The organism is Thermopirellula anaerolimosa, from assembly GCF_054657335.1.
In genome coordinates, this window is record NZ_BAAHYX010000006.1 from 3,056,590 (window position 1) to 3,114,260 (window position 57,671).

General features: G+C 63.6%; 45 protein-coding genes (1 of these 45 running past the window's edge). 16 read left to right on the forward strand and 29 right to left on the reverse strand.

What is annotated here, in order from left to right:
• The 14 genes from ACYQ6J_RS16935 to ACYQ6J_RS17000 all read right to left on the reverse strand — a co-directional run.
• On the reverse strand, positions 1-442 hold the beginning of the coding sequence (locus ACYQ6J_RS16935; RefSeq protein ID WP_460185377.1) for an Eco57I restriction-modification methylase domain-containing protein. The gene continues 1,067 nt to the left of window position 1, outside the view; the window shows 442 of its 1,509 coding nt (coding positions 1-442); it begins with the start codon at positions 440-442; its stop codon lies off the left edge, out of view.
• Entirely contained in the window at positions 426-1,070 is a 645-nt protein-coding gene (locus ACYQ6J_RS16940; protein WP_460185378.1) for a DNA methyltransferase, read from the reverse strand. Before ACYQ6J_RS16940 ends, ACYQ6J_RS16935 begins: the two co-directional genes overlap by 17 nt.
• 285 nt (positions 1,071-1,355) lie before the next feature.
• Positions 1,356-2,294: a glycosylasparaginase gene (locus ACYQ6J_RS16945; RefSeq protein WP_460185379.1), complete on the reverse strand. Its 939-nt coding sequence runs from the start codon at positions 2,292-2,294 to the stop codon at positions 1,356-1,358.
• A 9-nt stretch (positions 2,295-2,303) separates the two neighbouring features.
• Complete coding sequence (locus tag ACYQ6J_RS16950; RefSeq protein ID WP_460185380.1) at positions 2,304-3,461, reverse strand: tRNA dihydrouridine synthase; 1,158 nt, start codon at positions 3,459-3,461, stop codon at positions 2,304-2,306.
• 135 nt (positions 3,462-3,596) lie between these two features.
• A complete protein-coding gene (locus ACYQ6J_RS16955) occupies positions 3,597-5,894 on the reverse strand; it encodes a hypothetical protein (RefSeq protein ID WP_460185381.1) in 2,298 nt (765 codons plus the stop codon).
• A 286-nt stretch (positions 5,895-6,180) separates the two neighbouring features.
• Positions 6,181-7,911: a S1C family serine protease gene (locus tag ACYQ6J_RS16960; RefSeq protein WP_460185382.1), complete on the reverse strand. Its 1,731-nt coding sequence runs from the start codon at positions 7,909-7,911 to the stop codon at positions 6,181-6,183.
• Between the two features lie 476 nt (positions 7,912-8,387).
• On the reverse strand, positions 8,388-10,598 hold the full coding sequence (locus ACYQ6J_RS16965) for a multiheme c-type cytochrome (RefSeq protein WP_460185383.1): 2,211 nt from the start codon (positions 10,596-10,598) through the stop codon (positions 8,388-8,390).
• An 82-nt stretch (positions 10,599-10,680) separates the two neighbouring features.
• Positions 10,681-11,901 (reverse strand): DUF1573 domain-containing protein, encoded by a 1,221-nt coding sequence (locus ACYQ6J_RS16970; protein ID WP_460185384.1) that lies wholly within the window; start codon positions 11,899-11,901, stop codon positions 10,681-10,683.
• Between the two features lie 378 nt (positions 11,902-12,279).
• On the reverse strand, positions 12,280-13,311 hold the full coding sequence (locus tag ACYQ6J_RS16975; RefSeq protein ID WP_460185385.1) for a Gfo/Idh/MocA family protein: 1,032 nt from the start codon (positions 13,309-13,311) through the stop codon (positions 12,280-12,282).
• Between the two features lie 420 nt (positions 13,312-13,731).
• On the reverse strand, positions 13,732-14,943 hold the full coding sequence (locus tag ACYQ6J_RS16980) for a PLP-dependent aminotransferase family protein (protein ID WP_460185386.1): 1,212 nt from the start codon (positions 14,941-14,943) through the stop codon (positions 13,732-13,734).
• A 70-nt stretch (positions 14,944-15,013) separates the two neighbouring features.
• Entirely contained in the window at positions 15,014-15,808 is a 795-nt protein-coding gene (locus ACYQ6J_RS16985; protein ID WP_460185387.1) for a class I SAM-dependent methyltransferase, read from the reverse strand.
• A complete protein-coding gene (locus ACYQ6J_RS16990; RefSeq protein ID WP_460185388.1) occupies positions 15,805-16,506 on the reverse strand; it encodes an HAD family hydrolase in 702 nt (233 codons plus the stop codon). The genes ACYQ6J_RS16985 and ACYQ6J_RS16990 overlap by 4 nt, the downstream gene beginning before the upstream one ends.
• Positions 16,503-17,639: an ATP-grasp domain-containing protein gene (locus tag ACYQ6J_RS16995; RefSeq protein WP_460185389.1), complete on the reverse strand. Its 1,137-nt coding sequence runs from the start codon at positions 17,637-17,639 to the stop codon at positions 16,503-16,505. The genes ACYQ6J_RS16990 and ACYQ6J_RS16995 overlap by 4 nt, the downstream gene beginning before the upstream one ends.
• On the reverse strand, positions 17,636-18,397 hold the full coding sequence (locus ACYQ6J_RS17000) for a sugar transferase (RefSeq protein WP_460185390.1): 762 nt from the start codon (positions 18,395-18,397) through the stop codon (positions 17,636-17,638). The genes ACYQ6J_RS16995 and ACYQ6J_RS17000 overlap by 4 nt, the downstream gene beginning before the upstream one ends.
• Before the next feature lie 398 nt (positions 18,398-18,795).
• Here ACYQ6J_RS17000 and ACYQ6J_RS17005 point away from each other — a divergent pair, with 398 nt between their 5' ends.
• Together ACYQ6J_RS17005 and ACYQ6J_RS17010 are read left to right on the forward strand one after the other, a co-directional pair.
• On the forward strand, positions 18,796-20,238 hold the full coding sequence (locus ACYQ6J_RS17005; RefSeq protein WP_460185391.1) for a neutral/alkaline non-lysosomal ceramidase N-terminal domain-containing protein: 1,443 nt from the start codon (positions 18,796-18,798) through the stop codon (positions 20,236-20,238).
• 299 nt (positions 20,239-20,537) lie between these two features.
• Positions 20,538-21,509: a sugar phosphate isomerase/epimerase family protein gene (locus ACYQ6J_RS17010; protein WP_460185392.1), complete on the forward strand. Its 972-nt coding sequence runs from the start codon at positions 20,538-20,540 to the stop codon at positions 21,507-21,509.
• Here the strand turns inward: ACYQ6J_RS17010 and ACYQ6J_RS17015 are convergent.
• The 3 genes from ACYQ6J_RS17015 to ACYQ6J_RS17025 form a co-directional block, all read right to left on the reverse strand.
• Positions 21,492-23,249 (reverse strand): sensor histidine kinase, encoded by a 1,758-nt coding sequence (locus tag ACYQ6J_RS17015; RefSeq protein ID WP_460185393.1) that lies wholly within the window; start codon positions 23,247-23,249, stop codon positions 21,492-21,494. The genes ACYQ6J_RS17010 and ACYQ6J_RS17015 overlap by 18 nt on opposite strands.
• A 114-nt stretch (positions 23,250-23,363) precedes the next feature.
• The gene (locus ACYQ6J_RS17020) at positions 23,364-23,951 is read right to left on the reverse strand and encodes a response regulator (RefSeq protein WP_460185557.1); all 588 of its coding nucleotides are present in this window, start codon (positions 23,949-23,951) and stop codon (positions 23,364-23,366) included.
• A gap of 499 nt (positions 23,952-24,450) precedes the next feature.
• Positions 24,451-26,532 carry an esterase/lipase family protein gene (locus ACYQ6J_RS17025; RefSeq protein WP_460185394.1) on the reverse strand — a complete coding sequence of 694 codons (2,082 nt, stop codon included), beginning with the start codon at positions 26,530-26,532 and terminating at the stop codon, positions 24,451-24,453.
• Between the two features lie 378 nt (positions 26,533-26,910).
• Between ACYQ6J_RS17025 and ACYQ6J_RS17030 the strand changes: the two genes are divergently transcribed.
• From ACYQ6J_RS17030 to ACYQ6J_RS17060, 7 genes are all read left to right on the forward strand, one after another.
• On the forward strand, positions 26,911-27,750 hold the full coding sequence (locus ACYQ6J_RS17030) for a tyrosine-protein phosphatase (RefSeq protein ID WP_460185395.1): 840 nt from the start codon (positions 26,911-26,913) through the stop codon (positions 27,748-27,750).
• Positions 27,726-28,601: a hypothetical protein gene (locus ACYQ6J_RS17035; protein ID WP_460185396.1), complete on the forward strand. Its 876-nt coding sequence runs from the start codon at positions 27,726-27,728 to the stop codon at positions 28,599-28,601. The genes ACYQ6J_RS17030 and ACYQ6J_RS17035 overlap by 25 nt, the downstream gene beginning before the upstream one ends.
• A gap of 255 nt (positions 28,602-28,856) precedes the next feature.
• Complete coding sequence (locus ACYQ6J_RS17040; RefSeq protein WP_460185397.1) at positions 28,857-29,384, forward strand: carboxypeptidase-like regulatory domain-containing protein; 528 nt, start codon at positions 28,857-28,859, stop codon at positions 29,382-29,384.
• A gap of 430 nt (positions 29,385-29,814) precedes the next feature.
• Positions 29,815-30,381 (forward strand): hypothetical protein, encoded by a 567-nt coding sequence (locus ACYQ6J_RS17045; RefSeq protein ID WP_460185398.1) that lies wholly within the window; start codon positions 29,815-29,817, stop codon positions 30,379-30,381.
• A 59-nt stretch (positions 30,382-30,440) separates the two neighbouring features.
• Positions 30,441-31,679, forward strand: a complete 1,239-nt coding sequence (locus ACYQ6J_RS17050; protein ID WP_460185399.1) for a glycosyltransferase family 4 protein — start codon at positions 30,441-30,443, stop codon at positions 31,677-31,679.
• Between the two features lie 29 nt (positions 31,680-31,708).
• Positions 31,709-32,824, forward strand: coding sequence for a GNAT family N-acetyltransferase (locus ACYQ6J_RS17055; RefSeq protein WP_460185400.1), 1,116 nt, complete (start codon positions 31,709-31,711; stop codon positions 32,822-32,824).
• A 21-nt stretch (positions 32,825-32,845) separates the two neighbouring features.
• Positions 32,846-34,132: a DegT/DnrJ/EryC1/StrS family aminotransferase gene (locus ACYQ6J_RS17060; protein ID WP_460185401.1), complete on the forward strand. Its 1,287-nt coding sequence runs from the start codon at positions 32,846-32,848 to the stop codon at positions 34,130-34,132.
• 102 nt (positions 34,133-34,234) lie between these two features.
• Here ACYQ6J_RS17060 and ACYQ6J_RS17065 read toward each other — a convergent pair whose 3' ends face one another.
• The 3 genes from ACYQ6J_RS17065 to carA all read right to left on the reverse strand — a co-directional run bounded on the left by ACYQ6J_RS17065 (position 34,235) and on the right by carA (position 36,856).
• Complete coding sequence (locus tag ACYQ6J_RS17065) at positions 34,235-35,059, reverse strand: TylF/MycF/NovP-related O-methyltransferase (RefSeq protein WP_460185402.1); 825 nt, start codon at positions 35,057-35,059, stop codon at positions 34,235-34,237.
• A 192-nt stretch (positions 35,060-35,251) separates the two neighbouring features.
• On the reverse strand, positions 35,252-35,623 hold the full coding sequence (locus ACYQ6J_RS17070) for a hypothetical protein (protein ID WP_460185403.1): 372 nt from the start codon (positions 35,621-35,623) through the stop codon (positions 35,252-35,254).
• An 81-nt stretch (positions 35,624-35,704) separates the two neighbouring features.
• On the reverse strand, positions 35,705-36,856 hold the full coding sequence (gene carA / locus ACYQ6J_RS17075; protein ID WP_460185404.1) for a glutamine-hydrolyzing carbamoyl-phosphate synthase small subunit: 1,152 nt from the start codon (positions 36,854-36,856) through the stop codon (positions 35,705-35,707).
• Between the two features lie 553 nt (positions 36,857-37,409).
• Between carA and ACYQ6J_RS17080 the strand changes: the two genes are divergently transcribed.
• Complete coding sequence (locus tag ACYQ6J_RS17080) at positions 37,410-37,910, forward strand: tRNA (cytidine(34)-2'-O)-methyltransferase (RefSeq protein WP_460185405.1); 501 nt, start codon at positions 37,410-37,412, stop codon at positions 37,908-37,910.
• Here ACYQ6J_RS17080 and ACYQ6J_RS17085 read toward each other — a convergent pair.
• The 4 genes from ACYQ6J_RS17085 to ACYQ6J_RS17100 form a co-directional block, all read right to left on the reverse strand.
• A complete protein-coding gene (locus ACYQ6J_RS17085; RefSeq protein ID WP_460185406.1) occupies positions 37,907-39,256 on the reverse strand; it encodes an exosortase/archaeosortase family protein in 1,350 nt (449 codons plus the stop codon). The genes ACYQ6J_RS17080 and ACYQ6J_RS17085 overlap by 4 nt on opposite strands.
• A 205-nt stretch (positions 39,257-39,461) precedes the next feature.
• Entirely contained in the window at positions 39,462-40,475 is a 1,014-nt protein-coding gene (locus tag ACYQ6J_RS17090) for an RsmB/NOP family class I SAM-dependent RNA methyltransferase (RefSeq protein ID WP_460185407.1), read from the reverse strand.
• Positions 40,472-41,572 (reverse strand): cyclic dehypoxanthinyl futalosine synthase, encoded by a 1,101-nt coding sequence (mqnC, locus tag ACYQ6J_RS17095; protein WP_460185408.1) that lies wholly within the window; start codon positions 41,570-41,572, stop codon positions 40,472-40,474. The genes ACYQ6J_RS17090 and mqnC overlap by 4 nt, the downstream gene beginning before the upstream one ends.
• The gene (locus ACYQ6J_RS17100) at positions 41,517-42,455 is read right to left on the reverse strand and encodes a menaquinone biosynthetic enzyme MqnA/MqnD family protein (RefSeq protein WP_460185409.1); all 939 of its coding nucleotides are present in this window, start codon (positions 42,453-42,455) and stop codon (positions 41,517-41,519) included. Before ACYQ6J_RS17100 ends, mqnC begins: the two co-directional genes overlap by 56 nt.
• Positions 42,456-42,642: 187 nt before the next feature.
• Here ACYQ6J_RS17100 and ACYQ6J_RS17105 point away from each other — a divergent pair, with 187 nt between their 5' ends.
• The 5 genes from ACYQ6J_RS17105 (at position 42,643) to ACYQ6J_RS17125 (ending at position 51,476) form a co-directional block, all read left to right on the forward strand.
• A complete protein-coding gene (locus ACYQ6J_RS17105; protein ID WP_460185410.1) occupies positions 42,643-45,186 on the forward strand; it encodes an HzsA-related protein in 2,544 nt (847 codons plus the stop codon).
• Positions 45,187-45,461: 275 nt separating this feature from the next.
• Entirely contained in the window at positions 45,462-47,096 is a 1,635-nt protein-coding gene (locus ACYQ6J_RS17110) for an AAA family ATPase (protein WP_460185411.1), read from the forward strand.
• A gap of 99 nt (positions 47,097-47,195) precedes the next feature.
• A complete protein-coding gene (locus ACYQ6J_RS17115) occupies positions 47,196-48,137 on the forward strand; it encodes a CBS domain-containing protein (RefSeq protein WP_460185412.1) in 942 nt (313 codons plus the stop codon).
• 264 nt (positions 48,138-48,401) lie between these two features.
• The gene (locus ACYQ6J_RS17120; protein ID WP_460185413.1) at positions 48,402-50,693 is read left to right on the forward strand and encodes a polysaccharide biosynthesis tyrosine autokinase; all 2,292 of its coding nucleotides are present in this window, start codon (positions 48,402-48,404) and stop codon (positions 50,691-50,693) included.
• 54 nt (positions 50,694-50,747) lie between these two features.
• A complete protein-coding gene (locus ACYQ6J_RS17125; RefSeq protein ID WP_460185414.1) occupies positions 50,748-51,476 on the forward strand; it encodes an exosortase-associated EpsI family protein in 729 nt (242 codons plus the stop codon).
• A 73-nt stretch (positions 51,477-51,549) separates the two neighbouring features.
• Here ACYQ6J_RS17125 and rplT read toward each other — a convergent pair whose 3' ends face one another.
• From rplT to ACYQ6J_RS17150, 5 genes are all read right to left on the reverse strand, one after another.
• On the reverse strand, positions 51,550-51,918 hold the full coding sequence (rplT, locus tag ACYQ6J_RS17130; protein WP_460185415.1) for a 50S ribosomal protein L20: 369 nt from the start codon (positions 51,916-51,918) through the stop codon (positions 51,550-51,552).
• 144 nt (positions 51,919-52,062) lie between these two features.
• A complete protein-coding gene (gene rpmI / locus ACYQ6J_RS17135; protein WP_460185416.1) occupies positions 52,063-52,272 on the reverse strand; it encodes a 50S ribosomal protein L35 in 210 nt (69 codons plus the stop codon).
• A 317-nt stretch (positions 52,273-52,589) separates the two neighbouring features.
• Entirely contained in the window at positions 52,590-53,108 is a 519-nt protein-coding gene (gene infC, locus ACYQ6J_RS17140) for a translation initiation factor IF-3 (RefSeq protein ID WP_460185417.1), read from the reverse strand.
• A 332-nt stretch (positions 53,109-53,440) separates the two neighbouring features.
• Positions 53,441-55,402, reverse strand: a complete 1,962-nt coding sequence (gene thrS / locus ACYQ6J_RS17145) for a threonine--tRNA ligase (RefSeq protein WP_460185418.1) — start codon at positions 55,400-55,402, stop codon at positions 53,441-53,443.
• A gap of 120 nt (positions 55,403-55,522) precedes the next feature.
• Positions 55,523-55,813: a hypothetical protein gene (locus ACYQ6J_RS17150; RefSeq protein WP_460185419.1), complete on the reverse strand. Its 291-nt coding sequence runs from the start codon at positions 55,811-55,813 to the stop codon at positions 55,523-55,525.
• Between the two features lie 409 nt (positions 55,814-56,222).
• On the opposite strand from ACYQ6J_RS17150, the gene ACYQ6J_RS17155 reads away from it, so the two are divergent.
• A complete protein-coding gene (locus ACYQ6J_RS17155; protein WP_460185420.1) occupies positions 56,223-57,365 on the forward strand; it encodes a DUF1559 domain-containing protein in 1,143 nt (380 codons plus the stop codon).
• Positions 57,366-57,671 lie beyond the last annotated feature (306 nt).

The following is a 57,671-nucleotide window of genomic DNA, read 5'->3' on the forward strand; positions in this document are numbered from 1 at the left end:
CGCAAAAGACGCACCGGCCGTCTTTCCAGGTGTGCTCGGTGCGGCGGTAGCGGATATTGCCTTCGGGTGTGTCAAAAGTCGTGCAGACCGAATACTCGCCATTGGCGGTCTTGGAGCAGTAGAGGGTGCGCCGTGCGATCAAGGCCGTCAGCTCGGTGATGGCGATGCCAAAAAGTTGGTTCTTCATGATGTGGTTGATGCGTTCCCGGCGATCGGGGATTCGGGCCTCCAATCCCTTATCGAGCCGTTTGGCGATCTCGCGCAGGAATACGCCGGACTTGCACGCCGGATCGAGAAAACGGGCTTCCGGGTTACTCCAGAGATCAGCCGGCAGAAGGTCCAACATCTGGTTTGCCAGTTGGGGCGGGGTAAAGACCTCGTCGCTGGAAAGATTGGCCAGGCACGAGAGCACGTCCGGGTTGTAACTAGTCATCGTAGGCATGGGCCACCTCTAGGAAATGCACCGGCGGATACTCTTTGACAGGTTCAGGGATAAAGGCTTCCTCGCCGAGGTCGGAAAAGAGCGGGAGATCCCGCATAGCCCCCTGGCCGACCAACGCGTGGAAAGCAAAGTCCCGCCGTTTCATCAGGCTGCCGTTGACCAGCGACCATTCGGGAAAGACGATCGGCTGCGGATTTTCTCCCACGGTTTGCAACATGAGCGCGTCGCCGTGGACGATGTTTTTTGTCAGGATGTACCGAACCGCTTCCCGGCACTGTGATTTCGCCTTGTCTTTGAAGAGCCGCGTATAGGCTTCATCAAAAACGGCAAACAGCCGCTGCCGGCACTCTTCAGCGTTATCTTCCAGGATATCAATACCGTAGATCGAAGAAACGGCCAGGATGGCGTAGCGCTCGTATTCCACTTGGCTCTTGGCATAGCGCGATTCCACCACCCGTAGCTTTCGGTTCAAAACCTCGACGAGAAAATTGCCCGTGCCGCAGGCCGGTTCCAGGAAGCGCGAATCAATCCGCTCGGTCTCATTCTTGACGAGGTCGAGCATGGCGTTGACGATATGCTGCGGCGTCAACACTTCGCCGAAATCGGTTACGCGCCGTTTTGACTTCACATGGGGATTCATAGATGGTGGGTGTGCCCTTGGATACGATCAAGTTCTTTATCGAAGCTTTCCACGTATCACGCTTTAGGCTGCAAGGTTGTCAACCTATCGCGCCGGAAGCCGATCGTCTAAGTCGCAATGTAGCCTTAGGCTGTTTCGTTGTGAAGCCGCTCGCTGGGTGTTAGGCTGTTTCCGCCCGGCGCTCCATGGGGCCGCGCGAAGGCGGCGTCAAACGATTGTCGGTCGATTCGCACGTCGGAACGAGACGGCGATCCGATCGATGCGAGGGCGGGCCTAATTTTCACGAAGCAGGACGGTTTGCGGGGGCAGCAGGGCATCGCAGGCATCGGTTCGCAGGGCGGCTTGAAACCCCGGTCGCAAGCTACCCGAGGCCCAACGTCCGTCCGGCGTGACGGCCAAGAAGGCGGTCTGCTGCTGGGGCTGAGGGCGGCAACTCCGGGCGATGCGATCCAGGGTCGCCGCGATCGCCGCTTGCGGAGTCGCCCCGCGACGTATCTCCTCGATGATAAGGAAGGCTCCGCATACCCGACTGATCAGTTCGCCGTGTCCCGTGCCGACTGCGGCGCCGACGTCGGGATCGACGTACAGGCCGTGCCCCACGATCGGGGAATCGCCGACTCGGCCGGGGAGTTTGAAGGCCAGGCCGCTGGTCGAGCATCCGCCCGCCAAACGCCCGTCCGCCAAGCGAACCAGCACGCCCACGGTGTCGTGATCCTCCGCGGCTTGATGGCGCGTGACGCGATCGGTCGGCTTGCCCGGGTTCTCTCGGCGATACTCCTCCCAGCGTGCTCGGGCGGCGGGCGTGAGGAGTTCTTGGGGCGCAAAACCCTCTTGCCTCGCGAAGTCTTCGGCTTTCGGGCCGACCAAGAGGACGTGCGGGGTCTTTTCCATGACGCGGCGCGCCACGGAGATCGGGTGAGGAAAGCCCCGCAGACAAGCGACGCCGCCGCACCGGGTCGGCGATTCCATGATCACGGCGTCCAAGGTCACCTCGCCCGCCGCGTCGGGCAGGCCGCCGTAGCCCACGCTGGTGACCTCGGGGTCGGCCTCCACGGCCCTGCAACCGGCCTCCACCGCGTCCAAGGCGTCGGCGTCGGGACGAGTCAGCACCTCCCAGGCGGCGCGATTGGCCGTCTTGCCGAAATGCCACGTGCTGAGAACCAAATGCCCCGCGATCGTGCCGTTCTCGGTATGGGTGTTTCCCGTTGCCATGCGAGGTCCCTAATCGTCCGAAAAGGCTGCCGCCTCTTGTGGTTCGGGTCGGGCCGAGGTCTGCGACTCCTCGTCCGTCGCCAGGTAGAAAGCGTCCACGGCACGGATCAGCGCTTGCATGTCCGGCGCGGCGGAAACCTGCGTCCGCAAGAGTTTCGCGCCCGGTCGTCCCAGGCAAAACCGGCAGACGTACTTCCGCATCAGAATCACGGCGTGATGGTCGTCGAATTGTTCCAGCAGCGAACGGCAGAGGTCGAGCAGCAGATTCCGCTGTTCCTCGGGGGAAGGCTCGGGCGGAATGGGCCGCCCGGCCAAGGCCGCCGCGGCCTGAGCAAACAGCCACGGTCGCGTGACGGCGGCACGGCCGATCATCACGCCGTCCACCGGAAAGCGCCGCAAGGCCGCCACCGCCTCTTGCCACGTTCGGATGTCGCCGTTGCCGATGAGGGGGATGTGGCGCAGGCGCGACTTGATGGCGGCCATCCGCTCCCAGTCGGCGCTGCCGCGATATTTTTGCTGCGCGGTTCGGGCATGGACGAAGACGGCGGTCGCACCGGCCTGCTCCAATACCGCCGCCGTCTCCGGGGCATTGACGGTGTTGTCCGTCCAGCCCAATCGGATCTTGGCGGTCACCGGCACGGGCGCCGCGCGGCGGACCACCGCCGCCGTCAGTTCGCCCACCTTGTCCGGGAACTGCAAGAGAAAGGCGCCGCACGAGACGCGATGCGTGATCTCCTCGGCGGGGCAACCGAAGTTGATGTCCAGCGTGGTGGGGTGAAACTCGTCCACGATGCGGGCGGCCACCTCGCCCAATTGGACCGGATCGTTGTCCCAAATTTGCACCGCCAAGGGGCGCGGCTCTTCGCGGACTCCCCACAATCGCTCCGGATAGCTTTGTTTGCGGGCATCGATTTCCAGGAATCCGCGGGCGCTGACCATCTCGGTGCACGGCAACCCCACGCCGCCCAATTTGCGGAGCAATTGGCGGAGCGCGTAATTGGTATAGCCCGCCATCGGGGCTTGAAACAGCGGCGGGGAAATCGTCAGGTCGCCCAAGCGGACGGACCGCTCCGCCGATGCATCGTCACCGTGCCATTCGCGATCGTTCGTGGCGGCGTCGCGGAGGACCGAGAAGCCATCATGCCTGCAAACCGAGGTTTCGCTCATGATACTGCGATGAGGGATTTACCTTGCGAAAGACTCCAGCGGGTTCGGCGAATGCGTCGGGCAAGCCAAGTCGGCCGCTTAGTTCCCAGCGGCACCGATCGGCAGCGACGAGCGGAAAAGGCGCGATCTCGCCCGTCACGCCTCCGCCGCCCCCAGCGCGCCGAGCAGCACGTCGGGGGCCAAGTCGGGGTAGGCCGTCAAAACGTAATCCGCGATGCAACTATTGTACGCCTGAACCGCCGCCGCGTACCGCAGGATTTCTCGAAACTCGGCGTCGGCGACCTCCAGAACGTCGCCTAAAGGGCCCGTCCCTTGCGCGAACCGGCGTTCCGCCGCGCGGCGGGCCTCGTCCCATGCCACCGCCGCCCGGATCGGATAAGTCAAGGTTTGATAGTTTCCGTCGAGTTGCGCCAAATAGGTTTGAATGTCGGGTCGGGTGCGGACGACGGCGGGCAACGCTTCGGCACGTGCCTCGTACCGACCGACGAACGGGACGCCGGCGGGGATGGGCAGGACGTCGGAGTCGCGACCTGCCACGGCGGCCAATCGAAAGGCCGCCTCGATCAGGCGGCGGTGGGCATTTTCCAAGCCGGCATCGGCCGCCGTCCGCGCGGCTTGCAATTCCAGCATGGCCGGGGCGCCGCCGGGCTGAGACCATTGCTGGAGCGCGGGCGGGAAAAGCTCCGCCAGAAGGATCGTCTGCTGCATCCAGGCCACGTACTCGGCCTTGCGAGCGGCGGTTTCCCAGTACGCCGATAGCAAATCCCGCCGCCGCACCGTCGGACACGCCCGCAACAGATTCGCCAACTTCGCCGCCTCCGCCTGGGGTGGAAGAATCTTGCGGCCGAACAGTGCTGCGGACAAACGCCGACTTTGCTCCGCCGGCGGCAGCGACGCCAACGCGGGCAGACTATCCGTCGGCAAGGCCGGGTCGCTCGCGGCGTCTTGAGCGCTCGCCGGTTCGCCGTCCGGCGCAGCGTAGCGCTGAACACGGCGAACGACTCCGCTACCGGAATACGCAGTTACCGGAACCAGCGGCGGCGCCCCTCCGCCATCCGAATCCGAAAGGTACGTCGCCGCAGCGGCGGTCGAATTCGCGGAGAGATCGGCAAGCGCGGTCGGGGACGTTTCAGACTCGGGAGCCGACATCGGCTGCCAACCCGAAGCGGACCTTCCGGCGTCTTCCGGGGGCGCTTGCAGGCTGGTGGCGCCGGGCACCGAGAAAGGGGCGGGCGGAAGGCCGGGGGATTCCGTGGAGGGGGCCGGGACGTCCGGGATGGGGCTGGGCGGATTGCTGGGAGCAGGGATCGAGGCCGGACCCGGCGGTTCGGGCGGGGCGGGCGTCGGGTTTGTACCAGTGCCGGACGGTTGTGACGCGGAGGGCGGACCGGGCGGCGTTCCCGCGCCGCTCGCGGAAGGTTCCGCCGGGGTCCAACCGCCCGTGTTGGCAGGCGAAACCCCGCTGCCCGGCGAACTCCCGGTCGAGGTTCCCGGCGAGGCCGCCGGCGCGGAGGCGTCGTTCGTGCTTTTCGATTGAGAATCCTCCCCGCCGGATGACGTTGCGGCGGTCTCGATCAGCATGCCCACGTATTGCGCGGCGGTCAAATCGGCCGGCGCAACCCGCGATGCGAAGTCCAGGACGGCCGAGTTGTAATCCTCCGCCGCGGCGAAGAAGGCGATTTCCTCCTCCCAGAGGAGCTTCCAAACTCGGAACAGGGCGGGACCCACGGGGCTGCCGGCCAGGTACGCTTCCCGATAGGCCGACCAGGCATCTTCCGCCGCCTGCGCCGCCGCATGGTGCAGGACCATGGTCTGCCGCCGCAGGGGCAACGTGCGATCGAGCATCCTCAACTCCCAGGCGGTCGCCTGAAAGGGCATGAGCCGATCCAAATAGGTCCGATAACCGCCGGTGTGCGGGATGTCGTTGGGAAACGGCAACCCTTGTTCGACGGGCATTCCCATGCTCGCGGCAAGGCGATATTGGGCCGTCTTCAACGCGACATTGGCCTGCTGCAAAACGGCTTCGGCCTGCGCGGCGAGCCCCTGCAAGACCGGCCCATCGGCGGGGGCGGCCTGAATCGACTGAAGGCGATCGATGGCCTCTTGGGCTGCCGCCACCTCGCCCGCCGCTCGAACCGTCCGCCAGTACGCCGTGACGATTTCCGCCCTTTTGCCGCTACTCGTCGCACCGCTTACGGCGGCGGTCAGCGAACGCGGGAGCGAACCGGCGGGCAACGTCGTCCGCAAGACCTCGCGGAGGCGGCGATCCATGGATTCGCGGAGTTGGCTTTGCTCCTCGGCGCGGTTTTCGGCGGCGGGCGGCGATTGCGAATCCGCGGGCGACGCGGCCTGCCATCCCGGCAGCACGCCCGCCCAGAGAATCGCGGGCAAAACAACGACCGACGTCAGCGGTCGCAGGTCGGGCGTCTTCATGGCGGAACTCCCTTCTTCGGTCCTCAGGGCGGCGGCACTCCGCCGAAGGCCTATTCAGCGATGCTTCTTGTCCGGTTCATCTCCAGAATCCCGGTTTCCATCGCTACCAATATCGCCCTTTTGGTCGCGATTGAAAACCGCCTGCGGCGGGTCGCGAAGACGGCGCCGCGCTAACACGGAACGTGCGAGGTGGGGAAGGCGATTCCGTTCGTCGCGCGCAAGCGGGGTACCGGCGCGCGGGAAACAACCGCAATACGGCCTTCCGCATCATGCCGCCAGCCATACGCTAGGGCGAGGAGGCCGGTATCTCCACGGCGAACATCGCCATGATGACCGGCATCAAGGTGACCTCGCCTTGCTCGCCTAATCGGACTTCCGCCGCCTGAGACGTGGTCAAACCGGCCACCAATAGCCGGGCCTGTACGCTGGTGGCGAAGTCGGGTCGCGTGCGGAGGAGCAGTTGCCGATTCTCTCCCCAAGCTACCACCACGGCGCCGGGGGGCAAGGCGGTGACCGTCCCCACCAAAACGACGCCCTGCTGGGGCGAGGTCAAGCGTTCCTCCGCGAAGGCGTTGAAACGCCGCGCCAGATCGTCGTCGATCTCTTGAGGATCCAAGCCCGCGAAGAGGTTGTCGGCCTCCGTCGCCGCCTGATCGATCACTTGGGGAGGGACGCCCGGCGGAATCTCGCCGCGTATTTGCAGATACTTGACGATGTTGGCCAGCCTGGCCCACTCGGCCAAGATGTCGTATTCCTGGGTGTTTTGCGGAGCCCAACTCATAGCGGCGGCCTTCTCCCACAAGGGGCGTAAGAGGCGGGTGTCCACGACCTGTTCGGGCGGGACGGCCTGCGGTCGGATCGAAGGGGCGGGCGGAAGCGGACGCACTTCGTCCCCCGCCGCCTGGACGGTTTCGCGAAGGTATCGCACGTGCGAGGCGAAGCCGTACTCGGCCAGGCGGTGCACGAAGGTGTTGACTCCCAGCACGCGTCCCGACCCGTCCAATAGCGGACCTCCGCTGTTGCCGGGCGAAATCTTGGCGTCGTGCTGAATCCAGATCATGTTTTGCGGGGCATGAATTTGGGCCACGATGTGCTGGGGAAAGTTTTGCAGCAACTCGGCCGTGGTCAGAATGCGACTGACGATGCCGCGCGACAGAGAAAAATCGACGTTGTACGGGTGGCCCAGCGAGTAGATCTCCGTGCCAATTTCCGGCATGCGATCGTAGCCGATGTCGAGGACCGTCAAACGCACCGGCAGTTCGGCCAGTTGCAGGATGGCCAAATCGTACCGCGGCGTTTCGGCCACGACTCCTTGAAGGCGATAAGTTCTGCCGTCGGAGAAACGGACTTGAGCGCGATCGTTGATCTGCTCGATGAGGTGATAATTGGTGGCGATCCAACCGCGGGCATCGACGACGAAGCCCGTCCCGGATTGAATGACCGTGCCGCCGTCCACGGGGACTTCGATCTTGACGACGCCTTCCCGAGCCTGGATCAGCGTTTTGGCGACGACCGGTTGGTGGGGCGACCAATGGAGCGGGGGCGGGGCTTGGGAATTGCCGCGACCAGACGCGGTCGGAACGGTACCGGAGGCGCCCGCCGCGCCGCGGTCGGACCACCAATTCCATCCCACCCAAAGACTCAGCAGGGCCGCCGCCAATCCGCCCGCAAAACCGCCGATCAACAACCACAGCGGTCGCTTGTCGGAGCGATTCTCCGCGCTTGCCCGACCGCGTCGGCGATAGCGATTCAGGACGGGATCGTCGTTCAGACCGATAGCAGGGGCCGAAACATCGGTCGAAGGAGGAGCGGTTGGTGAGTCGACAACGTTCGTCGCAGCGGAAGCTTCCGCCGGTTTGCCCGGAGCGTCGCCTTCGACGGGCGTGGAAGAAGCGACCTTACGGGCCGCGAGCGTGAAGGATCGCCCGCAGCGGGTACAGCGGATGCGCGCTCCCGGGACGCGATCGCCCTCGGGAAGCGGTTCCCCGCAATGGTTGCATCGCCATGCCTCGACCATCGTGCCGTACCATCCTCCGCGAACCCGACTTTTAGCCTAACGCGCGGGAGAGACGGACGCGAGGCTTAGGCGAACGAAGCCTCCGCGAAGGCGAATTTTTTCTCCGTGTCATGAGTCGCCGGCCCCCCAGGACAGCGTGGCGGGAGGCGACGGATTGCGTGCCTCCGGGTTCATCCACCTCGGGCTGGCGCCCGAGGCTCGCGCTTGAGCATCGGTTTCGCCGATGGCGCACCACGAACACCGCCGGCTTACGCCGGCGGCTCACGCTGCCGCATTGCGCAATGCGCACCGTGGAGCCACCAGCTCGCATTGGGAGTCACCAGGTGGCACCTTAGAGCCACCGGCTCGCACCCTGGAGCCATCAGATCACCTTGGAGCCACCAGCGCGCACCCTGGAGCCACCAGCGTAAGCTGGTGGTGAATCCGCCGCCGAACCGCCCTCGCCAGCCGTTGACGGTAGCACCGCCGAGGAAATGCTACTCCTTTTCGTAGTGCTCCACCAACGGCCAGTATTTGGCGAAGTCGAAGTCCGGGCTGTTGTCCAGATCGTGGCAGTTGCGGCAGGAATGGGCCTCCGAGGTCTCGGCCTCCTCCTTGGTGACGATCATGGCCTGCGCCGCCCGCTGCTGCCGGGCGACGTCGCTTCCCATTTCGGCGGCCACGTGTTCACTGCCCGGTCCGTGACACGATTCGCAGCCTACGTCGATCAGCTTGGGGGTGCGGTCCTGGGACAGGAATCCCGATTCGTAGGGAAAGTAGCGCGTGGGGTGCCACCCCGTCACGTGACAACTGATGCATTCCGGATCGTGGGTGCGGGGAGGATCCAGTCGAGCCAAAGTCTCCCAGGCCTTGGCGTGTCCGGACTTGCGCCAGATGTCGTAAGACTTTTCGTGACAGTTGGCACACTTCTCGGAGCCTACGAATTCGCCTTGCACTTCGCGGCGCGGATGCGGAACGGAGCGGATCTCAAGCCCGTCCAACCCCAAGGCCTCCAGTTGGCTCTGATAGTTGACCATCACTTGTTTCATCTCGGGGGAGTCGGGATAGCGCGAATCGAGGATTACCCGTTGATAGACGATCGGGTTTTGCGGATCGTTGAAAATGCCCAGCACGACCGCCGCCATGCCTTTTTCTCCCACGTGGACCAGCATGGTTCGGGTGCCGGGTACGAACTGCGGCGACCCCGGCGGTTCCGCCGGACCGTCGGAACTGACCACGACCTGGAATTGCGGGAAGCGCCGGGCCAGGTTCAGCACCTCGTCCTCTTTCGCATAGGCCAACAGGATTCGCAAATCGGCTTCCTGCTCGAGTTCCGGTACGATCTCGGCGAGCGATTCCTCGGGCTCCTTGAAGGCGATGTCGTTGTTGTGGATTTCCTCGTAATATTCCTTCCCCAGTACGGAGGTGATGCCCACGCGAATGCCGTTGCGTTCCAAGATGATCCGCCGGGCGGTCCACTGATCGGCATCGAAGGCGAAGAGGGCGGTGTTGGCCGAGACGAACCGACTCGCCTTGTCGTCGCCCGTCGCAATCAGCGAAAGAAGCAACGTGGCGGGGAGACGCAGGTCGTTCTTTCCCAGATTGACGGCGTCGTAGTCGATTTGCTTCAACGCGTCCAAGATCATCTGGAACTTGATTTCGGTCTGCTTCCCGAAGCCCTTGATGAATCCGCCGACATCCACGGCGACGACGGGCCAACCCTGCTCGCGAAGTTGCCGGATCATCGTGTGGCGGCGACTGAGTCCGCCTTTCATCCGTTCCTTGCCCGCGCAACCGCAAGGCTCGAAATAGCCGTCTTGGCGACCCGTGATGACCAGGGCCAACTCGGGTTTACTCCACCCGACGAAAAACTCCCCGTTCTCGGCGATGGGATCGAAGGGCGGCCGCTCCAGGCGACGCTCCTCCTTCTTGCCGGAGGTCGCCGTGCTTGCCGGTGTGGCAGCGGGACGCGAGAGCGACCCCGGCGTTTCGGTGACTGCCGAAGGGGGGGCCGCGGTAGCAGCGGTTTGGGCGGGGGGAATCGGCGTTGCAGCGGCGGATGGCAGCGCAGCGGGCGGCGTCCCTCGTCGTAGCGGGTTGGGCAGACCTTCCGTTGTCGCCGTCGGCGGGACCGCATCGGCAAGCGGCGGAGGATTCTCGGTCGCAGCACCTTCCGAAGGCATCGCGGCGCCTGCGGACTCAGGGGCGGCGCTCATAGTCGCGTCGGGACTTGCCGGGGGCGCCGGTTCGGCGAAGGGGGCGGGAGCGGGCGGAATCGGCGACGCCGCCTCGGAAGTTGCCGGTGCGGCGACCGGGGCGTCCGGCGCAATCCAGGGTGTTCCCGGGATCGGGGTCCCCGATGCAACGGGCGCGGTTTGAGCGGGCGCGGCGGGCACGCCGTCCGCTTGCAGGGGCGGGTTGATCCAAGGCGAAGCCGTTTCCGCCGGTTCCGCGGTCGGGTTGGTCGTATCCTCCGTCGGGGCGTTGGAAGCATTGGGAGAGGCCGCCTCCACCGCCGGAGCTTGCCCGCGGTCGGCCTTGGCGACATCCTCGCTCGCCCCATTCGGTTTAGCGCAACCGGCCCAAGCCAAGCCGAGGATTACGCAGGCTGAAATTAGCAGGCCGAATCGATACGGGCGCGATTGAGTGGCGCCTCTACGGCGATTCCGCGTTTCGGATGCGATCATGATGAGGACGTGCGCTGGCATCGTGCAGAGACTCCGTTCCCGCGTCTCGCGCCGCCGCGATTGAGGTCCGGCAAACCGCTGCGTCTTAGGGTGTCGATCGGGATCAATCGACCGCGAGACGCAGGAGGACTTTGATCTCCGGTGCGGCGGGGTGATTGGTTTTCAGGATGATCTTTCCCAGTTCCTCTTCGGAATCGCCGAAATAATTGGCCGGACCGGACCCCGCCGGGATCGTAATCACGATCGGAATCAGGACCGATTCCCCCGTTCGAACCGCTTCCTCTTGACGCACCTGGACCTGAACGAAATTCGGAACGGTCCGCACCGGTTCGACTTCCGGAGTTTGCCCCGGCAAGACGGGCAACCGTAGCATGATTCGGGTTTGGGAACCGCTGTCGCGTTGGATTCGTCCCAGGTGCAGGATTCCACGTTGGGCGTTCCATCCGCTGCCGATGATGCCGTACTCGCTTTCGACCCGACCTTGTACCGGGACTTCCAGGGGCGCGATATCGCTTTGATCGGTGGTTATGCGGATTTTCTGCTGAAACGGTCCAATGGGCAAGCCCGGTTTTACGCGAACCACGATCCGATAGCCCCCGGTCGCCCCAGGTTCTCCGCTCAGTTCGGACGGAGTCAGGGGCGTATGGGATAGTTCAAGGAACGGCAGCGTGTCGTTACCCACCTCCTCGAATCGGATGTCCGTGATTGTGACGGGTTGCCGCCGAAAGATCACTACCCGAACTTCGCCCACCGCTTCCTGATTCCGGAGGATGCGACTGAAGACCAACTCCGCCGGGACTACCCGAATGGAACGCTCCACGTTCGCCTTGATCTTGAGGATCACGCGGGGATTTCGCGGATCGTTGGTCACCAGCGAGGCATGTTGCGACACCGGTCCGAAGTATTCATGTGCGTCGAACTGGATCGCGATCTTGATGCCCTCTTGCGGTTGAAGCGTGGCCTGCGAGAAATCCAGGACCGTGCACCGGCACGAACTGTCGCCGACGCGGAGCGTTAGCGGTGCATCACCCACGTTCCGGATCATAAACTCGTGGCGGTACTTGCCCTCCGACTCGATCGAGCCGAAGTCATATTCCATCTCAGAGACCTCGACGCGCGGCTGGGCGCCGCCCGGTTGAGCGGTTGCGGGCGCCGGGCCACCGTCGCTGAATGCCACGGAGATCGCCTCGGACGGTGTGATGCCGACCAAGGGGCGGCCCGACCAAGGAAGATGACGGACCTGGTAATAAGCGACCGCCATGCCGGAGACCACTCCCAAAGCCGCGACCACCAAAGCGAAGATTACGCCGGAGTACCGATGCATCGACAAAGACTCCCGACTAACGAACCCAATCAAGAATCTCAAAGATCAGCAATCTTGTGGCACATCTTGGCCTCTAACGCCGCGCTGGACGCTGCCGGGTTTATTGGGATCGTCGCCGCGAACGACCCTCCCGGCCGCGAGATTGCGAATCTACGCCGTTGCGTCCACGAGTCGAGAGAGGCGATTCCGCATTCTTTGCCGGGGGAAAGCGTTTCTTTCCCATTCTACCCGATAGCTGTACGCTGGATTTACGGAATTGTTTGACCTCTCCGCGCGGAGTCGGCGCGAAGCCCGTCGTACGGCGCGGTTTGTCGCAAGGAGCACAATATGCCCTATACGGTGGTATGATCACCCCGATCGAGACGGATCGCCGCGACTCTATGGTTCGGAAGTCGGAGCTTGCGTCTCCCGAAGTCGGCAATCCCGGTGCGAGTCCACCGCCTGCTGGACGGTCTTCAACACTTGATACATAGTCTCCAGATCGTCGATCCGCTGGACGAGGCTGGTGACGGCGCGGTGGAATTGGAGGAGCATCCGTTCGTCGACCGGTCGCTCGTGCTCCAGCCTCTCCTGGTGTCGCCCGGCCTGGTCGAACCAGACCAATCCCGTCGGCAGGTCGATGAACGCGATACCATCACTGCAAGCGATTTGCATGTCGGGCGGGGGACGGTAGGCGATGGCCTCGGCCCAGGCTTCCGGGATGTATCGCCCGCAACTGACTTGAGCAATGGGGCCTTTCCCTTTCTGATGCGGGGGGCTGAAGTCCAGGCTCATCATCATGTAGTCGGCCCCCATGGCGTCATCGCCGGACATGTGCATGACGCTACCGACCGATGAGGGGGAACCGCCCACCACGAATCGGCACCAATCCACTTGTTCCACGAGATCGAATTTCACGATCGGTTGCGGGGGCGGGACCGGCGTTCCGTTGCGTTTCAGGAATCGCGACAATCGCCGGTGACAGAATATCAGCCGCAATTCCCCCAACTTCGTAGCCAATAGTTCTTTGAGGCGGAGCGTCGCCGGGGCGTAGCGGTGGGGCAGTTCCGCCATAAAGGCCACCCCCGCCGCCGAGACCGCTTGACGGACCTCTTCGAATTGCTTCAGGGTAAGGTGGACGCGACTGCCCAGGTAAACCGCCTTGCCGTACTCGCAGGCCGCGAGGATGGGGGTGTGACCGAGCCAAGAATTGGACAGGATGAGCACGGCGTCGATATCGGGTCGTCGGCACATGGAGCGGAAGCCCACATGGGCTTCGGCGCCGATCTCCTCGGCCGACAGCTTCGCCCGCTCCGCCACCGGTTCATACATGGCCCGCACTTGAAACCGGTCCGCCAGCACTCGGAGCACCGGGAGATAACGGGATTCCCAGGCGTCGCCCGCTCCGACGATCCCTAGCCGCAGCTTCATGCTTGGTCAATCTCCTGTTAGGCCCATTTCCGGGCGTTGGGCCGAGTTGCGCGCCGATCGGGGCGGGCGCCGACGACACCTTTCCCTCTTCCTGCGGAAGCTTCATCCCCTTCCTGCGCCCCCTGCGGGCGTGCGCGCCATTGATTCGATCCCCGCTTTCAACGGTAGTGGTGCCGTCTGCCGCCGAGAAAAAATCTTTTTTCCGGAAAGGCGCTTCGATGCCCTCAATCGATGACCGCGCCGCGTCAAAATGACGACGGGCGACCACGCGGAATTATAGCACGCGGCGATGATGCTCGCACGACATTCGGCATTGCGGAGAAATATGCAGGGGAGCCTGCGAATGGATGGCTTCGTCGGGATCGACGCGTGCACGCGATTGGACGTCAACACTGCTCCCGCTGCGGAACGGCTGAGTCTTTATGCGTCACCGTGCCGGAAGAATTCTCGCACGATTTGTACCGCCTCTTCGATGTCCTCCGGGGTATAACGAAAATCGCAGGGCAAGGCCAGCATCCGGGCGGAGAAGGCGGCGGACTTCGGGCAACGGCGGGCGGCCTCTTTCGGCAGAGGCCAAAATATCGGCGGATAAACTTGGCGCTGAATCAGGGCCTCACGCAAACGGTCCCGTTCCCGGCGGTCGGAACACACCAGGACCACCGCGAAGGGGCATTGCCTGGGGAATCGCAATTGCGACGGACGCGGCAGGATCTCGCACCGATTCGGCTCGATTGCCGGGTCGGTCAAAAGTTCCCGCAACCGACGCGCCCCATACTCCGCGTTGCGTGCCCGCTCGGCGCGCCACCTTTGCCAAGGCAGGTGCGGCAGCATCGAAGCGGTAATCGGCAGGGGACGCGAGATGGGCCGGATGCTCATCGCCGCCTCGGATTGGATTTGCCACGCGCGGAACTCCTCCTTCTGGACCGGCATTCCCAACAGATAGTGGCGTTTGAGAAGCATGGCCGTCAGCTTTTGTTGGCTGCTCGCGGCGTGTCGGGGGATCAGCCCATCGGGCGAAGGACACGGCAGACCCAGCGGCGACCAGAGCGCGCCGCCGTCGGGAACGGGCAGCGTCTTCCGCAGCGACGCCACGCAGTAACCCGCGCTCGACTCCGCCGCCAGGCGACTCCAAGGATCGTGCGTGTGATCTTCGATCCGGTTTTCGTTGGGCCAGTCCGGCGGCGGGGCCGATTCCGGTCCGTGGAACCCCAAGACGTTGATGCTCAGTAAGACCTCCTCTCGCCGCGTAAAGGGCGGCCAATCGGGCGGTTCATCGGCGGCGGGCACGAAGTTGTAGAATCGGCAGAGCAAGTCCGCGGCGCGGGCGGTTTGGACCACGCTTGCGCAGATGTAGGCGGGCAGGTGGCAGACGCGCCAACCGAATCGCCGCCGACCCTCCATGAAAGCGGCGTAAAGGGCCTGCCGTCCGTTGCCGAACAGTACGGCGTCTTGCGGCAGGATGCCTTGCCCGCTTCCAAAAGGCTCCGGCGCCACCCAGTGGAACTCTCCGCCCAATTCCCAGACGGTTGCGGAGGTCGGTGTTTCGGTCGCTGTTGGGATCGCGGCGGGAACGGGCGGCGAAGCCCCGTCCGAGCCCGGATCATCAGACGAGTGCCCTATCTGTATCTTCATCGGGAGCGTGTCCGTCGTCGCATCCTTCGGCGAGGGGGTGTTCGCGCAGCGAGGTTCTCCGGAGTCCTCTTCAGGCCGCCTTGCCGGTCGTCTGCCCCGCGCGGTCTTCGAACCCGGGACAGGCTCGCAAATCCTGTCCGCGGTCGGAGGTCGCCGCGGGACTCGGCGGTCGTTCCGCCACAATCACGTCGGCGAAGCCCAGCACGTCCCAGACCACGCTGGCGGGAATGTAACCGCGAAGTACCAGGCCTGCCGCCGCGTACAACGGCAAGAGGACCGCACGGCGCAGCAGGAAACGCTTGCCGCGGCGCACTACCCGTAAGCCCGCTCGGGTTAAGAATTCGCCCGTCCGCTCGATGCTCACCAGACTTCGGTGCGTGGGATCGTCGTTGAAGTTCAGGCAACCGCGAATGCCGAAAAAGCCGTTGCGCGCGCGGGGCAGCCGCAGACTCCGCTTGGCCGGCACCTCAATGTAAATGTGCCCGCCCGGCTTGACCGTCCGCGCCAATTCCGGAATCACCGACCAGGGATCGCGAAGGTGCTCCAAGACGTGGGAACACAGCACCAGGTCGTAGGCCGCCGAGGGCAGAGCGGCGAGCAATTCCGGTCGGTCGAGGTCGATCTCATGGAAGGCGTCCATCGCGGCGTCGTCGTGTTCGTCGCGATTCCAGCGTTCGCGGTCCACGCCCTCGTAACGGCAATGCGGGAAATACTGCTTGGTAACGGTCGGACTGTGGTTGCCGCAACCGACGTCCAGAATCCTCGCGCCGGGAGCCTGCAAAGCCCTTCGAAACGGGACGAAGCGATGGGGATAGGCGCACCAGCGATACACGGCGGTCAGCCATGCTCGGAGCGGATTTTTCACCGAACCGCCTCCAAGGCTACGGGGATGATCTCGGAACGCAAGATTTCCGGCAGTTGGTCCAGGCGTTCGATTTCGGCCCAAGGTTGGACCTCCGGGAGGTTCGGGCGGTCGCGAAACCACCCCACCGAGGTCCGGATTCGAATCGCGCCCAAGCCCGCCTGAATTGCGCCGAAGATATCGCGATGCGGGTGATCGCCCACGAAAATCGCTTCGTGGGGACGCACCTTGAGGTTTCGGCAAGCGGTGTGGAAGGGCAGGGAATCGGGTTTCCAGTGGCGGCGTCCCAGGCGGTCGCACACGACGATCGTATCGACTCGGCCGATCAGGCCCAAAGCGGCCAATTTCCGCTCCTGGACCGCGGCATGACCGTCGGTCACGATGCCCAGTCGATAGAACGGGCACAGTGCGTGCAGGATCGCATCGGTTTCCGGGGGCAAGCGAAGGCGGATTTCGCGGTTGCGGAAGCGATCGAGCAAGTCGGGGACCCAAGCGTGCGGAAAGCCGAGCTTTTCGCTCGCGCGGTCGAAGACCGCCTCCCGATCCGCGAAGTGAAGTCGCTCCAGCACTGCGAGCAGGTTCTCGGCGGAACCGATTCCCCGGCAGGCCAATTCCTCCGCCACGGCGGAGAATCCTTGGCGGTAATAGTCGATCTCGGGGTACAGCGTGTCGTCCAAATCGAACAGTACGGCGCGGATCATTGCGGGGCGCCTCGCGTTGCGGGGTACGCGGCGGAGTCTTCCGCCGTCATGCGAAAATGGGGTCGTGTCCAACAATCGGGCAAAGCGGCGGAGCGGACTTGGGACGGCGGATCGACGCGGACCGCTCGGCCTTCGAGGTGGTACACCTCGCCCAAGTATCGCGTCAGGCTCAGGCCGACGACATAGTCGTCGTCAACCTCGCCGCACAGTCCGCCGGAGGCCTCGTAAAGAATACTCCACACAAGACGCCCGCCGGTCGCGGCGTTGGATAGTAACGACGCCGAACCGAGACGCGGATTGACGTCGATAATGGCAGGCCCGCCCGGGCCGACGATGATCTGCACGTTGAGCGGTCCCCAATAACCCACGGAGGCCAGCGCGGCGGCGCACTCCCGGGCCAAGGACCGCACGTCGGGACGCCGCACGGTGTGGCTTTGATAAGCCTCGCCCCCCACCACCTTGTCCCGCTGCCGCACCACGGACACAACCGGTGCGGTGCTGCGCGAAACGTACAGGTCCACGCTGAACTCGACGCCTTCCAGGTATTCCTCGAAGACCAGGTCGGGGCGTTCTTGTAGGGACTTTTCGGACGACGCTCGATCCGGACACACTTTGGCCCCGATGGAGCCGAAACCGCGAGCGGGCTTGGCGAAGAGCGGGAACGCGGCCGACGCCAACTCCTCCGCCGCGAACACACGCGGCACCGCCAGATGATGCGACCGAGCGAAGTCGTGGAAGCGACGCTTATCGAAGCAGATCTCGGCCAACTCGGGCGACGGGCAGACGACGTGCACGCCGTCTTCCGCCAAGGCCGACCGGTGCGGCGCCAGCGCCATCACGTCGATATCGATCAGCGGCAGGATTAGGCCGATAGCGTGCTTGATTGCCAGTTCCCGCAGCGCGGGCACGTAGGCGGCATCTCGCACCGGCGGAACTTGGAACGCCGCGTCGGCGAAGCAACCGGCGGGAGTGAGCGGTTGGAGGTCGGCGACGAAGACCCGGCCGTCGCGAAAAGCGGCTATCTTCGCCATGGCCTCACGGACATGTACGACGTGCCCCACCCATTTCCCGCCGCAAGGGATCAGCACGTTGGGGCCGCGAAAGGAAACCGGAAATGAGACTGGGCGATTCATGCGGCACGAGCCTTTGTTTCAACGGCGGAGGGCGGCGGAGCGGCGGCCGCGGCGCGCGATTCTCCTGGGGTCGGACCGTCGCCCGCGCCGGATGCCGCCCGCGAAAGCCCCCAGGTCAGCGACTCATCGCCCGGGTGGAGCCCTAAATCGTCCACGACGCGGACGTCTTGGCCCGCCCCGTCGAAGAGCGTGCCGCCGGGGACCTTCAGCAGCGTCCACCACAAAATCTTAGCATCCAACCACAGGCTGAAGCGGTCCACGTATTGAACGTCCAGGGCCAGCCTTTGACTGAAGGGGAGGGCGTTTCGGCCCAGCACTTGCGCCAGTCCCGTAATACCCGGCCGAACGTCGTGCCGGCGGGCCTGTTCCGGTGTGTAGCGGGGCAAATACTCCATCAACAGCGGTCGCGGACCCACCAGGCTCATGTCGCCGCGGAGGACGTTCCACAGTTCGGGCAGTTCATCCAAACTGAACCGCCGCAAGAGACGGCCCAGCGGCGTGAGGCGTTCGGCATCGGGAAGAGGGCGTCCCTCTGCGTCGCAAACGTCCCGCATCGTGCGGAACTTGTACATGGTGAAGGGGCGACCGCCTCGACCGGGACGCACTTGCCGGAACAAGACGGGGCGGCCCAAATCACGACGCACCAATACGGCGATGATCAGTAGCAACGGGGCCAGCAGGCACAAACCCGTCGCCGCGCCCACGATGTCGAGGAGACGCTTGACCGCGAATTGCACTCTCTTGCTTCGGCCATCCATGGCGAATCACGCAATCCTTGAGGAGGATGTTTGGAAGGGCGCGTCACTGCAAACCGGCGCGAACCAATCGCCGCGAAGGGTGTTGGCTCGCGCGGAGCGACCGCGATCCTTGAGCGTAAATTAGCCGTCCGGGGCGTTTTGATCAAGAGAAATCGCAGTTAGCCCGATCTGCGCCCTCGACGCCCGAAGTTGGCCGGGGCGAATCTCCCTATTGGTTCGCTGGAGATGGACCAATTTGCGGTCCGTCGGAATATGAATATAATGTTCCGCGGGGTCCGGGTGACCGCCACGCGAAGGTAGGCGTCGGGCGCGACATGGGCGACGCGATTCTTCGGCGGCGGCTCATGGACGGGCTAAAGCACCGATTCGCAAGCACGCTTTTGGCGAGGAGACTTTCCATGAATCGATCCCATGATCGCGGCGCGAAGAGCGACGTTGCCCGCAGGAGCTTTTTGACGGCACTCGGCGGCGGGGTCGCCTGGGCGTGTCTTCCCAAGGCGGGGTGGTCGGGGTCCGGGGCGGATGCCGCCTTGCGCGTGGGGGAAGGCGTGGCCGACATCACCCCGCCCGAGGGCATCGACTTGGCCGGCTTTCACCGTCCGCCGGGGCAGGAACGTCGCTCCAAGGGCGTTCGCGAACCGTCTTCAGTTCGGGCCTTGGTCTTGGAGGTCCAAGGCATCCGCGCGGCGGCGGTTTCGCTAGAGTTGCCGGCGATTGGGCATCCGGCCTCCGAACGCATGCGGCGGACCATCGGGCAAACGACGGGGATCAGGCCGGAGCATGTGAAGCTCTGCGCCACGCACACGCACTCCATGCCCTCGTTGCAACCGTTTCGTCAGTGGGGATCGGTCTCGCCGGAGTATTCGGCCCTGGTGGAGGAGCGGACTGTCGCCGCCGTGGCGCAAGCGGTGGGCGATGTGGCGCCTGCTCGGCTGCAACTGGGTCGGGCCACGGTTGTGGGCGGAAACTTCAACCGCACCTCCCCGACGTGGAAGACCGAAGACGCCTTCGACGATCAGGCGACCGAAGAAGATCGCTGGCTCGATCGTCACCTGCACGCCCTGCTCTTCGAAAGGGAGGGGCGGAAAAACATTTTGTGGTATCACTTCTCCGCGCACCCGGTGTGTTTCGCCGACGAACTGACCGGCCCGGATTGGCCCGCCCTGGTGGCGCACCAGGCCCAAGCCCGGTGGGGTCTTTCCCCGGGTTATCTCCAAGGGCACATCGGGGACGTGAATCCCGGCGACGGCAACCCGTGGAGGGGCGACGCCGACAAGACCTCTGCCGCCGTCTGGGCGGGCTTGGAGGCCGCGGTCGACTCCGCGCAGCCCCTCGGCGTCGATCGCCTGGAGATCGTCGGCGGATCGTGTGCCCTGCCCTTGGACGTCGATCGCTGGGCGGCCTGGGTGGACGAATACCGCCGGGACCCCGAGGCTTGCAAGTCGGGCGTGTGGGTAGATGCCCCGTTCGCTGCCGAATGGTTCGAGGCCAACAAAGACCGCGATCCCAAGACCGTGCCGCGAGAATTGCGCACCGAAATCGCTTGCTGGCGATTGGGGCCGCTCAGTCTGCTGTTTCACGGCGGCGAACTTTATAGCTACTACGGACTGTGGATGCGCAAGCATGCTCCCGCCGAGCACACCTTGGTGGTGGGATACGCGGACGACTTCGTGGGGTATCTCACCGATCCCCGGGCGCACGCCGCGGCAGAATATTCCGCCGTAGTCGTCCCGAAGATCCTTGACCTACCGCCCTTCCAACCGAATGCCGCACAGGTGCTGGCCCAAGGGCTTGTCGACTTGGCGGGGACGCGGACGAACCCACCCGCGGCGCCAGGATGAGAAACGGAAGATCGACGACGCAAGTCTCGCAGAGTCTCGACCGCGGGATTAGGCGGTAGTGACTTCGGAAAGCGAGTCGTTCGCTGAAGTTCCTCCGGCGGGAGGGCGAGCGGAGAATCCTTTCAGCGCGCACACCGTCCGTTCAGCGCGATATAATGGCCCTCGCACGGAGTCGCCCCGCTGCCGCCGCAATCCGGCTCTGCGAAAAGAGCATTCACGTCGATGGGGTGCCCCGTTCGCGAAAATCGGCGGTGAGCCTCGAACTCGGTAACGTGTTTTTCAGCAGGAGTATACCGGCCATGACCACGCCTCTATCGAGACGCGGTTTTCTTCGGGGATCGGCACTTGCCGCGGCGGGGTTGGCCGTGAACGGTCTATCCTTGGCGGAAGGGGAAGAGGCGGCGATTTCCTCCTACTCAGGGTTTTGGCCCGCCTTGGTGTGCGGCGCCATCGGCGTCCGCGCGGATCAGCGGCAAGCCCTGGACTACGCCGTGAAATACGGTTTCCGGGCGGTCGAACCGCAGATCGGCTTCTTGCAAGGATTGTCGGACGAGGAATTGGCGGCCCTGCGAAAGGAAATGGACGAGAAGGGTATCGCCTGGTCCGCCGCCGGACTGCCCGTCGATTTCCGCGGCGACACGGACGCCTTTACGCGTTCGCTGAAAGACCTGCCGTCGTTCGCGGCGCGATTGCGTCGGGCGGGCGTCGATCGGGTCGGCACCTGGATCTCGCCCACCCACAAGACCCGGACGTATCGCGCCAATTTCCGTCTCCACGCCGTTCGTCTCCGCGCCGTCGCCGACATCTTGGACGACCACGGATTGCGGTTGTCGTTGGAGTACGTCGGGCCGAAGACGTCGTGGTCGGCCGCGCGTTTCCCCTTCATCCATACGCTGGAGGAAATGAAGGAGTTGATCGCGGAGATCGGGCACCCGTGTGTGGGCTACACGCTGGACAGTTGGCACTGGTACACCGCCGGGGAGTCCGCCGAGGATATCAAAACGATTCGCGGCGGCGACGTGCTGATCGTGCATCTGAACGACGCCCCCGCGGATGTGCCCGTGGACCGGCAGATCGACAGCGTCCGCGATCTCCCCACGGCGACCGGGGTCATCGACTTGAAGACCTTCCTGGGGACCTTGGCGGAAATCGGCTTTCAAGGGCCGGTCTACGTGGAGCCTTTCAAGCGATCTCTGGCGGAACTGCCGCCGGACGAGGCGGTTCGCGTGACCGCCGAGTCGTTGCGTCGTGCCTTATCCCTGGTCCCGTGATTCGGGGCGACGGGGCAGGCGGAGCGTGAACACGGTGTCTTGCCCCGGCCGGCTATCCACGTCGATAGCGCCGCCGTGCATTTGGGCGATGCGCCACGCCTTCGACAACCCAAGCCCCAGGCCGCGTCCCGCCTGCCGGGCCGAATAATACGGATCGAAGATGTGCCGTCGCTGCTCGGGGGATATGCCCGGCCCGTTGTCGCGGACTTCGAAGGCGGCTTCTTCCTCCCGAGCGTGCAGCGTGACGACGACGCGACCGCCCTCCGCGGCGGATTCCACGGCGTTCTTTACCAAGGCGGTCAGCGCCGTCGCCACTTGAACGGGGTCGGCGTGGACCTCCACAGGCTCGGTGGGCAGTCGCCAATCCACGGTCGTGCCGTAGCGATCGGCCAAATCCCGGAGCGAAGGCTCGACCTGTGCCGCCACGGTGCAAAGATTGATGCGGGAGAGCGAGGGTTGAGGCGGGCGCGCGAACAGTCGGGCGTCGGCAATCATTTCGTGGGCTCGGCGGACCTGGGCCGTGATGGCTGCCAAAATGCGCCGTTCCTCCGGATCGCGGGTGCGTCGCAAGAGGACCTGGGCATGGCCGCTGATGATGGCCAGCGGATTGTTGATTTCGTGGCCCGCCCCTGCCGCGAATTCGGCCATGGCGTCCAGTTTGGCTCGTTCCAACGTCGCCGCGAAGTTCGATTCCAGGGCGTAAAGCCGGATCGCGGCATAGGCGGCGCGGGCCGTCATTGCGCTTGCGTTGGGAATCCGGCGTGTCAGGCGACGATAAAGCCTCTCAGCACGGACAAAGGCCTGCCGGACGGGGTGCTGCGTGGCGGATCGCAAAGCCTCGACCCATTCCGCGGATGCCACGCGCACCCGATCCGCGGCGGCGGACGCCGGAGTTGAGCCGAGGAGGGCGGCGATGCCGACCGTCTCAAGCTGATCCGACTTGCGAGAGCGGCGCGAGGTCCTTCGACCGGCGACCGCAACGCCGGGTGCCAATTCCCATAGTTTCGCTGCGATTTCCCAACCGATGGCCGCGGCCTCTAGCGCCGCGCGGCTAGGTTCGTCGCTTTTCCATCGTTCCAGGTATGCCGGCCAAGAGAATGCGGGACGGCGGTTCGGGGCCGCCGTGCGCGGGCTTCGGCCCCGCTGGGGCGGTTTCGTGAACGACCCCGCGCCGTCGGGTAACGGATCCGGCAGTATCCCGCCTGCCAGGGCGGACACGATGCACGCGGCGCGGACGAACGGAAGGACGGTCGGGCAATGCTCCCTCGCCCAAGCCGCGGCGAATTCCTCCGCCCAAAGGATGATACGGAGCGTGACTTGGCGGGGATGCGGACGCGGCGAGGCGGCGCCGATCCTCTTTGCCCGACCGCTTTGCGGGGCTTGGTCGGAAAAGGCTTGATCGGCGGGGGTCGCCGGGTCTAACGGCGGAACGTCCGACCACGCGGACGGAGGCACGAGATCGGGCAGCGAGGTCCACAAGCACGCAGCGACGCCCGCGAAATGGCGGGGCGAGTCCGGCATCGGTTCGACGAGTCGCAACAGAATGGGGAACAGGCGCGGATCGTGTCGCTGGAGGCGAACCAGGCGGCGCCGCCAAAGCACGGCCACGCGCGGCGTATCATGGTCGCCGGTAAGGCACGACGCCCAGGCCAGCAAGGCGTCAGCCAAACCCAGCCGAACCTCGTCGGACAGGTCGGCTTTGCCGAGAAAAAGATGTTTTGCGAGAGCAAGCCGGTGCATGCCCGCCTGCCGGGTTCCTTGATGTCTGACGCCGTCGACGGCGCGGGCGGCGGAATTAGGGAGGGCTGGCGACCTTCACGGGCGGTCGCCTTCCTCGCTCCGTCGCGTTCCGCCTCAGGCGCTGGCGGGACTTTCGATGTCCAGCAGTTGGCAAATGCGGTCGACCAGGGTCTCGATCTCGAAGGGTTTGTGAAGGAAGTCGTTGGCGCCGGCGGCCTTCAACTCCTGGATCTTATCCTCCTCGACCATGCCCGAGATGCAGATGATGCGGATGTCGTCCATGGACGGATCCGCCCGCACCACCTGGCAAACCTCTTTCCCATTGATGTCGGGGAGCATGATGTCGAGGACGATGAGGTCGGGCCGATATTCCTTGACCATGATCCCGGCGCCGAATCCGTTGTTGACGGTGCGGATTTCGAATCGCCCGTCCCGTTGCAGGACGTCGCGGATCAGTTCGACGAGTTCTTCATCGTCGTCCACGATGAGGATCTTGCGGCCGCCGCTTTCGAGGGCATCGGTCGGGATGCCGTTGTCCCGCATGAAGGCGATGAGCTGATCGCGCGGGATGCGGCGGAAGCGACTGCCCGGCACGCGAAAGCCCTTCAGTTGTCCGGAATCGAAGCAGCGGATGATGGTCTGCTGACTGACCTTGCAGATCTTGGCCGCTTCGCCGGTCGTGAACACGGACTTGGTCGACAGAGGTGATTGGCTATTCCTTTTTCTCGCCACGGTTCTCGCCGGAATGTTCAACGAAACCCCAGGCAGAGCGTCGGCAGATCGGCGAGGGGTTTCTGGTCCTCCGTGTTTTACCATCCGGGATATGGGTCCTGGATTCGCAATAGGCTGCAAATCTCGCACCTCCCGTAGCTGCCTACAAGCAGCAGGCTCATCCGGCTCTGCCGACTTTGCCGAATTTGCCAAGCGCGACCATTATAGCTTACCTAAACCGGCTGTCAATACGACTTGCAATGTCGCAAAATCAGTTTGAATAAGGGTTTACGTATTGGCTCCGAAAAAGTCCGTTTGTCGATCCGGATAAATCATCGCCAGTTCTCCGAAATCTCGAAAACTTGCAAAGCGCGCATTCGATTCAAGCTATACGATCGGATTATCTTTTCGGTCCGTCACAATCGGGTTTCTTTCGTCGCGCGAAGAATCGGCTTCGATCGAGTGACGCGCTTGTGGATGGACTTTGCGGCTACGGCAGTGTGAACAGGCCGCCGACGGGCGGGAGTCGCCGTACGCGAGGCGTTTCTTCCGGAGATTCCCAAGTTGCCGGAACGGTCTGGATGGCGCGGTCGATGGCCGCTGCCTCCTCGGTAGTCGCCGCCGCTTCCGCCAAATTCAGTCCGTCTTGCCCAAGGTACTCGCGAAGGTGCTCGAGGAGGATCCGCTTGACCTCCAAGATGGCTAGCGGGTGGGTGTGGATCACGGTGTGCTCCGCCGAGATCACCAGTTCGGTGGCGGCGTGCGGGGCGTGACCGCTTTCCCGAGTAATGATGCCGTCGTTGTCGCCCGTCCAATTGGCGAACAGGCTCGATTGGGAGACCGTTCCGATAATGTTGTGGTAGGTGGTCCAGGGGGCGCGGGGGGCCTGCCGCATGGCCGCGAAGATCGGGCAATCCGGGGCCAGGGCGTCCACGCTGTGACGGTACTCGATGAGGTTGTTCGGCCGAAGCAGGTTCCGGTTGTCGTTCAGCAGGACCTTTTGGGTCTGCGCCACCTGCTGCGGAATACTGATCAGGCGTCCCGCCAGTCGCTGCGTCAATTCGTTCGAGTACGGCGTGCCCTGGTGCGGCGTGGCGATGGTGATGACGCGGCGCACGGAGGGGTTGGGATGGAAGAAGAATACCTCCCGCAGTTCGGCGAGGGTTTCCGGATCGGCTCGCACCTCCTCGAACGGGCGATCGCTCACCAAGCTCCAAAACAGTTGGCCGCTCTCCATGGTCTGAAGCTCGGCCACCAAGCCCCCCATGCTGTGACCGATCAAGACCATCCGATCCATCGTCGGTCGGGTGAACGAAGGGTCCATCGTCCGGCGGAACTCGTATAGGTCGCGCCGTAACTGGGCGGCCGAAATCCAAAACGGTTGGCCGGTGGGGTATAGATAGAACCAAAACTGAAAATGCTCGCGGATGAGCGGACTGCTCCGCAAATCGTTGAACATTTGAATCCACGTCATCGGAGTCGATCGCCAACCGTGGACCAAGATCACGGGAATCCGATTCGGGTCGTAGGGTTGCACCATGTAAAGACCCATGATCGGCTTGTCGCTCCCCGGTCGCAGGGACATTAATTGCTCGGGTTGGAGCAGGCTCACGTTGCGGAGGGAACTGCCGAGCGCGGGGTTGGAAAGGAATGTGGCCAGCGGCGTGGTAAGATCCGTTTGCAGCGGCACGCGCAGATTGCCGAGCTTGACGTCGGACGTCATGATTGGGTCGTACAATTCCAAAGCCGCCGCGCGGCGGATGTCGGACCGTGCGTGATCGGTATCGACGTGCGGGTAAGGGCGGAGGAATACGGTGACGGGGAAGCTGAGGTTGGGCGGGTAGTATTTGGCCACGGACGGCTCATTGGGATACGAGCGGCGGACCGCAATCAAAGGCACTCCCAGCCCGTAACCCACGTGATGGTTCCGCAGTCCTTGCAGGCGGTAGTCGGAGACGAATTCGAAGCGGCCGAAATCGCGGGGATCCCAACGCGCTTCCCGCAGGACGCATGTCAGATCCCACGTCCCGTTCGCCGTCACAATGGTATAGGTCGTGCCCGGTTGGAGACCGGTCCGCGCGCAGACGATCCGCAGGGCGCCCTCCAGGGCCGCGTTGTACAGATCGCAGGCGCCGCGAAACCAGGGGTCATAGGGGTTCCGTGTGGGTGTGAACCGCGGGTCGAAGAGGTATTGATAGGCGTGGAGAACCGCCCCGCCGTACAGGTCCAGGGCCAGGCGGGGATTGTCCGCTTGAACGCGCTTGGCGTATTGATAGCTCAGTTCCGCGTAGGCGTAGATGGTTTCGGGGTTCGGTTCCTCCTCGATGATGGCCTGCACTCGGGCCAGCGTTTGCTGCGGGTCCTCCGTCAGGTCGTTTTCCATACCGTGCTGTCGCAGGATTTGCAGTGTGCGATCGGTAACGGGCAGCGCCGCCCAAGAAACGACGCGAATTCGCGACAGGATAGGGAATTTCGAGAGGTCTTGCAGTCGGGTGTTTCGCGCCGCAGCGCACCCCGTGCTTGCCGCAAGGAGGGCAAGACCGCAGATCCACAGGGCACGGCGCATCTTCATCGTGCGTCTCGTTCGACGGGGGAGGCGCGATTCTCGGCTTCGATCGACGCCGCCGGTCGCTCGCGGCGACCCGATCCGCAACGTCCGCGCGGACCGTGAGCCGGCCCGCGGGCGCGCATTACGACCGGGCGGCGGGACGGTATAGCAACACGGTTGGGACCGGTCAATGCCGAACGATTCGCCCTTTTTGGGTTCACCGTCCCGCTATCGCCGAGTGTTACGCCCAGTCAAGGCCGCGCCGGGATTGCCCGCTGCGAGTCGCTCTTGACCCCGCAGCGGACGCCTCGCTAGGATGCCGAACCCGGCGGCGGACGTTCGACGCATAATTCGCGGCGATTCCGATCGCCCGGGTACAGTCGGCGAAAGGAGGAGGCTCCCATGACGGGGCATCCGAGGGAAATGGGAAGTTCGGACAGGGACGACATGCCGCCGGGCATGGTCGATCTCCACAGCCACCTCCTGCCCGGCTTGGATGACGGGGCGCGATCGTGGGACGAAACCCTGGCCATGGCTCGCGCCGCGTGGCAGCAGGGGGTCGTCCTAATGGCCGCCACGCCCCACCAACTTGGGCAATACGCCGGCAATTCGGCGAAAGCCATCCTGGAACGACTCGACGAGGCCCAGCAGCGCATACGGGCGGTCGGCATCCCCCTGCGATTGATTGCCGGGGCGGACGTCCGCGTAGAAGACGATTTGCCGCGGCGGATCGAGGCGGGCGAAGTGCTGACCCTGGGCGATGCGCGACGCTACGTGCTATTGGAGTTGCCTCACGACCTGTATTTGCCTTTGGAGGGCTTGCTGGCGCGGCTTCGCGGCATCGGCGTGACCGGCATCCTCACGCATCCGGAGCGAAACGCCGCCTTGCGTCGCCACCCCCATCGGCTGGCGCAACTCGTGGAGGCGGGATGCGCGGTTCAGGTTACGGGAGCGAGCTTGAACGGAGGGTTCGGTCGGGAGGTTCAGGCCGTCTCGCTTCAATGGATTCGCCAAGGCTTGGTGCATTTGGCGGCAAGCGACGCCCACGGCGAGAAACGCCGCGCCCCCGACTTGCAAGTCGCCTATCGTAAAATTGCACGGGAACTCGGTCGGGAAACCGCCGAAATCCTGTTCCGCCGCAACCCTTGGCGCATCGTGCGGGGACGATCCGCCGCCGCGTTGGAAACGCCGACGCCCTCCGGCGGAATCCTGGAGCGATGGTTCCGAAAGCTGGCGGGATGAAGGCTTGGCATCGGGCAATTTGGAACGACTCCGACTCTCGGCGGCGGTCCCGCACGCCGGGCGTCAACATTTCATCCGCCGTATTGTCGGTAGTGTTCCTGATGATGCCTGTTGTTGGTGCGGTGGGCAACGCACCGACCGACCTCGTCTGGATCGACGCCCGCGAAGTCTCCGGATTCCGAGTGTTTTGTCGCTTTCCTGCAGACCGAATCACACCCCTATTGGGCGATTTGGATGGCCTGAGCAAGGACATCGCCGCGTACCTACGACTGGAGACGACCCCTCGCGCCGTCGATGTCTATCTGTTTGCCAATGCGCGGGAATACGAGGAGTACGTGAAGCGGGCGTTTCCCGAGGTCCCCTATCGCCGGGCGTTGTACGTGCAGCGGGGCGATCGGGCGATGGTCGCCGCATACCTCAGCCCGGAATTGGCCGTGGATCTGCGGCATGAATGCACGCACGCCTTGCTCCACTCCGCGCTGCCCATGGTGCCGCTGTGGTTGGACGAGGGCTTGGCGGAGTATTTCGAAGTCGAACCGCTAAAGCGCGCGGAGAGAAGCCCTTACCTGTCCGCCGTGCGATGGCGGTGCCGTTTCGGCTACGTGCCGTCGCTGGAAGACTTGGAAGGATTGCAGTCCATGGCGTCCATGACCGAGGCCGACTACCGCAACGCCTGGTCGTGGGTGCATTTCATGTTGCACGGTCCGCCGGAGGCGAGCGACGCTCTCGTCGATTACCTGGCCACGATTCGGCAGAGAGGGATTCCCGGCAGCCTGCGTGGGCAATTGGCCGCTCGCATTCCCGATCTGAAAACGGCCTACAAGCGACATTTCTCTAATTGGGGGCGTTGACCCGCGCCCCGACTTGTCCGCCAACGGCGACCTGCCGGCGGTGACTGCGGTGCCGTCATTCATGGCGGGTTGAACGCGACAAAAATGGCGTCTGTGCCGTTTTTGACTGCATTCACGGCGACCTACTGCCGATATCTGAATCAAGACCAACGTCCCCGCCGCATGGGATGGATTGGTGTTTTTCGTCGAGGTTCAGGCGTCAGGAAGACCGAAGGCGCTCTTCTTTCGGCACTCGAGATGGAGATGGAAGCCGTCATGAAAAAGCTCGTTTCGTTGTTCGCGTTGGGTGCGCTGGCCGTTGGGCTGTGTTTGGGTGGGAGTGCCGCCGCGAGGGCGGATGGAACCGCAAGCCCGGCCAAGCCCGTGATCGTGGATGTGGCCCTGCAAGCGGACGGCGTCCTTTTGGGCCAGGTCGTCAATCCGCAAGGTGCGCCGCTAGCCGACACGGCGGTCCGAATCAGCGACGGAAAGCAGCAATTGGGCGTGGCGAAGACCAATAAGGAAGGCTACTTCGCGTTCAAGGGCCTGAAGGGCGGATTGTACCAGGTCAACGCCGCCAACGGTTCGGGCATGTTCCGCCTGTGGGCCGCTCGCACGGCTCCGCCGTCGGCGCAGAAGGGCGCGTTGCTGGTGTCCGGCCAAGACTTGGCCCGAGGACAAATGGTCCCGCGACTGCGAACGTGGATGCAGAATCCTTGGGTGGTGGGCGGTGCGATCGGTGCCGCGATTGCGGTGCCCGTGGCGATCGTCGCCTCGGATGACGACGGCCCGACCAGCCCGTGAGTGAACGGCATCCGCGGAGGTCGGTGGACTCGCCGTAGCAGGCGATCGACCGCTCGACCGTAAAAGCCATCGCGAGTTGGGACGGTTGCCCGTCCGGGCAGGACCGTCACGAGAATGCCGAACATCTTGCAAGACGACCGGATGCGGATCCGGTCGTCTTTCGATTTCTTGGGAAGCGGCGCCGCTTCGCCGCGGCAGGTGCCTTCGATCGGCCAATCGGCCTTGTCTTTTTTTCCGGCTCTTCGCTAACATCCGCGACGCGCCCGTTGGGCGACTTCGTGAAGGGAATCAACGGATCGGTTTCGGTCGCTCTGCCGGGCCGAATCGAGCGGCGGCGTTCGCACGGTCGCGGCGTTGCCGAAAAGGATCCGAGCCTGGGAACGGTTACCCGGTGCCGAATGCTGCGGATGGCGGTACAGGAGTCGAGAAAATGTTGAAACAGCGATCGTGGACAAGGGTGACGATTTGTCTCGCCGTTTCGGCGGCGATGGTGTTGCCGACGTTCGCCGCGCCGCCGTCAGGCGACGATGGAAACTCCACCGCGGCCCAGCGGACGCCGACGACGACTCTCCCGGCACGAATCGCCGACGTGCGACTGGACGCCGAAGGGCGCCTAATGGGTCTATTGGTCGATGGGGACGGCGTACCCTTGGCGCGGAGGGAACTCACCCTGCAAAAGCTCCAACCCCAGACCCCGCCCGTGCAAGTCAGGACCGACGCTTCAGGGCGATTTACGAGCGAGCGATTGTCGGGCGGACTGTACGAGGTCCGCCTCGACCGGCGAGGGCAGGTGGTCCGCCTGTGGGAGAAGCAGGCCGCTCCGCCCAAGGCCCTGCCGGCCCTGCTGGTGGTGGCCGCAGACACGACGGTTCGCGGACAGCGTCGCGTGGGGGAGGTGCTCGGTTCCGATACGATCATCATCGGCGGACTGGTGGCTGCCGCGATTGCCATTCCCTTGGCCGTTAGTGGATCGGATGACGGACCCTCCAGCCCCTGACAGCGAGGGCGGTCGTTCGGACTCGCGTACCGGGTCGGTCGGACATCGAGAGGTAATCCATGCGCGTATTGTTTCTGGATCAGCACTTTGCCACGCCGCGGCAGGCGACATCGACTTTTCCCTTTGTAATGACGCGCGAGTTGGTCCGTCGCGGTCATGTGGTGGAGGTGATAACGACGGATCAGAGCGGTCGGCGCGGAGCATGGTATACCACGGAAGAGGACGGCCTGCGCATTCACTGGTGCCCGATTCCGTATTCCAACCGGATGGGCTACGGGCGACGGTTGATCGCGTTCGGCCGTTTCGGCGCGCGGGCGGCGCTGTACGGCAGGAAGTTCGCGCCGTGTGATGTGGTGTACGCGTGCAGCACGCCGTTGACCATCGCCTTGCCGGGGGCGGCCTTGGCCCGGCGATTTCGCGCACCCATGATCTTCGAGGTCCGCGACCTGTGGCCGGAGGTGCCCATCGCGTTGGGGGCGCTTACGACCCCGTGGTCGATTTGGGCGGCGCGGGCCCTCGAGCGTTTCGCGTACCGCAACGCATCCCACGTCGTGGCACGGTCGCCGATGATGGCAGACGGCGTGGCGGCGACGGGCTACCCGCCGGATCGCATCCGCGTGGTGCCCAACGCATGCGATTTCGCGCGATTCCAGGTGCCCGAGTCGTGGGGCCGAGAATTCCGCGCGGAGAACGTTTGGCTGGGAGATCGCCCGCTGGTGTTGTATGCGGGCACGTTCGGCCTGGTGAACGATTGCCGCTACATCGTGCGATTGGCCCACGCCGTGCGTCCGCTTTTGCCCGACGCCCGTTTCCTTTTGGTGGGCCAGGGACGCGAAGCCGAGTTGGTGGAACAGGCGGCGCGGGAATTGGGGGTTTTGAATGAAACGCTCTTCATTCGCCCGCCGGTTTCCAAGGAAGAGGTCCCGCGAATCTTCTCGGCGGCAGACATCGTGATGTCCACGGTCCGTGACGTTCCCGCCCTGCACGCCAACTGCGCGAATAAGTTTTTCGACGCCTTGGCGGCGGGGCGTGCGGCGGCCATCAATCACGAGGGTTGGCTGGCGGACCTGATTCGCGAGCACGCATGCGGGTTGGTCCTACCGGCGGCGGATATCCCCGCGGCGGCCCAACGGATGGCCGAGGCGCTGCGGAATCGCGATGCCCTGCGCGAGGCCGGGCGAAGAGCGCAGCGACTCGGCAAGGCGCGATTCGACGCCATCCGTTGCACTGATATTGTGGAAGAGGTCTTGCATGCCGCCGTAGACGGGCAAGGTTTGCCCCGACGCGCGGCGGCCTGAGGAGGTTGCCGACTCACGGAACGAACGCCATGGAAAACACCAACGTCGCCCGACTGATTCGCGCCCACGATTGCCGTACATGGGACCGCATTCTGGTCGACTGCGGCGGATACGATACGTATCACTTGGCACACTATCATTTGCTTTGCAAGGAGGCCGGCAAAGAGGAACCGTACCTGTTCCACTTTCAACGGGGGAACCGCGTCGCCGCGTTGCCCTTCCTGGTCCGCTCCGTTCAGAACGTGCCCGGTTTGGAGGGCGTTTCGGCCTGTGACGCGACCTCGGTGTACGGCTACCCCGGCCTGATCTCGAACGTCTCTCCCGGCGACGGCGAGGCCGATCGATTCCGCCGCGAATGGCAGCAGGCCCTTCGCGAAACGTTGGCCGCCTTGGGCATCGCGGCGATCTTCGTGCGGCAGCATCCGCTTTGGGATACCGATTGGTTGTGGGAGGGATTGGGCGAAGTGCGCCGATTGGGAATGACCGTGGCGATGGACCTCGACCGAGAGGAAGAGGATCAGCTTCGCGTGATGCGGCACGGTCACCGCGGCGACATCAAGCTTGCCCGAAAAATGGGGATCGAAATCGAGGAGGACCCCACCCTCGAAGAGATGGGCACCTTTCGGAGGTTGTACGAAGCCACGATGCGGACGCTGGACGCGGCGCCCGAGTATTTCTTTCCCGACTCGTACTACGAAGGTCTGCGCCACCACTTGGGCGGGCGGGTGACGCTGTTCCTGGCCAAGTTGGAAGGGCGAACCGTGGCGGCGGCCTTGTTCCTTCAGTGCGGGCGGATTCTGCAATACCACCTCAGCGGCGGCGATCCCGCGATGCGGAACGTGACGGGTCCGGCCGTCAAGTTGCTGCTGGATACCGTGAGACGCTGGGGCATGGAAAACGGGTTTCGGTGGTTGCACCTGGGCGGCGGCGTCGGTGCCCGGCACGATTCGCTGTTCCAATTCAAGGCCGGTTTCTCGGACGTGCGGTGGACCTATCGCGTGGTTCACTGCGTGGTGCAACCCGACTTGTACGCAGACTTGGCGGCGCGGCGACGGGAGGCGGGAGGCGATTTCGGCCAGGATGATTACTTTCCCGCTTACCGCCGACCGCTTGCGCGTGTACAACCGGTTCGGCCCGCCGCGTAGGACGTTTCGGAATCTTCCGCGATGCGGCGGTTCGCCGCGGATCGGTTCGTGATGAAAGCGATGTCCACGATGCCGCTCGATTATCTGTTGGAGGAGAGTGCCGACCGCTTGGCGTCGGAGGGAGGTTCGCCCGCGATTGCGCGCACCCTTCCGACTTGGCCGGCCTTCGATGAAGAAGAGATCGCCGCCGCCGCCGCGGTGCTGCGGAGCGGTCGGGTCAACTATTGGACGGGCGACCAGACGCGACGTTTCGAAGAGGAATTCGCCGACGCCGTCGGATGCCGCCATGCCGTGGCCCTGGCCAACGGTACGGTGGCTTTGGAAGCGGCGCTGGCCGCTTTGGGCGTGGGACCGGGCGACGACGTGATTGTCACCTGCCGAAGTTTCGTGGCCTCCGCGAGTTGCGTCCTGCTCCGCGGAGCCAGGCCGATCTTCGCCGACGTCGATCGCGAGAGCCAAAACATTTCCGCCGAGACGATCGCGGCGGCGCTCACGCCTCGAACTCGAGCGGTGATCGCCGTGCATCTGGCCGGGCGGCCCTGCGACATGGATCCCATCCGCGAACTAAGTCGGCGGCACGGGTTGGCGGTCATCGAGGATTGCGCGCAAGCCCACGGGGCGCGGTATCGCGGTCGGCCCGTGGGATCGCTGGGGGACCTCGCCGCCTTCTCTTTTTGCCAGGACAAGATTCTCACGACGGCGGGCGAGGGAGGGATGGTGACCACCAGCGATGCCGACCTTTTCCGCCGCGTGTGGACCTTCAAGGATCACGGCAAGAATTACGAGGCCGTGCACCGACCCGCGGTCGGATCGCAGTTCCGCTGGCTTCACGACGATCTGGGAACCAATGCCCGCATGACCGAGTTCCAGGGGGCGGTAGGCCGGGTGGTGCTGCGCAAACTGGAGGCGTGGGTGGAGCGCCGCCGTCGTCATGCCGAGATATTGACCGAGGAACTGTCGCCGCTTCCGTGCCTCCGCATCCCGATTCCGCCGCCGGACGTGCGGCACGCCTACTACAAGTTCTACCTCTTCGTGCGGCCCGAACGCTTACGACCGGATTGGAATCGCGACCGCATCTTGGCGGCCTTGCAAGCGGAGAACGTCCCCTGTGGCACCGGCGCTTGCCCGGAAATCTACCTCGAAAAACTGTTTCGCGACCGCAATCTCGGCCCCGTCGAACGCCTGCCCGTCGCGCGGGAATTGGGAGAAACCGCCCTCATGCTGCCGGTGCATCCCACGCTTGGCGAGGAAGACGTTCGCGACATGGCCCGGGCCCTGCGCAAGGTGCTGCGACACGCCGCCGCTTGAGATTCGGCTTTCTCACACAGGCGGAACCTCGGACTCGCTTCCGCCACGATGATCCTTCCGCGACGATCGTCGCCCGTGTGCTGCCGCCGCCCGGGCGGGCTTTTACGCCGCAACGAGGCGCGGATCGAAAGAGACGTCGGGAGGCATACGATTCGACTGGGCGGTTTCGGCCGTCTTGATGAGCACGGCGTGACCGTTGAGGTTGTGGAGTACCAGGCAACCCGGTCGAGATCGCTGCTCCTCCACGTGCCGGGCGATCCCGCTGCACACCGCGAAACCGTAGTCGTCGTAGACCACCATGCCGCCGACGTTGAGGCGAGGCCAAACCCATTCCACGATGTCCGCCGCCGACTGGTAGGTGTCCACGTCGATGTGGCAGAGGGCGAATCGCCGGTCGGCCACGCGATCGCCGGTTTCGTCCGGAAAGACGCCTTGCAGCAGGACGGTTCGAGTCAAACCCAGATCGTCCAGAAACCGCCGTACCTGCTCCAGCGAGGTATCGGCGTGCTCTCCGCCGCGATAGTCGGCGTCCTGATCGGCGGCCTTGACGACGCCGCGGAACGTGTCGCAGAGAAAGACGGGCGAGTCGAATCCGCACTGTTCCGCGCGGTGCGCGATGAGGGCACCGCTCCCTCCCCGCCAGACGCCGACTTCCAGCAGCGCTCCGCCCACCTTGGCCGCCTGTTCGACCAGCGTCCACAACTCCCACAGACGATACACGTCCACCAGCGTGCGGTCCCGAACTTTCCGGTAGATTTGCAGGAAGGCCTCATCGCGGCGCCACGGGGCATAGGTCGCCCGCGGGCGGATCGTCTCGTACGGGGTGGCGGGATCGTGAGAGGGCAGACGATGGACTTCGTAGCCGGCCTTTCGTAGGAGACTTTTGGCGGCCCTGCGAAGCGGCGAGAGGAGTCCAAGGGGGGGCATGCGATTCTCCAAGAGGCGCTCGATTTACGCGACGGCTTCCCCCCCGGTACGCCGGTGCTTCTAAATCGGTCGCCGCTCCCCGAAACTTGAGCCGAAAATCGTGGATTCCGCGCTTTTCGCAGCCTGGAAGCGCGCAGACCGGCGGGCGCGGTCCGGCGCTAGGATCCCGTAAGAGATCAATCCGCTCTCGGATCACGGTTTGCCGGGCGGAGTGAGAACGAACATCGCCGCGGTGACGATGGCGACGGCGCAGCCCAAGGCCATCACGGCCTGCGAAATCGTGGCGGGATTCCAGACCAAAGCGTCGCCGGCGGCCAGTTTCATGATCGGGCGAGAGATCGCGGCGGCCAATCCCAAGACGGCAACGACCAAGGCGGTCGCCATGAGCGGCCTCTGATAATCGCGAAGCATCAAGCCCACAACGGCCAAGGTCTGGATGACCAGGCCGAAGGCCGCGGGAATCAGGGCCGTAAAGTGCGATGCGCCGGTCAGAAAGAAGGCCAACAAGCCCGCTACCAGCAAAACGTCACCCACGATGATCGTGACGACGACGTAGGGATTCATGGACGTGCCCTTCATGTTGAATTGACCGCGGTGCCCTGAGGAGCGGCTTCGGTGAATGGGGTTGTACCGAGACGACCGGCCTCAGGTTCGCGCCGTTGCGCCGCGATAGGCGTCGATGGTCTCGCGGAATTGCTGAAACAGGTAATGGCTGTCGTGCGGCCCGGCGGACGCCTCGGGGTGATACTGTACGCTGAAGACCGGCAAGGTGCGGTGCCGCAATCCCTCCACCGTGTTGTCGTTGAGGTTGACGTGCGTGACTTCCAGATCGTCGGGCAAGGAGTCCGGATCGACCGCGAATCCGTGGTTTTGACAAGTGATTTCCACGCGACCGGTGTCGTGGCTCATGACGGGTTGATTGGCCCCGCGATGGCCGAACTTGAGCTTGAAGGTCTTGGCGCCCAAGGCCAACGCCAAAAGTTGATGGCCCAGGCAAATGCCGAAGACCGGCAGGCGGTCGTGCAGTTTACGGATGGTCTCCTGAGCGTATCGAACCGGTTCGGGGTCGCCCGGCCCGTTGGAGAGAAACAGGCCGTCCGGTCGCAGGGCCAGCACGTCCTCGGCGGAAGCCGTGCCGGGCAGAACCGTGACGCGGCAACCGATATCGAACAGGTGCCGCGCGATGTTGTACTTCATGCCGAAGTCCAGGGCTACGACGTGCGGAGCATCCGGCGGAACCTGCTCGCGGACCGACTCTTGCAGCTTGATCCAGGGGCTGAGCGGCCGATCCCAAGCGAAGGCCTTTTCCGGGAGAACCTCGCGCACCAAGTCGCGTCCCACCAAACCCGGCGACGCCTTGGCTTTTGCCGTCAACGAGGCGTCGTCCAAGTCTTCCGTCGAAAGGACGCCCCGCATCGCCCCGTGGATGCGAATGCGTCGTACCAGCGCTCGGGTATCGATCCCCCAAATGCCCAAGATGCCGAATCGTTTAAGGAATGCGTCGAGATCGCCCGAGGCGCGGAAGTTGCTGACCGAACCGCTGAGATTACGGACGGCGAAGCCGGCCAAGTGCGGTCGCCAACTCTCGAAGTCCTCCTCGTTGACGCCGTAGTTGCCGATCTCCGGATACGTCATGGTCACGATTTGACCGCGATAGCTGGGATCGGTGAGAATCTCTTGATATCCGGTCATGGAGGTGTTGAAACAGACTTCGCCATCCACTTCCCCTTCGGCTCCGAACGACCAACCGGTGTAAACGGTTCCATCTTCCAACGCGAGTTTGGCGAGTTTGTTCATCGTGTGCTGATTACGGCGAGGCAATCTTTGGAGTGGGTTTGCTGGGATTTCCGGGGTACTTTTACTAGGGCCTTGGCTGCCGGGATGGCCGCGGAGTCGTCGAGTCGGCCGTTTCCGTTGGGGCGATTAAAGTGCTTGCGGCGTATCTCCGATAGCTAGGAATACGGCTGCTGGGTCTACGAGGTTTCCGCATAGCATGGGGAGCCGGAGAGCGGCCGACCCAAAGGGTTTCTGCCCCGGCGAGCAGAGACCCTTCTTTTTTTGCGCCGCCGCTCCCAACTACGGCCTTCCGCGGGTTTCCTCTACGCGACTCGGTTTCCGCCTTGCGCGCGTGAATCGAACTCGGAGTTGCGGCCGGCGTTCACCCCCCGGGGCGATTGCGTAACGACTCGGCGCGAGGCGCATATCTCGTTTATTATAGGAATTCGTGCGCCGAAAGCACACGGGGCACGCGACCCGGACGGAGAGGCGGGGCATTCCGTCTCCGGGCAGCGACTGCGATCGCAACGTCATAGCAACGGCGTCAAGGCAAAAGGACTCTCACGACGAAGGCATGAGTACGCCCCTGTTTCACGTGGTCCTTTTTCAGCCGGAGATTCCTCACAACACCGGGGCGGTGGGCCGCACCTGCGTGGCCGTCGGCGCAAAGCTGTGGTTGATTCGACCGCTGGGTTTCCGCATTACCGACCGGCACCTCAAACGATCCGGCCTGGATTACTGGCAATACCTCGATTGGGAAGCGGTGGACCATTGGGACGCCTTGCGGGAACGCTTGCCCGACCGACGCTTCTGGTTCCTCACTAAAACGGCCGCAAAGTCTTACGCCCAAGTCGAATATCGGCCCGGCGACGTCTTCGTGTTCGGCAGCGAGTCGCGAGGTTTGCCGCCCGCCCTGCTCCAATCGCACCGCGAATCGCTGTTGCGGATTCCCATCAGCGGTCGCGTGCGGAGCTTGAATCTTTCCGTCAGCGTCGGCATCACTCTATACGAAGCTTGGCGGCAGAGCGGTTGGCAAGCACCGGGCGACGCGAACGAGAGCGGATCGACGACCTAGAGTTCGGGACGGGCCGTGCGAGGCCGATTCGCGGGTTCGGATGGAGTCGTTCGGCGATCGGCGAGCGGGACCTCGGGATCGAGATCGACGTAGAATAGGCGGTCCAGGAGCCATTGCAGGCCCGCCACGAGAAGAATCGCCGCCGGCGGCATGAGGTAGCCCGCCCAGTCGTGAAACACGCGTTCCGCCAGTTCTCGCCCGGCATAGACGTACAACACGCCGGTCACGGTGATCCGCAGAAAGTTGACCGCCACCGCGATCGGCACCGCCGCCGTCACGAGGACGATCGATTGCCAGAGGGGAATCCGAACGAGGAACACATACATCAAGACCAAGGCCGTCAACACGGTGGCCATGCGCAAGCCGCTGCACTGTTCGACCACGCCCAATCGAAAATCTCCCAGGCGGATGAAGTTGCCGCCCTCGTTGGAGGCCTCCAGTCCCAGGGTCTGCAAGGCGTAGGCGCCGCTTTTCGCGGCTAGCGTTTGAAGTGGTCCAAGAACGGCTTGCTCCACGGTGAAGGGCAGCGGGAACATGAAGAAGAGCAGGATGGCGGCGGGAAGCAGTCGTCGCCAATAGCCGCCGGGGGCGAAATACAAGACCACGCCCGCCGCCGGCAGCACAAACGTGTACATCCCCGGCACCCCCAGCCCGAAATAGCTGAAACAGAGCCGAAGGAGCAGTCCTACGGCGATAAGCCCCACGGCGATCCTTGCTTCCCAAGCGGTGCCGCCGGATGCAGGCGTCGCCGGTTCCACGGCGACGAAGTTGCGACCGGTCGCCGCGGCGTTCTTGCGAGCAGTCGGTCCGCCGATTGCGGCGGACGCGGCGGGTTCCGCTTCGTTGGAGGCCGGCGATCCATGATCGGAAGACATTTTGAGAGCACGCAATCGCGCCCAAAGCGAGATCGACGTTCCCCAAATCATCGCGGCCGCATACAGCAGACCGGCGGCAGGGCCCGCGATCGTCGCCGCACGCCCGGGCAAGGCGAGCGCTGCCTCGCCGGACAGGTCCGTCCGCGAGCCTGCGGCGAAGGCGAACACCGCGGCGGACGCGGCGAGTAGTCCGACGAACACGAGAGCGGCGAAACGTTCGCTCGTGTCTCGGGAAGCGAAAGTGAAGGCGTCGTCGTGGCGACGGTACCAGAGCAGCAGGACGGCGGCCACGGGGATGAGCAGGCCGTGCGAATACTGCGGCCCCTGCCAGGCCGCGGCGACCTCCTGAAAGTCGGCCCAGTACGCCCACACTAAGAGGCACAACAGCGCCGCCGCCCAACCGGCGGCATAAACCGCCTGAGGACGGGATTCGCTTGGTTTGAGGATAGGGTTGGGTTTGGATTGCGCCATACGGGTAAGGCGGAAGGAACAGGTTTCTCACTGCGTCGTCGCGCCACGACGCAGCGCACCGGGAGTTTGCCCCCGCGGCGCGCTCGGTCCCGCAGCGCGGCGATTCCTTCCATGATAGTCCGTCTCTTCATCGATCACGACTCGAAACGGCGGAGTTTTCGCGAGGGGCCGAGCCGGCGTCTCGCCCGCGGCATTTGTAGCCGTCTTAACGACGCCGGGACCGAGGCCGCGTCCGCCGCCCCTTGCCGCGGTGCCGCGACAACTCCTCCAACGAGGCCGTCTTTCGGAGGCGGCACAAAAAGAAGCCGTCCATTTCTTCGGTAGGCAGAATGCGGACCGCCGAGATCACGGCGGGATGGAATGCGTGCTCGCCCCACCGCGCAAGGCCGGGCTGAAGGTTGTCCACGGGCAGAGAGATAAGTTCCAATGCGATCGCGTCTTCCCAATCGCGGAGGGCGGCGTCGATGACCGCCTCGTTTTCCTCGGGGGCGAACGAGCAGGTGCAGTACACGACGACACCGCCGACCTTGGCCGCGGCCAGCGCCGAGCGGAGCAAGCCGACCTGTTTGCGCGCACACTCGGAAATCTTCCGCAGAGACCATCGCGCAAAAGACGCCGGGTCCGCCGCGTGAAAACGACTCTCGCCCGAGCACGGGGCGTCCAGCAACACGCGATCGAATCGCTCCGGGGTCTTGCGACCGACGGTGCGTCCGTCGGTCCAATAGGTTTTCACGTTGGCGGCGCCGCCCGTCTTCAGGACGGCCTGCATCTTATAAAGTCGCTCGCGAATGGCTTCCACGGCGGCGATTCGCCCGCGGTTTTGCATCCGTTGAGCCAGCAGCAAGGTCTTTCCGCCGGGCGCGGCGGCCAGATCCAGGACCTCCTCGCCCGGTTGAGGATCGAGGACGTGCACCGCCGTCATGCTGGACAGGTTTTGCAAACAGATGCGTCCCGTCGAAAAGAGTGGGGACCGAACCAGGCGGGATCGGCACTCGGCGCCCGCGGTATAAGCGTCGGGCAACCATGGAACCGGCGTATACTCCACGCCCTCTTGCCGCAGCGCCTCCTCCACCTCCCCGCGGTCCGCGCGCAGGCGATTGACCCGAAATCCCACGCGCTTGGGTTCGGTCAGGGCGCGGAGCGTACGCTCGAGGCGGTCGGGGGGCACAAGGCCCGCCAGTCGCTCCAAGAAAGGCGAGGGAAAGGGAAGGCCGCTCACACTTCAAGCAGTTCGTAGTGGACGTTGCGCCGGCGAGGTTGGTAGCCCGCCTGTTCGATCAAGGACCGCAACTCGCGCTCACTGGTGCGAAATTGTGTTCCCGCCGCCGCAACGACGTTTTCCTCGATCATCAGGCTGCCCATGTCGTTGGCGCCGAAACGGAGGGAGAGTTGTCCGACCTGCGCGCCCTGCGTGACCCAACTGGCCTGGATGTTGGGGAAATTGTCGAGGAACAGTCGCGCCACCGTCAACATTCTGAGGTACGCGACGGAACCGAGTTTTGCGATGTGGGCTAGTTCCGTATGCTTGGGCTGAAAAGTCCAACAGATGAACGCGGTAAAGCCGCCGGTCTCGTCTTGCAGTTCGCGGAGGCGGCGAAGGTGTTCCACTCGTTCCTCCAGCGTCTCGATGTGGCCGAACATCATGGTGGCCGAACCGCGACCTCCCAAGCGATGCCACACGCGGCAGACTTCGAGCCAATTATCGGCGTTGACTTTTCCGGGGGCGAGGTTGCGGCGGACGCGATCGACGAGGATTTCGGCCCCGCCGCCGGGAAGGCTGCCCAGCCCCGCCTCGCGCAGTCGCCCCAACACCTCTTCGATGGAAAGCTTCGAGATGCGTGCGAAGAAATAGATCTCGGGCGGGCTGAAGCCGTGGATGTTCACTTGCGGGAATCGCGTCTTGATCGCCCGCAGCAGATCTTCGTACCAACTTATCGGCAGCTTGGGATTGAGCCCCCCTTGGAGCAGAATCTGGTCGCCGCCCAATTCCACGGTCTCGGCGATCTTGGCGAAGAGGACTTCTTCGTCCAATACGTAACCTTCCTCGTGACCGGGGCGACGCGCGAAGGCGCAGAATTTGCACCCCGCCACGCAAATGTTGGTGTAATTGATGTTGCGATCTATGTTGTAGGTGCGAAAAGGCTCGGGATGGAGGCGCCGGCACACGGCGTCGGCGGCCTCGCCCAGGGTCGCCAAGTCATCGCAATCGCGCAGCAAGGTGACGGCCTCGTCCTCCGTCAAACGACAACCGACCACCGCCTTATCGAGAATTTTCAGAATTGTAGACAAGTTCGACTCCGCTTGGAACAAAACCATGTTTCGCCAACAGTCGGCCGAATCGATCGACAGCGGTCTTTTCGGCCTCCCCCAGCCTAAAATGCAAGTTCCGACTTAAATAATCATAACAAGTCGGGAAAGGCAGGCCCAAATTCTCCGCCGCTTCCACGGCGATTTCGCGGATTTGGGCGACACCCCGATCCCTCGCCGCGGCGAATCGAGGCCCCCAGTACGCATGGTTCACGCCGGGCCGCGCAATCCACAGGGCGAAAACGAACGGCAAGCCCGTCCAATCGTGCCACATCGCGCCCACGTCCCAGACGTGCGGAAACCCGTCAGGCCGCGATACCATGGCCCGGTCTCCAATCAGCAGCACGGCATCGTCCGCGGTCTTCGTCAGGTCCTCGTTCAGGGGCAGCTCCCGAGTCCGCGGTCGGACCTGGTACAACTCCGCCAGAAGAATGCGCACTAAGGCGGCGCTGCTGCGAGAACCGGCGTCCAGGGCCAAGGTCGTGATTTGATGCAGCGGCGTGCGACTGAAGAGGATCACGCTTCGGGCGACGTCTTGCGCGGCGATGCAAGCGTCCGAAAGCACCACCGAATTGGGGTCGCGAAAGGCCTGGAACGACGGGACGATGGCGATGTCCAGTTGACCCCGGGCCAAGAGATCGGCAAGCCGACTGGGGACGTCGTAAACGACGTTCTCGGCGGGAAGATAATCCGTCAAATTTCGCAAGAGCGGGGCCGCGTTCAGGTAACATACGCCGCCCACGCGGGGAAAGTCAGGGCTGGTATGCGAATCCTTCAAGAATGGCATGATGGCAAAACCGTGGGGCGCGTGGGGAGTTAGGCAATCGTGCGAGGTCGGGCTGAAACCGCGATTGTACGAGTCGATCGGCGACTTGCCCAGGTCGCCGTTCACCTCTGAAACGTCGCGGTGCCGATTCCCCGAAGCCCCGTTCCCTTTTTTTCGGGCTGTTTTCTTGCGGCACTCTTCGCCTCCCTACATAATCTCAGAGAGAGGTGTGAATTTTTTGTGGACGTCTTGACACAAGCTCTCCGCGCGGGGGCTTGCCCCGTTTCCCTTTTAGCGAGCATGGGTATCGGCCATGACTTCCCCCCGCTTCGACCGCTATGTGTTCTACGCAGCTTTGTCGATGATGGTGCTCGCTTGGACCGCCGCGGCGCAGGCCGACGGCCCATCGGCCTACCCCGACGACCCGGCCGAGCAGGCCCAATTGGAGGAGGATTGGCGGAAACAAGACGGCATCGAGACGCCGCGTGAGGCGGTGACCTATCAACAGGCCGTCGCGGTCCTTTGGGGACGGATCGAGCGGCTTGTGCAATACTTGTCCGAGCGCGAAAAACTGCCGGAAGGTCTGCGCACCCGGTACGAGGCCCTGCGCTCCGACAGCGACCGCTTGGCGGATGGGGCGACCGAGGAATCCGCTTGGCGCGAAATGTGGCTTGCCGTCCACCGCCTTCGCCGGGATTTGATGTTCAGCGCCGCAGAGGTACATCGGGGACCGATCGTCTTCATCAAGCAGGTCCCCAGTATGTTCAGCCATCAGTTGACGCAATATCAGGGAAGTACCGCCCGGCCCGGCGGCGGCGTGTTCGTTTTGGATCGTCCCGGCACGTCCCTGGCCTGCCGACCGCTGTTTGACGCCGGTTTTCCGCAAGGAAGCTACCAGTTTTTGGACGTCTCGCACGACGGCGAGCGCGTCCTTTTCTCCTATTGCGAGGTCCCCTCGATTCCGGTGAATCGCGAGGAGTGTATGGATCGGGCGTATCACCTGTACGAATGGTCGCGGGCGGACGGATCGGTACGCCGATTGACCGACGGGCCGTTCGACGATTTTGCGGGCCGATACCTCCCCGACGGCAGAATCGTGTTCCTCTCGACACGGCGGGGCGGATATCACCGTTGCGGGCGAGGTCCGTGTCCCGTCCACGTCTTGACGCTGGCGGAGGCCGACGGGAGCAATCCGCGGCCGATCTCGTTTCATGAGACGCATGAATGGGATCCGGCAGTCTTGCACGACGGGCGCATCATCTACACGCGTTGGGACTACGTGGATCGGCATGCCGTGTTCTATCAGATGCTGTGGACGGCGCGGCCGGACGGAACGGGCGTAGCCGCCTTCTACGGCAACAATACTTGGAACCCGGTCGGCGTGTGGGAGGCGCGACCGGTGCCCGGTTCCCATCGCGTCATGGCCACCGCCGCTGCGCACCACGCCATGACCGCCGGTTCCATCATCCTGATCGATCCCGAGCGAGGTAGCGACGGCTTGGAACCGCTCGAGCGACTGACTCCGGACGCCTTATTTCCGGAGAGCGAGGTTCCCGTGGCGAACTTGAGCCGCGAGGAATACTGGTGGGCGGGAGTCGTGGATCGCAGTCGGATCGAGGTGCCCGTCGAAGCCCGACGCTGGCCGGGGCACTGCTACCGCTCCCCGTGGCCCTTCTCCGAGTCGTTCTTCTTGGCGGCGTATAGCTTCGATCGCCTGATCGGGGAGCCCGATCCCAACCCGCCCGCCATGTTCGGCGTCTATCTCTGCGATCGCTTCGGCAACAAAGAACTGCTGCATCGCGATCCGGCGATATCCAGCTTGTGGGCCATGCCGTTGGCGCCGCGCGAGCGGCCTGTGAACCTGGCGGTCTTGGACGACGGCGTTCGGGAGGAACCCCGCTCGGCGCTCGCCCCGTCGGATCAAGTGGAGCGGGTGACGCGACCGGTCTCGATGACGGGAGCCGATCGCGCGTCCGCCACCGATTCGGCTGGGCAGGCGTCGCGTGCCAAGCCCCAAGCCGCGCGAGCATTCGGGACGCTGATCTTGCAAAACGTGTATGCCTCGTGGAAACCGCTGCCCGCCGTTCCGATTCGACGCTTGCGCATCGTGCAGGTGCTGCCCAAGGCCACGCCGCACGTGAACGACCCCATGGTTGGGCTGGCGCACGCTTCGCCCGGCAAGCAGGTGCTGGGCACGGTGCCCGTCGAAGAGGACGGTTCGGCCTACTTCACGGTTCCCGCCGGCGTCCCCATCGCGTTTCAGGCCTTGGACGAACACGGGCGGGCCGTCCAGACGATGCGGAGCCTGACGTACGTTCAGCCGGGCGAGACGCTCAGTTGCGTGGGCTGCCACGAGCCGCGCCACGTCGCTCCTTCCGTGTCTCGACCGCCCTTGGCGTTGCGGCGGGAACCGTCGACGATTACGCCCGGGCCGGAAGGCTCCAAGCCCCTCAGCTTTCCGCGTCTGGTGCAGCCCATCCTGGATCGCCAATGCGCGGCCTGCCACGGCGACGAAAAGGCGGAAGGCGGTTTGAATCTGGTCGGAAGACCGGAGGGCGCCTTCACCGTCGCTTACATCCAGTTGGCCGCCAAGGTCCCGTTCTCGGCTTGGAACGGCGGACACCCGGCGGCGAACGCGGAGCCGGCCACCCCGCCCGATCACTTCGGTTCTCGCGCCTGCCGATGGTTCGACGACCTGATAGCCGGGCGGCACTTCGGCGTCCAATTGACGCCGGAAGAGGTGGAAGCCCTGGCTACCTGGATGGACGCCAACGCCCTGTTCTACGGGACGTTCGACCGCGACCTGCAAGCCCGACAATTGCGGGGTGAAATTATTCCCGGCCCCGGCCTCGAATAGAGACCACCGTCGGCAGGCCGGATTCCGCTTTTCCGCGGGCGATTTCTACACCGCCCTTCTCTCGGCGTACGGTCTCGGTTCGCCCACCCCTTATCGCGGGTGGTAGCTACCGGTTCCGGAGAACGAAAGCGGGCCGCTCCCTCGCTCGTAACGTATGCTTTTCTTGAGCCGATTCCTCGGCAGTAATCGGGGGATTCGTATCGGCGAACGCAGACGGAATGGGGCCGCGACTCGGATTGGTCGCCCTGCTTACCCACTTGAGCACGAGACATTCCATGACCAAGAAATCCGACGCAGGTTTGCTGGCGCGCCTCTTGGGGCGAGATTCGCAACTTGCCGACGAAGATGTGCTTCAGGTCCTGGAGGCCGCTCCGCCGGAGAACGAAAGCTATCCGCCGCCCGGAGAGAATCGCCGCGAAGAAGGCACGGATGAGCCGCGGGAAGACCTCGACGTGTTGGAACCCCGCCGAGCCTCGGCGAAGGATTCGGAGGACCCCGAGCAGGACGCCGAAATCGAGCGCGTCTTACGCCGCATTCAAGGACTGGTTGCCGCGGAGGAGAAGAACGCCCGATCGGGAGACGAATCGGCAAGCGGAGCGAACGCCGCGCCGTTCCCCGACGGCGGTCGCACGCTGGAGAGTTGGGCCAAGACCGAGTTCGTGCCCATCGAACCGGAGTCCCTCGAAGAGGCCCAACTGACCGAGAGCGAGGTCGAGGCGCTGATTCTGAAGTACCTCTTGGCGCGGGGAGAAGCCAGCGGTCGCGCGGTATCCGAGCAGATCAAACTCCCCTTCGTCCTCGTCGATCAACTGATGCGTCGCATGAAGCTGGAACGCCTGGTGGCGCATCGTTGCGACGCCCCCATGAACGATTATGTTTACGAACTGGGAGAATTGGGGCGCGAGCGTGCCCGGCGGTACTCCCAGCACTGCACCTATTTCGGTTCCGCTCCCGTCTCGCTCAAAGATTACGTCAAGAGCGTGCAGGCGCAATCGCTGACCCAGCAGCGACCCACCGCCGATGAATTGAGGGCCGCCTTCGGCGATTTGCTGCTCAATCGCCGCATGCTGGATCGCCTCGGGCCTGCCGTCAACTCCGGACGAGGGTTGTTCTTGTACGGTGCGCCGGGTAATGGGAAGACGAGCATCGCGGAGCGCGTGACGGCGGCGTTCGGTCCGTACATCTGGGTGCCGCGCGCCCTGGGCATCGACGGCGAGATCATCCGCGTCTTCGATCCCGTCAATCACCACGAGGTTCCCTTGCCGGAGAATACCGGCTTGATCGACGCCCGAAAGGTCGATCGCCGCTGGGTCCGCATTCGCCGACCCACCATCATCGCGGGCGGTGAGTTGACCATGGCGGCGCTGGAAGTGACGTTGAACACCTCGACCGGCATCTGCGAGGCCCCCCTGCAATTGAAGAGCAACTGCGGCACGCTGGTGATCGACGACTTCGGGCGGCAGCGCATGCCCATCCACGAACTGCTCAATCGCTGGATCGTGCCCCTGGAGAAGCGGTACGACTTCCTCAACCTGCCCAACGGCAAGAAGATCTGCGTGCCGTTCGATCAATTGATCGTCTTCTCCACCAACTTGGAACCGCGGGAATTGGTGGATGAGGCCTTTCTGCGGCGTATCCCGTACAAGATCGAGGTCGTCGATCCCAGCGAAGAGGAGTTTCGCAATCTGTTCGAGGTCTTGGCTCCGAAGATGGGCATTCAATACAATGCCGCGGCCGTGGATTACTTAGTGGAAAAGCACTACAAGCGATGCGGTCGCGCCTTTCGCTTTTGCCAGCCCCGCGACCTGCTGCTTCAGGTCCTCAACTATTGCAAATACGCCGATGTCGCGCCGCGGATGTCGCCCGAATTGTTCGACCTGGCCGTGGACAATTATTTCGCCGTGATGTGATCGGATCGGCGCAATCGACTCCCTTGGCACCGAGGCGGTGCGGGCGACGTGCGACGACGGTTCGTCCGAACGGACATCAGCGAGGAGGGAACGCAGGCGATGAAACGATGGTGGGTCACCGTTCGTAACGGTCGCAAGAGGTGGATTCGCGAAGATGCCGGCACCGCCGCCTCGGAGTACGCGGTTATCTTGGCCGCGATCGCGCTTGGCCTGCTGCTGGTCGTGGCCGTAGGGATGACGGCGCGCGAATCCTTTGTGCGGATCGCGAAAAGCCGTAAGGACGCCGCGACCGACCGACGGATCATTGCGTCCTACCGGTTCGACGATCCGTCGGGCGACGTCGCATGGTTCGATGCTCTCGCGGTTTGGCAGAGTGATGGGGACGCCGTTGCCGCGCAAGGGACCGGACTTTGGTGGACGGCGGGAGGGACGGCGATTGCGGCGGTCCTGCTCTTGCTTTTCACAGCGAGGAAGGGATGTCCGTTCCGTCGCAAGACCGCGGAGGCCGCGGAAGTCGTGCCGCTCGCCCACGAGCAGTTGCTCTTTCAAAAACGCAACGTCATTCGAAGACTGCTCCTGCGTCGTATAGACGACGAGCGCGGACGCAAGGCCTGGACCGTTCGCGTGCAAGACGTCATGACGAACGACCCCGTTCAGGTCGGCCCCGGCACGCCCATTTTGAAGGTCGCCGAACTGATGCGCGAACGCAAGATTCGCCACGTGTTGGCGGTCGATCGGACGGGCCGAGTGCTGGGCGTCATCAGCGACCGTGACGTGTGCCGGGCGCGGGGTAAGACGGCGCAAGAGGCGATGTCGCGACCGCCGATTACCGTTTCCCCCGAGACGGACATCATCCCGGCGGTAACGGTTTTGCTGCAACGCCGAATTTCCTGCCTGCCGGTCGTCCGCGACGACAAAGTGGTCGGAATCCTCACCGCCACGGACGTGCTGATCGCCTTCCAGGCGGTGATCCAGAGCCTAGGTCAAGTCGATTCCTTGGCCGTCCGCGAGGCCGAGGAGACGCTGCTTCCCACCTCGTGAGGTCCGGGGCGACGGCCTTCGGATTCTCGTCAAAGGGTGCCGCGGCGGAGCGATCCCGCAACCGTCGTGAACTCTCCGACGCCGCGCCGTGCTCAATTTGCCCGCCCAGTCGGCGATTCTTGCTAGAAATCTCGCGTTTCGGCAACCACAATAAAGATTCGGCCAGAGTTGAGCCTGATGTGCCTCCACTCCGTTGCCGATACCGGTTTGCGAAGCGACACGCGAGGGTGGTTCCCGCCATTGCGGACCACGTGATTCATGTCCATGACGCTGAGTATCCATCAAGGCTTGCAATCGACGACGAAGACGTCCGGACCGGTCGTCCCGGCGGCGGTTCGAGAGACTCTTCAGGGACCGCCCAAGCCCGTGGACGTACTTCATGCGCTGCGCCGCCGCTGGCTTTGGGTCGCGGTCTTGGGCACGATTTTGCCGGGAATCGCCATGTTCGTGGCCGATCGAAAGATTCCGGTGGAATATACGGCCGCGGCTTGGCTTCGCGTCTCGCTTCAGCGGCCCAAGGTCGTGTTCGAGACGCGGGACGATGATCCACTTTTGCGGCAGCGGCAGACTCAGGCGACGCTGATCACCAGCAACTTGGTTCTGAACGCAGCGCTGCGACGGGAAGGCATTGCGCAACTGCCGTTGCTTGCCGGCAAGGCCGACCCCGTGCAATGGCTGCGCCAGCAGATCCGCGTTCGCTTCCCCGGGGAGGCCGACATCCTGGAAATCTCCATGAAAGGGGAGGACCCGCGGCAAATCAAGGAGATCGTCAACGCCGTCAAGGACGCCTACATGGAGCAGGTGGTGAACGTCGATCGAGAATTCGTCCTCCGCCGCAAGAACCTGCTTCAGCAAAGCTACGAGCGCACGTTGGAGTTGGTGAAGAACCGGTCCGCCCGGTACGAGGAACTGGCCAATGCGGTGGGTAGCAGCGATTCGGAGGTGGTGCGGCGCAAGGCCATCACGGCCCTGGAGACGCTGGCCGATCATCGCCGCCGCGTGAACGAGATTCGCCGGCAAATCGGCGGGCTGGATCGCAAGGTGGCGGTGCTGCAATCCCGGCTGGAATTGCTGGAAAAAGAGCGGCCCGAAAGTACGGAGGAGGAACGCCGCGCCCGGGATGAGGCGGTGATCAAACAGATTGTGGAGGCGGGTTTATCGGCCGATCCGTGGCTGACCGCCGCCGCGCAACGCAAAAGTCTCATCGAGTCGCAACTGTTCGAGGAACGGCAGCGCGTGGTGCCGGGGACCGAGGCCCCCACGGTGCGGCGACTGACCGAGGAATTGCGTTCGTTGGAGGCCGCCGTGGCCCAACGCCGGGCCGAGTTGGAACCGGCCTTGACCCAATACGCCCGCGAACAATTGGAAAAGGGACGCACCGGATTGCCTCCCACCGAGGCGGAACGCTTGCAAAGCGAAATCGCCGCCGCCGAGCTGGAAAAGGCCGTCCTCGAGGACGAGTTGAAACTGGCCTTGGAACAGTTCGAGAAAGAGGCGGCCGACGCCGAACGCTTCGGCAAATACTCGGCCGACTTGGAGGCGGAGCGGGGAGAACTGGAGCGGCTCAAGGCCATCGCGGATCGCACGGGCGACGAGTTGGAACGCTGGAACGTGGAATTGGAGGCCCCTCCGCGCGTCGTGGAATTCGAACCGGCCGACGTCCCCCGCGTGAACAACCTGCAAGACAAGCAGCGGTTGGTCTTGTTCATCGGGCTGACGACCTTGGCCGGGGTGGTGATCGTGGTGGTCTTGGGCGATTATCTGCTGCGGCCCGTCAGTTCCACGTCGCAGTTGGCTTACGGATTGGGGCTTCCCGTCATCGGCAACCTGCCGCTCTTGCGGCGGCGGTGGCTGCCCAATGTTTCTCGCAACGGCACCATTCCCGCCGACGTTCGAGCGGTCTTGACGGAGTCCGTGGATCAGATTCGCACCACGTTGTTGCACCGGGCCAAACAGGACGGCCTGAAGGTGGTCTTGGTGACCAGCGCCTTGGCTCAAGAGGGCAAGACGACCGTGGCGGCCCAATTGGCCCTGAGTTTGGCACGAGCAGGGCGAAGGACCGTTCTGGTGGACGGAGATATTCGCCGTCCGCGCGTCCATCGGATTTTCGGCCGGAGGTTGGGTCCGGGATTGAGCGAGTGGGTTCGCGGCGAGGCGGCCCTCCCGGATGTCATCCAACAAACGGAATTCGAGATGCTCCAAGTGGTGACCGCCGGTCACGGCGACGCCGCCGCCTTGGAGGGAATCGCCCAAGGCAAGGCCGACGAATTATTTCGCCGACTCCGCGACAACTTCGACCTGGCGATCGTCGATACCAGCCCGCTTCTCACCACCGCGGATGCTTTAGTGCTGGCGCGACTCGCCGACGCCGTCTTGCTCTCGGTTCTTCAGGACGGCAGTCGCCTTGCCCGGGTGTACGAGGCCGCGCAAAAACTCCGCGCCGTAGACATGCCGCTTTTGGGCGTGGTGGTGCACGGTTCGCATTTTCGCCGATATCGCTCGTACTATCGCCGTTACACGATCGATGTGGCGTCTCAACCCTCGAGCAAGGCCTGACGCACGCCGCGACGGAAAGTGTGCGGTTGCGGGTGAAATCGCGGGGATCGCACGATGGCAGGAACACTCGGGTTGGGGAGGCGAGCAGTCGTACCGGGGTTGACGGCGGGCGCCATCGTCGTGTGCGCCCTTGTAGAGGGATATTGGTCGGGACGCTGGACCGATCATTCCGGGGATCTTCCGCCGGGCTTTGTGGAGGCCGTCCGATCTCTGCCGCTGGAGACGCGGTCTTGGCAAGGCCGGAATGCCGGGCCCATCGACCCCCGTGTCCTCGAAATCAGCGGGGCATCCGTCATCGTCTCGGCCTCGTATCGCAACCGGACGACGGCGGACGACGCAACCGTCTTCCTGGTGGGCGGATGGTCGCGCGACGTCGCGGTGCACACGCCGGACGCCTGCTATCCCGGGGCGGGCTTCACCATGGAGGGACGGCCATACCCCTTTCTCATCGAATACGCAGCACCGGAAGGCGGCGCGCCTCGAACCGCCGAATTCACCACCGCCGTTTTTTCCAAAGCGGAACCGACCGGCACGGTGCGACTGCGGGTATTTTGGGCCTGGCAGGACGGATCGGGTTGGAAATCGCCGCCGATGCCGCGATGGACTTATGGCGGACGGAGACCCCTGGTCAAGGCCTATTTCGTCGCGGAATCGCCGGCCGGGACGTTAGCGCACCAAGGCCCCGCCGCGGCGCTCGCCCGGGAACTGCTGCCCGATTTGGACGCCGTCTTGACGCCGGTGCTGGAGGCCGAAGGCGGAAACCCGCCGCGAACCGCCGAGTAGGAACGATCCCTCCGGCGCAGCCCAAAGGTCCGGTGATAGGACCAAGAGTCGACGGCACGCGATCGCAAACCGCTCAGACGGCGGCCGGTTGCTCCAACGCGGCCTTGGCCTGCTCCACAATGCGATCGAAGCCCTCGGGATCGGAGACGGCCAACTCGGCCAGCGTCTTGCGATCCAAGTCGATGTGGGCCTTTTTCAGGCCGTCGATGAAGCGACTGTACAACATGCCCCGCTGGCGAACGGCGGCACTGATCCGGACGATCCACAGACGGCGGAATTCGCGTTTGCGGACGCGGCGGTCGCGAAAAGCATAGACGCCGGCGCGGACCAACGTCTCCTTGACGGTTCGGACCAGCTTCCTCCTGCCGCCCACGAAACCCTTGGCGCGGCGGAAAAGGCGTTTGAGATTCTTACGTCTTGTGGAACTCGTCTTAGTACGCATGGCAACACCTTCTTAAGTACGAGAACAAGGCCCCTCTTCTTCGCGAAGAGGCGTTTCCAGCCCGCTCGCCGTTCACACCTCCCTCAACAAGGAGGACGCGGCCCGCTCCGGAACCGATCGCGGCGTGCGATCGTCGGGCGGATTTCAGCCGTTAGGTAGCATTTGCAGGATGCGCGGCGTTTCCGCTTCGTCCAGCACGTCGGTGCCGCGACGATTCCGCTTGGTCTTTTGATCTTTCCGCGTCGCCAAGTGACTGGTGCCCGCCGTGCGGTGCTTCACCTTGCCGTTCGCGGTGATCTTGAATCGTTTCTTAACGGCTTTCTTGGTCTTCTGTTTGTATTTTTTGACGGCCATTCCAATCGGTTCCGTAATGAAGGTGGAGCGTATCCGCCGCAAAGCCGCAATATTGCTTCGCTCGAACCGCGTCCGAGCGGAAAAATTCGCACGAAACGCCGCCCGGGCGCGAAGGTTCGCGCCGAATTCGCGCGAAGGAAACCCAGATTATAGCCGCTCCCCTAGCGGTTGGGAAGGCGACAGCCTGCCGCTTGCCCGACGAAAAAGGCGCAAGGCGACGGATCGCCCTTGCCGAACCGCACGCGATCGAAAAATCTCCGATCCCTCGCAAGGAGGGAGGATTCTGAGTGAGGCGTTTGAATGCCGTGCAGGTGGGGTTACTTGGGCACGAACGTGCAAATCAGGCGGCGACTTTGGCGACTGATTCCGCCTTCGACTTTGCCCAATTCCGCGAGCCGCTCAATGATATAGTTGAGGACCTTTTCCCCCTCGTCGATGTGGGCCAACTCTCGACCGCGGAAGATAACCGAGACTTGGACTTTGTCTCGATCTCCAAGGAACTCTTTCGCGCGGTTGATTTTGACGTTGAGGTCGGCCTCGCCGGTGCCCGGCCGCACGCGGATCTCCTTGAGCTTCATCTGCTGGGCCTGTGTCTTTTGGGCCCGTTTCTTTTGCAGATACTTGAACTTGCCGAAGTCAAGGATGCGGCAAACCGGCGGTTGTTCGTTGGGAGCGACTTCGACGAGGTCCAGGCCTGCTTCGCGGGCGGCGGACAAGGCCTGATCCCGCGAAACGATGCCCAATTGCTCGCCTTCCACTCCGATCAACCGCACTTGAGGACTGCGGATCCGCTCATTGACGCGATAATTCTTCTCCTCGATTGTCGTACTCCTCATTACCGAACAAGATCTCCGGAACCCAGTGATACCTTAACCCGTCGCTCCGGCACGCGCCGAAGACTTTCCGCTCAGTCATTCGTGCCCCGTTGGGGTGAGAGAACCACTCCGCCCGAACACAAAGGCATCGGCCCCAACATGCTCCGCGTTTTTTCCCATCGGCAGCCGTCGCGGCAAACTGTACGGTTCCTCGCGATGGCGCCGATTTTTGCTAGAGTATTGTTCAAGTCGCCCTGGAAGTCAACAGACCGTCGCGGAAAAGCGGCACCGCAGACGGGCCCGTGTACGCGAAAGGGGACGCAAATGCGCGGCGTAAGCCTGGGCATGCGACGTCAGGGCTTTTTTCGGGGCAAAAGTCGCGATCGGGCTTCGTGGAGCAGTTGCTCGATCAAGGACTCGACGGGCACGGCGCCCAGGTCTCCTTCGTGCCGCGATCGCAAGGCGACCGTGCCGTTTTCCTGCTCGCGCCCGCCGATGACGGCCATGTAGGGCACCAGTTCCAACTGGGCGTCGCGGATTTTGGCGCCGACCTTCTCTGCGCGGTAATCTCCGCTGACGCGCAACCCCGCCTCGCGCAGTCGCCCCTCCACGCTGCGACCGTATTCCTCGAACTTTTCGCTGACCGTCACGACGCGAATCTGTTCCGGCGAGAGCCAGAGGGGAAATGCCCCGGCGAAGTGCTCGATCAAAATGCCCGTGAAACGCTCCAACGAGCCGAAGGGAGCGCGGTGGATCATTACGGGACGGTGCGGGCGGTTGTCGGGCCCGATGTACTCCAAATTGAAACGTTCGGCGCTGGGAAGGTTGTAGTCGAGTTGCACCGTGCCCAACTGCCATTCTCGGCCGATGCAGTCGGAGACGATGAAATCGGCTTTGGGACCGTAAAAGGCCGCCTCGCCGGGGGCCGTCTCCAGATTCGGCAGATTCATGGATCGGCAGACCTCGATCAGCGCGGTTTCGGCTCGCTGCCAGACTTCGGGGTCGCCCACGTACTTGTCGCTCGCCGGATCGCGGAGGCTCAGCCGCACGCGATATTCTTCGAAGCCCAGCGTTTGCAGCACGAACTGCGTCATCTCGATGCAGGCACGAAACTCTTGCGGCACCTGTTCTTCGGTACAGAAGATATGGGCGTCGTCTTGGGTGAATCCCCGCACCCGGGTCATGCCCGTCAACTCTCCCGACTGTTCGAAACGATAGACCGTCCCGAACTCGGCCAATCGCAGGGGCAGTTCCTTGTAACTGCGGGGCCGGGATTGGTAGATCATAATGTGGTGCGGGCAATTCATGGGCTTGAGCAGATAGCGGTCGCCCTCGGCCATTTGAATGGGTGGGAATTGGCTGTCTGCATAGTAGGGGTAGTGACCCGACGTTTGGTAAAGCTCGACCCGCCCGATGTGTGGCGTATAAACGGCCTGGTAGCCTCGCCGCATCAATTCCTCGTAGAGGAAGTTCTCCAATTCACGGCGAAGGATGGCGCCCTTGGGCAACCATAGAATCAGCCCGGAACCCACCGTCGGCTCGATGGCGAACAGTTCCAATCGCTTGCCGAGCACGCGATGGTCGCGCTTTTTGGCCTCGGCCAACCGGTCGAGGTACTGCCGCATTTCGTCTTGCGAGAACCACGCCGTGGCGTACAGGCGTTGGAGTTGCGGGCGCGATGCGTCGCCCCGCCAATACGCGCCTGCCACCGACAGCAGTTTGAAGGCCTTGATCCAACCGGCGGAGGGCACGTGCGGCCCCTCGCACAGGTCGAGAAACTCGCCCTGCCGGTAAAAAGAGACCGTCGCCTCGTTCTTCAGCCCATCCTGCAAATGCTCGACCTTGAACGGTTGGTCGAGTTCGCGGCAGATTTCCACGGCCTTTTCGCGGGGAACTTCGAGGCGTTCGAACGGTTCATCCAGTTCGGCCAACCGGGCCATTTCGGCCTCGATGTTGGGGAAGTCCTCCTCGGTAAGGCTGCGCGGAAGGAGAAAATCGTAATAGAACCCGTTCTCGACCGGGGGGCCGAAGGCCAGTTTGGTGCCGGGGAAAAGTCGCATGACCGCGCGGGCCATCAGGTGCGCGGCCGAGTGTCTCATCAACTCCAGGACCTCGGCGTCGCGTTGCGTAAGCAGACGAAACGCGACGCGTCCGTCCTCCGGCAGATAGGTCAACAAATCGGTCAAGCGGTCGTCGAGTTTGGCCGCTAGGGCAGTCTTGCTCCACCGCGGTCCCAGGTCGCCCAAAACGTCCAGTCCGCGGACCCGACGATCGAACCGCAACGATTTTCCATCCGGCAAAATTAGTTCCAGCATGCGAATCCTTCTTTCCCCGCACGGGCCGCAAACGCCACCCGGACGCTCGCGACCGCGAACCTTAACAGTATCGAATATTTGGCGCGAAAAGAAAAGATTGCCCGGAGCGGTTGGACCGGGTCATGCGGAAAAATTGTCCATGTTCAACGGCGGCGAACGCCGAGCGGGCGGGGCGGTCTCTGTGGCGAGAGCTTTACGCTCCGCTTGGTTGCCCAGCGCGTAGAGACTGATGTCGTAGAAACCGACGTTGGCGAGGGGCGGCTTCGACGTGATGTACAAACCCGGCCGACGGCACGAGTTGATCCGTATGATGAACCAGGTCATGCCGTGGCGGGAAATCGCGATCACGAGGTGACCGACCGATAATCCGAGCGACAGAGAAGACATATAGCCCTCGTAAACCTCGCGCATCCGCCATTTCGGGCCGGAAACAAGACCGAGATACACGAGCCGCCGAAGTCGCGGACGTTGTTCAGGGGTTCCCCACCTGTTGGCGGATACAATAGCGGAAAAACTTTCAGCGTAGATGCTGGCGCGATATCTTGTATGTTTTCGTCGCGTGCTTTGGCAGGAGTCGCCATTTTTGAAGCGACAAAATAGATGCTTTTCTGCGCCGACGGTGTTAAACTGAATTGGTCATACGGCGAACGGTGCGGCCAGTGAATGTCGGGAGGTTCCCGTCTTCCGAAAGCCGGGCGGCCGAAGCATCGGAAAAGGAGCTATCGAGCTTCGGATGCATTCACTGCGGTTGTTTGTCGGGTCGTGCGACCCGATCCGCGGATCAGCTCATTCGTTTATCTCTTTCTCAAGGAGTTGCGCCATGCGCAGCAGAACATGCTCCTTACGTCGCTTCGCCGGGGAGACTCGTGGTTTTACCCTGGTGGAACTACTGGTGGTGATCGCCATCATCGGGATCTTGATCGCTCTACTCTTGCCAGCGGTCCAAGCCGCCCGAGAAGCAGCGCGAAGGTCTCAGTGCACCAACAATTTGAAGCAGTTGGGATTGGCCCTGCAAAACTATCACGACATCAGCCTCGTGTTTCCGTATCGCAAGGGCGGGACGAGCGGCGGTTGGCCCGGTTTCACGGGCAATTGGGATGGAAACGGCAACCGGAAGTCCGGATTCATTCCCATCCTGCCGTTCATCGAACAGCGGGCGCTGTACGATCAGATCGCGGCGGGCGATCCGACCGGCGCGACCAACGGCGGCACTCCCGTGGCCCCGCACGGCCCCCGAGGCTGGCAGGGCTGGTCCGTTTGGAACGACGCCCCCGACGCGTTGCTTTGCCCTTCCGACAACGGCTATCCCGACAAACGCGGGCGGTACAACAGTTATGGTTTCAGTATCGGCGATCAGATCGAGAATATCCGCGATGCCCAGGATGTCCGGGGAATGTTTGCGTACGCTCGATGCTACAGCATGGCGGACGTCACAGACGGGACGAGCAACACGATCGCCATGAGCGAGCGGTTGTGCAGCAACGGTACGCCCAACGCCGAGTACCCCGTTTCCGTGAGTGCCCGGCAAGTGGAGCATACTCGGGCGATCGCTTCGCCGGTGGGCGGCCTGCGAGCAACCCCCCAGGTTTGCTTGAACACGACGGACGGAAAGTATTACGTGGCCGGGACGACGGTGCAAGGCAATCGTTGGGGTAATTCGTGGACGGACGGTCAGCCGATGTACGTGGGGATTACGACGGTGCTGGCGCCGAACTCACCCTCCTGCGCCGAGGATAATGCCCGATATGGCGACGGCGTGCACTTGGCGCTTCCGCCCGTTAGCCGACATCCCGGGGGTGTCAATTGCGTCTTCGTGGACGGATCCGTGCGATTCATCAGCAGCACGATTGACACGGGCAATTTGGCGGCGGGCGTGACACAGCCTATGAGCGGCCCGAGCCTGTACGGCGTTTGGGGCGCGCTCGGCTCCAAGTCCGGCGGCGAAACGTACAGCAATCAGTAATGACACAACGAGTTTAGAGCCACCAGCGTGAGCTGGTGGTGACACAATGATATTAGAATTAGAGCCACCAGCGTGAGTTGGTGGTGGAGTTCGATCGCCCCCAACCTAGGCCGATCGTGCCGATATCCTTGAGCCTCCGGCGTAAGTCGGAGGTGTTTTTTGCGCCCCGGCGTAGATCACGGGGGCACCACCAGCTTACGCTGGTGGCTCCAAATTATTTTCACACGTGCGCCGCCATCTAACGCTGGTGGCTCGAGTAATCGCGATTTTTCGAGAGCCGCTAGCGTCAGCTAGCGCTGTCTTCCT

What these genes read in the sequence shown, in the direction of transcription:
- ACYQ6J_RS16945 (WP_460185379.1), bottom strand. Translation starts at nt 2,294, where the DNA reads ATGGCAACGGGAAACACCCATACCGAGAACGGCACGATCGCGGGGCAT.
- ACYQ6J_RS16950 (WP_460185380.1), bottom strand. Translation starts at nt 3,461, where the DNA reads ATGAGCGAAACCTCGGTTTGCAGGCATGATGGCTTCTCGGTCCTCCGC.
- ACYQ6J_RS16955 (WP_460185381.1), bottom strand. Translation starts at nt 5,894, where the DNA reads ATGAAGACGCCCGACCTGCGACCGCTGACGTCGGTCGTTGTTTTGCCC.
- ACYQ6J_RS16960 (WP_460185382.1), bottom strand. Translation starts at nt 7,911, where the DNA reads ATGGTCGAGGCATGGCGATGCAACCATTGCGGGGAACCGCTTCCCGAG.
- ACYQ6J_RS16965 (WP_460185383.1), bottom strand. Translation starts at nt 10,598, where the DNA reads ATGCCAGCGCACGTCCTCATCATGATCGCATCCGAAACGCGGAATCGC.
- ACYQ6J_RS16970 (WP_460185384.1), bottom strand. Translation starts at nt 11,901, where the DNA reads ATGCATCGGTACTCCGGCGTAATCTTCGCTTTGGTGGTCGCGGCTTTG.
- ACYQ6J_RS16975 (WP_460185385.1), bottom strand. Translation starts at nt 13,311, where the DNA reads ATGAAGCTGCGGCTAGGGATCGTCGGAGCGGGCGACGCCTGGGAATCC.
- ACYQ6J_RS16980 (WP_460185386.1), bottom strand. Translation starts at nt 14,943, where the DNA reads ATGAAGATACAGATAGGGCACTCGTCTGATGATCCGGGCTCGGACGGG.
- ACYQ6J_RS16990 (WP_460185388.1), bottom strand. Translation starts at nt 16,506, where the DNA reads ATGATCCGCGCCGTACTGTTCGATTTGGACGACACGCTGTACCCCGAG.
- ACYQ6J_RS16995 (WP_460185389.1), bottom strand. Translation starts at nt 17,639, where the DNA reads ATGAATCGCCCAGTCTCATTTCCGGTTTCCTTTCGCGGCCCCAACGTG.
- ACYQ6J_RS17000 (WP_460185390.1), bottom strand. Translation starts at nt 18,397, where the DNA reads ATGGATGGCCGAAGCAAGAGAGTGCAATTCGCGGTCAAGCGTCTCCTC.
- ACYQ6J_RS17005 (WP_460185391.1), top strand. Translation starts at nt 18,796, where the DNA reads ATGAATCGATCCCATGATCGCGGCGCGAAGAGCGACGTTGCCCGCAGG.
- ACYQ6J_RS17010 (WP_460185392.1), top strand. Translation starts at nt 20,538, where the DNA reads ATGACCACGCCTCTATCGAGACGCGGTTTTCTTCGGGGATCGGCACTT.
- ACYQ6J_RS17015 (WP_460185393.1), bottom strand. Translation starts at nt 23,249, where the DNA reads ATGCACCGGCTTGCTCTCGCAAAACATCTTTTTCTCGGCAAAGCCGAC.
- ACYQ6J_RS17025 (WP_460185394.1), bottom strand. Translation starts at nt 26,532, where the DNA reads ATGAAGATGCGCCGTGCCCTGTGGATCTGCGGTCTTGCCCTCCTTGCG.
- ACYQ6J_RS17030 (WP_460185395.1), top strand. Translation starts at nt 26,911, where the DNA reads ATGACGGGGCATCCGAGGGAAATGGGAAGTTCGGACAGGGACGACATG.
- ACYQ6J_RS17035 (WP_460185396.1), top strand. Translation starts at nt 27,726, where the DNA reads ATGGTTCCGAAAGCTGGCGGGATGAAGGCTTGGCATCGGGCAATTTGG.
- ACYQ6J_RS17040 (WP_460185397.1), top strand. Translation starts at nt 28,857, where the DNA reads ATGAAAAAGCTCGTTTCGTTGTTCGCGTTGGGTGCGCTGGCCGTTGGG.
- ACYQ6J_RS17045 (WP_460185398.1), top strand. Translation starts at nt 29,815, where the DNA reads ATGTTGAAACAGCGATCGTGGACAAGGGTGACGATTTGTCTCGCCGTT.
- ACYQ6J_RS17050 (WP_460185399.1), top strand. Translation starts at nt 30,441, where the DNA reads ATGCGCGTATTGTTTCTGGATCAGCACTTTGCCACGCCGCGGCAGGCG.
- ACYQ6J_RS17055 (WP_460185400.1), top strand. Translation starts at nt 31,709, where the DNA reads ATGGAAAACACCAACGTCGCCCGACTGATTCGCGCCCACGATTGCCGT.
- ACYQ6J_RS17060 (WP_460185401.1), top strand. Translation starts at nt 32,846, where the DNA reads ATGCGGCGGTTCGCCGCGGATCGGTTCGTGATGAAAGCGATGTCCACG.
- ACYQ6J_RS17065 (WP_460185402.1), bottom strand. Translation starts at nt 35,059, where the DNA reads ATGCCCCCCCTTGGACTCCTCTCGCCGCTTCGCAGGGCCGCCAAAAGT.
- ACYQ6J_RS17070 (WP_460185403.1), bottom strand. Translation starts at nt 35,623, where the DNA reads ATGAATCCCTACGTCGTCGTCACGATCATCGTGGGTGACGTTTTGCTG.
- carA (WP_460185404.1), bottom strand. Translation starts at nt 36,856, where the DNA reads ATGAACAAACTCGCCAAACTCGCGTTGGAAGATGGAACCGTTTACACC.
- ACYQ6J_RS17080 (WP_460185405.1), top strand. Translation starts at nt 37,410, where the DNA reads ATGAGTACGCCCCTGTTTCACGTGGTCCTTTTTCAGCCGGAGATTCCT.
- ACYQ6J_RS17085 (WP_460185406.1), bottom strand. Translation starts at nt 39,256, where the DNA reads ATGGCGCAATCCAAACCCAACCCTATCCTCAAACCAAGCGAATCCCGT.
- mqnC (WP_460185408.1), bottom strand. Translation starts at nt 41,572, where the DNA reads ATGGTTTTGTTCCAAGCGGAGTCGAACTTGTCTACAATTCTGAAAATT.
- ACYQ6J_RS17105 (WP_460185410.1), top strand. Translation starts at nt 42,643, where the DNA reads ATGACTTCCCCCCGCTTCGACCGCTATGTGTTCTACGCAGCTTTGTCG.
- ACYQ6J_RS17110 (WP_460185411.1), top strand. Translation starts at nt 45,462, where the DNA reads ATGACCAAGAAATCCGACGCAGGTTTGCTGGCGCGCCTCTTGGGGCGA.
- ACYQ6J_RS17115 (WP_460185412.1), top strand. Translation starts at nt 47,196, where the DNA reads ATGAAACGATGGTGGGTCACCGTTCGTAACGGTCGCAAGAGGTGGATT.
- ACYQ6J_RS17120 (WP_460185413.1), top strand. Translation starts at nt 48,402, where the DNA reads ATGACGCTGAGTATCCATCAAGGCTTGCAATCGACGACGAAGACGTCC.
- ACYQ6J_RS17125 (WP_460185414.1), top strand. Translation starts at nt 50,748, where the DNA reads ATGGCAGGAACACTCGGGTTGGGGAGGCGAGCAGTCGTACCGGGGTTG.
- rplT (WP_460185415.1), bottom strand. Translation starts at nt 51,918, where the DNA reads ATGCGTACTAAGACGAGTTCCACAAGACGTAAGAATCTCAAACGCCTT.
- rpmI (WP_460185416.1), bottom strand. Translation starts at nt 52,272, where the DNA reads ATGGCCGTCAAAAAATACAAACAGAAGACCAAGAAAGCCGTTAAGAAA.
- infC (WP_460185417.1), bottom strand. Translation starts at nt 53,108, where the DNA reads ATGAGGAGTACGACAATCGAGGAGAAGAATTATCGCGTCAATGAGCGG.
- thrS (WP_460185418.1), bottom strand. Translation starts at nt 55,402, where the DNA reads ATGCTGGAACTAATTTTGCCGGATGGAAAATCGTTGCGGTTCGATCGT.
- ACYQ6J_RS17150 (WP_460185419.1), bottom strand. Translation starts at nt 55,813, where the DNA reads ATGCGCGAGGTTTACGAGGGCTATATGTCTTCTCTGTCGCTCGGATTA.
- ACYQ6J_RS17155 (WP_460185420.1), top strand. Translation starts at nt 56,223, where the DNA reads ATGCGCAGCAGAACATGCTCCTTACGTCGCTTCGCCGGGGAGACTCGT.